50 protein-coding genes, 1 tRNA gene and 2 pseudogenes (1 of these 53 cut by a window edge) are annotated in these 56,938 nt (G+C 71.2%); 20 read left to right on the forward strand and 33 right to left on the reverse strand.

Annotated elements, in window-relative coordinates:
• Nucleotides 1-125: 125 nt before the first annotated feature.
• From IO29_RS21310 to IO29_RS21340, 6 genes and pseudogenes are all read left to right on the forward strand, one after another.
• Nucleotides 126-1,076: pseudogene (locus IO29_RS21310) on the forward strand (IS701 family transposase); the annotation flags it as partial.
• A 725-nt stretch (nt 1,077-1,801) separates the two neighbouring features.
• Complete coding sequence (locus IO29_RS21315; protein ID WP_030382805.1) at nt 1,802-2,164, forward strand: beta/gamma crystallin domain-containing protein; 363 nt, start codon at nt 1,802-1,804, stop codon at nt 2,162-2,164.
• A gap of 365 nt (nt 2,165-2,529) precedes the next feature.
• Nucleotides 2,530-3,516: an ISAs1 family transposase gene (locus tag IO29_RS36805; protein ID WP_234307672.1), complete on the forward strand. Its 987-nt coding sequence runs from the start codon at nt 2,530-2,532 to the stop codon at nt 3,514-3,516.
• A complete protein-coding gene (locus IO29_RS40070; RefSeq protein ID WP_267881994.1) occupies nt 3,513-3,641 on the forward strand; it encodes a hypothetical protein in 129 nt (42 codons plus the stop codon). The genes IO29_RS36805 and IO29_RS40070 overlap by 4 nt, the downstream gene beginning before the upstream one ends.
• Nucleotides 3,642-3,678: 37 nt before the next feature.
• Nucleotides 3,679-3,990 (forward strand): transposase, encoded by a 312-nt coding sequence (locus IO29_RS21330; protein ID WP_030382808.1) that lies wholly within the window; start codon nt 3,679-3,681, stop codon nt 3,988-3,990.
• Between the two features lie 377 nt (nt 3,991-4,367).
• A pseudogene (locus IO29_RS21340) lies at nt 4,368-5,184 on the forward strand (transposase); the annotation flags it as partial.
• Between the two features lie 240 nt (nt 5,185-5,424).
• Here the strand turns inward: IO29_RS21340 and IO29_RS21345 are convergent.
• The 3 genes from IO29_RS21345 to IO29_RS21355 form a co-directional block, all read right to left on the reverse strand.
• Nucleotides 5,425-6,291: an MBL fold metallo-hydrolase gene (locus tag IO29_RS21345; RefSeq protein ID WP_234307673.1), complete on the reverse strand. Its 867-nt coding sequence runs from the start codon at nt 6,289-6,291 to the stop codon at nt 5,425-5,427.
• 313 nt (nt 6,292-6,604) lie between these two features.
• Complete coding sequence (locus IO29_RS21350; RefSeq protein WP_030382811.1) at nt 6,605-7,156, reverse strand: TetR/AcrR family transcriptional regulator; 552 nt, start codon at nt 7,154-7,156, stop codon at nt 6,605-6,607.
• A gap of 70 nt (nt 7,157-7,226) precedes the next feature.
• Complete coding sequence (locus IO29_RS21355) at nt 7,227-8,222, reverse strand: zinc-dependent alcohol dehydrogenase family protein (RefSeq protein ID WP_030382812.1); 996 nt, start codon at nt 8,220-8,222, stop codon at nt 7,227-7,229.
• 414 nt (nt 8,223-8,636) lie between these two features.
• On the opposite strand from IO29_RS21355, the gene IO29_RS21360 reads away from it, so the two are divergent.
• Nucleotides 8,637-9,431, forward strand: coding sequence for a DUF4158 domain-containing protein (locus IO29_RS21360; protein ID WP_030382813.1), 795 nt, complete (start codon nt 8,637-8,639; stop codon nt 9,429-9,431).
• A gap of 756 nt (nt 9,432-10,187) precedes the next feature.
• Here the strand turns inward: IO29_RS21360 and IO29_RS21365 are convergent.
• Nucleotides 10,188-11,183 (reverse strand): amidohydrolase family protein, encoded by a 996-nt coding sequence (locus IO29_RS21365; RefSeq protein WP_030382814.1) that lies wholly within the window; start codon nt 11,181-11,183, stop codon nt 10,188-10,190.
• 53 nt (nt 11,184-11,236) lie between these two features.
• Nucleotides 11,237-11,938: an SDR family NAD(P)-dependent oxidoreductase gene (locus IO29_RS21370; protein WP_030382815.1), complete on the reverse strand. Its 702-nt coding sequence runs from the start codon at nt 11,936-11,938 to the stop codon at nt 11,237-11,239.
• Nucleotides 11,939-12,275: 337 nt separating this feature from the next.
• Between IO29_RS21370 and IO29_RS21375 the strand changes: the two genes are divergently transcribed.
• On the forward strand, nt 12,276-12,728 hold the full coding sequence (locus IO29_RS21375) for a MarR family winged helix-turn-helix transcriptional regulator (protein WP_030382816.1): 453 nt from the start codon (nt 12,276-12,278) through the stop codon (nt 12,726-12,728).
• Between the two features lie 445 nt (nt 12,729-13,173).
• On the forward strand, nt 13,174-13,623 hold the full coding sequence (locus IO29_RS40390) for an AraC family transcriptional regulator ligand-binding domain-containing protein (protein ID WP_078618535.1): 450 nt from the start codon (nt 13,174-13,176) through the stop codon (nt 13,621-13,623).
• Here the strand turns inward: IO29_RS40390 and IO29_RS39590 are convergent.
• Entirely contained in the window at nt 13,532-13,876 is a 345-nt protein-coding gene (locus tag IO29_RS39590) for a hypothetical protein (protein WP_234307674.1), read from the reverse strand. The genes IO29_RS40390 and IO29_RS39590 overlap by 92 nt on opposite strands.
• A 35-nt stretch (nt 13,877-13,911) precedes the next feature.
• Nucleotides 13,912-14,370 (reverse strand): hypothetical protein, encoded by a 459-nt coding sequence (locus IO29_RS39595; protein WP_234307675.1) that lies wholly within the window; start codon nt 14,368-14,370, stop codon nt 13,912-13,914.
• 755 nt (nt 14,371-15,125) lie between these two features.
• Between IO29_RS39595 and IO29_RS21385 the strand changes: the two genes are divergently transcribed.
• Nucleotides 15,126-16,589, forward strand: a complete 1,464-nt coding sequence (locus tag IO29_RS21385; RefSeq protein WP_234307676.1) for an endo-1,4-beta-xylanase — start codon at nt 15,126-15,128, stop codon at nt 16,587-16,589.
• A gap of 171 nt (nt 16,590-16,760) precedes the next feature.
• Nucleotides 16,761-17,276 carry a hypothetical protein gene (locus IO29_RS21390; RefSeq protein WP_033226186.1) on the forward strand — a complete coding sequence of 172 codons (516 nt, stop codon included), beginning with the start codon at nt 16,761-16,763 and terminating at the stop codon, nt 17,274-17,276.
• Between the two features lie 23 nt (nt 17,277-17,299).
• Here the strand turns inward: IO29_RS21390 and IO29_RS21395 are convergent, their stop codons facing one another.
• The 3 genes from IO29_RS21395 to IO29_RS21405 all read right to left on the reverse strand — a co-directional run bounded on the left by IO29_RS21395 (nt 17,300) and on the right by IO29_RS21405 (nt 21,817).
• Nucleotides 17,300-18,373, reverse strand: coding sequence for a hypothetical protein (locus IO29_RS21395; RefSeq protein WP_030382819.1), 1,074 nt, complete (start codon nt 18,371-18,373; stop codon nt 17,300-17,302).
• 255 nt (nt 18,374-18,628) lie between these two features.
• Nucleotides 18,629-20,161 (reverse strand): glycoside hydrolase family 43 protein, encoded by a 1,533-nt coding sequence (locus IO29_RS21400; protein ID WP_030382820.1) that lies wholly within the window; start codon nt 20,159-20,161, stop codon nt 18,629-18,631.
• Between the two features lie 183 nt (nt 20,162-20,344).
• On the reverse strand, nt 20,345-21,817 hold the full coding sequence (locus IO29_RS21405; protein WP_030382821.1) for an endo-1,4-beta-xylanase: 1,473 nt from the start codon (nt 21,815-21,817) through the stop codon (nt 20,345-20,347).
• Nucleotides 21,818-22,259: 442 nt separating this feature from the next.
• On the opposite strand from IO29_RS21405, the gene IO29_RS21410 reads away from it, so the two are divergent.
• Together IO29_RS21410 and IO29_RS40075 are read left to right on the forward strand one after the other, a co-directional pair.
• Nucleotides 22,260-23,045: an endonuclease/exonuclease/phosphatase family protein gene (locus tag IO29_RS21410; RefSeq protein WP_078618536.1), complete on the forward strand. Its 786-nt coding sequence runs from the start codon at nt 22,260-22,262 to the stop codon at nt 23,043-23,045.
• 587 nt (nt 23,046-23,632) lie between these two features.
• On the forward strand, nt 23,633-24,856 hold the full coding sequence (locus tag IO29_RS40075) for a DMT family transporter (protein WP_063738931.1): 1,224 nt from the start codon (nt 23,633-23,635) through the stop codon (nt 24,854-24,856).
• A 38-nt stretch (nt 24,857-24,894) separates the two neighbouring features.
• On the opposite strand, the gene IO29_RS21420 is transcribed toward IO29_RS40075, so the two are convergent.
• The 16 genes from IO29_RS21420 to IO29_RS21495 form a co-directional block, all read right to left on the reverse strand.
• Entirely contained in the window at nt 24,895-25,563 is a 669-nt protein-coding gene (locus IO29_RS21420) for a response regulator (protein ID WP_030380201.1), read from the reverse strand.
• Entirely contained in the window at nt 25,560-26,843 is a 1,284-nt protein-coding gene (locus IO29_RS21425; RefSeq protein ID WP_106969866.1) for a sensor histidine kinase, read from the reverse strand. Before IO29_RS21425 ends, IO29_RS21420 begins: the two co-directional genes overlap by 4 nt.
• Nucleotides 26,844-27,008: 165 nt before the next feature.
• The gene (locus IO29_RS21430) at nt 27,009-27,848 is read right to left on the reverse strand and encodes an ABC transporter permease (protein ID WP_030380203.1); all 840 of its coding nucleotides are present in this window, start codon (nt 27,846-27,848) and stop codon (nt 27,009-27,011) included.
• The gene (locus IO29_RS21435) at nt 27,845-28,810 is read right to left on the reverse strand and encodes an ATP-binding cassette domain-containing protein (RefSeq protein WP_030380204.1); all 966 of its coding nucleotides are present in this window, start codon (nt 28,808-28,810) and stop codon (nt 27,845-27,847) included. Before IO29_RS21435 ends, IO29_RS21430 begins: the two co-directional genes overlap by 4 nt.
• A 129-nt stretch (nt 28,811-28,939) precedes the next feature.
• Complete coding sequence (locus IO29_RS21440; protein ID WP_030380205.1) at nt 28,940-29,800, reverse strand: glutathione S-transferase C-terminal domain-containing protein; 861 nt, start codon at nt 29,798-29,800, stop codon at nt 28,940-28,942.
• Between the two features lie 209 nt (nt 29,801-30,009).
• Nucleotides 30,010-31,107 (reverse strand): LLM class flavin-dependent oxidoreductase, encoded by a 1,098-nt coding sequence (locus IO29_RS21445; RefSeq protein ID WP_030380206.1) that lies wholly within the window; start codon nt 31,105-31,107, stop codon nt 30,010-30,012.
• A 47-nt stretch (nt 31,108-31,154) separates the two neighbouring features.
• Nucleotides 31,155-31,712 carry an NADPH-dependent FMN reductase gene (gene ssuE, locus IO29_RS21450; RefSeq protein WP_030380207.1) on the reverse strand — a complete coding sequence of 186 codons (558 nt, stop codon included), beginning with the start codon at nt 31,710-31,712 and terminating at the stop codon, nt 31,155-31,157.
• A 59-nt stretch (nt 31,713-31,771) separates the two neighbouring features.
• On the reverse strand, nt 31,772-32,920 hold the full coding sequence (locus IO29_RS21455; RefSeq protein WP_030380208.1) for an LLM class flavin-dependent oxidoreductase: 1,149 nt from the start codon (nt 32,918-32,920) through the stop codon (nt 31,772-31,774).
• Between the two features lie 356 nt (nt 32,921-33,276).
• Nucleotides 33,277-34,713, reverse strand: a complete 1,437-nt coding sequence (locus IO29_RS21460) for an NtaA/DmoA family FMN-dependent monooxygenase (protein ID WP_030380209.1) — start codon at nt 34,711-34,713, stop codon at nt 33,277-33,279.
• Between the two features lie 20 nt (nt 34,714-34,733).
• Nucleotides 34,734-35,942, reverse strand: coding sequence for an LLM class flavin-dependent oxidoreductase (locus IO29_RS21465; protein ID WP_030380210.1), 1,209 nt, complete (start codon nt 35,940-35,942; stop codon nt 34,734-34,736).
• Between the two features lie 40 nt (nt 35,943-35,982).
• Nucleotides 35,983-36,747 carry a GNAT family N-acetyltransferase gene (locus IO29_RS21470; RefSeq protein ID WP_033226189.1) on the reverse strand — a complete coding sequence of 255 codons (765 nt, stop codon included), beginning with the start codon at nt 36,745-36,747 and terminating at the stop codon, nt 35,983-35,985.
• Nucleotides 36,748-36,789: 42 nt separating this feature from the next.
• A complete protein-coding gene (locus IO29_RS21475) occupies nt 36,790-37,779 on the reverse strand; it encodes an ABC transporter substrate-binding protein (protein WP_030380212.1) in 990 nt (329 codons plus the stop codon).
• A 45-nt stretch (nt 37,780-37,824) separates the two neighbouring features.
• Nucleotides 37,825-38,589 carry an amino acid ABC transporter ATP-binding protein gene (locus IO29_RS21480; protein WP_030380213.1) on the reverse strand — a complete coding sequence of 255 codons (765 nt, stop codon included), beginning with the start codon at nt 38,587-38,589 and terminating at the stop codon, nt 37,825-37,827.
• A complete protein-coding gene (locus IO29_RS21485) occupies nt 38,586-39,635 on the reverse strand; it encodes an amino acid ABC transporter permease (RefSeq protein ID WP_030380214.1) in 1,050 nt (349 codons plus the stop codon). The genes IO29_RS21480 and IO29_RS21485 overlap by 4 nt, the downstream gene beginning before the upstream one ends.
• Before the next feature lie 21 nt (nt 39,636-39,656).
• Nucleotides 39,657-40,601: an ABC transporter substrate-binding protein gene (locus IO29_RS21490; RefSeq protein ID WP_030380215.1), complete on the reverse strand. Its 945-nt coding sequence runs from the start codon at nt 40,599-40,601 to the stop codon at nt 39,657-39,659.
• The gene (locus IO29_RS21495) at nt 40,598-41,734 is read right to left on the reverse strand and encodes an LLM class flavin-dependent oxidoreductase (RefSeq protein ID WP_030380216.1); all 1,137 of its coding nucleotides are present in this window, start codon (nt 41,732-41,734) and stop codon (nt 40,598-40,600) included. The genes IO29_RS21490 and IO29_RS21495 overlap by 4 nt, the downstream gene beginning before the upstream one ends.
• Before the next feature lie 662 nt (nt 41,735-42,396).
• Between IO29_RS21495 and IO29_RS21500 the strand changes: the two genes are divergently transcribed.
• On the forward strand, nt 42,397-43,410 hold the full coding sequence (locus IO29_RS21500) for an amino acid ABC transporter permease (RefSeq protein WP_033226193.1): 1,014 nt from the start codon (nt 42,397-42,399) through the stop codon (nt 43,408-43,410).
• On the opposite strand, the gene IO29_RS21505 is transcribed toward IO29_RS21500, so the two are convergent.
• The 3 genes from IO29_RS21505 to IO29_RS21515 are packed head-to-tail and all read right to left on the reverse strand — an operon-like array spanning nt 43,394 to nt 45,313.
• Nucleotides 43,394-43,603, reverse strand: a complete 210-nt coding sequence (locus IO29_RS21505) for a tautomerase family protein (protein ID WP_030380218.1) — start codon at nt 43,601-43,603, stop codon at nt 43,394-43,396. The genes IO29_RS21500 and IO29_RS21505 overlap by 17 nt on opposite strands.
• A gap of 46 nt (nt 43,604-43,649) precedes the next feature.
• Nucleotides 43,650-44,555 (reverse strand): SDR family NAD(P)-dependent oxidoreductase, encoded by a 906-nt coding sequence (locus IO29_RS21510; protein ID WP_030380219.1) that lies wholly within the window; start codon nt 44,553-44,555, stop codon nt 43,650-43,652.
• Complete coding sequence (locus IO29_RS21515) at nt 44,552-45,313, reverse strand: SDR family oxidoreductase (RefSeq protein WP_030380220.1); 762 nt, start codon at nt 45,311-45,313, stop codon at nt 44,552-44,554. The genes IO29_RS21510 and IO29_RS21515 overlap by 4 nt, the downstream gene beginning before the upstream one ends.
• Before the next feature lie 77 nt (nt 45,314-45,390).
• Between IO29_RS21515 and IO29_RS21520 the strand changes: the two genes are divergently transcribed.
• Complete coding sequence (locus tag IO29_RS21520; protein ID WP_078618306.1) at nt 45,391-46,329, forward strand: helix-turn-helix transcriptional regulator; 939 nt, start codon at nt 45,391-45,393, stop codon at nt 46,327-46,329.
• 136 nt (nt 46,330-46,465) lie between these two features.
• Here the strand turns inward: IO29_RS21520 and IO29_RS21525 are convergent, their stop codons facing one another.
• The gene (locus tag IO29_RS21525) at nt 46,466-47,566 is read right to left on the reverse strand and encodes a mechanosensitive ion channel family protein (RefSeq protein ID WP_030380222.1); all 1,101 of its coding nucleotides are present in this window, start codon (nt 47,564-47,566) and stop codon (nt 46,466-46,468) included.
• 489 nt (nt 47,567-48,055) lie between these two features.
• Between IO29_RS21525 and IO29_RS21530 the strand changes: the two genes are divergently transcribed.
• Nucleotides 48,056-50,275, forward strand: a complete 2,220-nt coding sequence (locus IO29_RS21530) for an NADP-dependent isocitrate dehydrogenase (RefSeq protein ID WP_030380223.1) — start codon at nt 48,056-48,058, stop codon at nt 50,273-50,275.
• A 109-nt stretch (nt 50,276-50,384) separates the two neighbouring features.
• A complete protein-coding gene (locus IO29_RS21535) occupies nt 50,385-50,921 on the forward strand; it encodes an NUDIX hydrolase family protein (RefSeq protein WP_030380224.1) in 537 nt (178 codons plus the stop codon).
• Nucleotides 50,922-51,037: 116 nt separating this feature from the next.
• Here the strand turns inward: IO29_RS21535 and IO29_RS21540 are convergent.
• Nucleotides 51,038-51,111: transfer RNA gene (locus tag IO29_RS21540), tRNA-Pro, on the reverse strand.
• A gap of 45 nt (nt 51,112-51,156) precedes the next feature.
• Complete coding sequence (locus IO29_RS21545) at nt 51,157-52,236, reverse strand: LacI family DNA-binding transcriptional regulator (protein WP_051707842.1); 1,080 nt, start codon at nt 52,234-52,236, stop codon at nt 51,157-51,159.
• 140 nt (nt 52,237-52,376) lie between these two features.
• On the opposite strand from IO29_RS21545, the gene IO29_RS21550 reads away from it, so the two are divergent.
• Together IO29_RS21550 and IO29_RS21555 are read left to right on the forward strand one after the other, a co-directional pair.
• Complete coding sequence (locus IO29_RS21550; RefSeq protein ID WP_030380226.1) at nt 52,377-53,549, forward strand: phytanoyl-CoA dioxygenase family protein; 1,173 nt, start codon at nt 52,377-52,379, stop codon at nt 53,547-53,549.
• Between the two features lie 220 nt (nt 53,550-53,769).
• Nucleotides 53,770-54,792 (forward strand): Gfo/Idh/MocA family protein, encoded by a 1,023-nt coding sequence (locus IO29_RS21555; protein WP_030380227.1) that lies wholly within the window; start codon nt 53,770-53,772, stop codon nt 54,790-54,792.
• Here the strand turns inward: IO29_RS21555 and IO29_RS21560 are convergent.
• On the reverse strand, nt 54,746-56,134 hold the full coding sequence (locus tag IO29_RS21560) for a hypothetical protein (protein WP_051707843.1): 1,389 nt from the start codon (nt 56,132-56,134) through the stop codon (nt 54,746-54,748). The genes IO29_RS21555 and IO29_RS21560 overlap by 47 nt on opposite strands.
• 335 nt (nt 56,135-56,469) lie before the next feature.
• Between IO29_RS21560 and IO29_RS21565 the strand changes: the two genes are divergently transcribed.
• A protein-coding gene (locus IO29_RS21565; protein WP_030380229.1) for an aminotransferase class I/II-fold pyridoxal phosphate-dependent enzyme crosses the window boundary here: on the forward strand, nt 56,470-56,938 show its 5' portion. 587 nt of this gene lie beyond the right edge of the window; only the first 469 of its 1,056 coding nucleotides appear in the window; it begins with the start codon at nt 56,470-56,472; its stop codon lies off the right edge, out of view.

The raw sequence follows: 56,938 nt of genomic DNA on the forward strand, positions 1-56,938 counted from the left end.
GCCGCTACGAACGCAAGGCAGAACACTTCCTCGCCTTCGCCGCGATCGCGTGCACCTTGATCTGCTACCGCCGACTCGCCAAATGAGACGACCTCTTAGTACTGCAACGGTGCTTGCCGTGACTGCTGGCCAGGTCGGTCGTTGGTGGGGACCTTGCTGACGCCAGGCTGTGGGTGCGTGAACTCAAGGCGGTGCATGGGCGGTTCATGCACCGTTTCAGCAGGTCGGAGCCGCGGGAGTCCGCGCGGGCTTATATGCGGGGCCCGATCGCATCCAGCGGCTGTAAACCGCATCGAGTGGGATGCCGACGAGGTCCTGGACGACGTACGCGACTACGTCGTCGAACATCCCGGAGACCCAGGTGCCGTGCTGATCGTCGACGAAACCGGGTTCCTGAAGAAGGGCATCCGCTCGGCCGGCGTGCAAAGGCAGTACTCCGGCACTGCCGGACGCACGGACAACCGCCAGATCGGCGTCTTCCTCGCCTACGCCACAAGCCGCGGACGCACCCTGATCGACCGGCGGCTCTACCTGCCCACCCCCTGGACGGACGACCGGGAACGCTACCGCCGGACGGTATCGAGGAAAGTCTGGCCTTTCGATACCAAGGTGGCCATGGCCAAGGCGATAGTCCGCCGGGCCATCGCTGAGGAGATCCCGTTCGGCTGGGTGACGACGGACACCGCCTACGGCTTCACCAAGGGCTGGCGCTACGAACTCGAGCAGGCCGACGTCTTCCACGTGATGGCCACCAACGGCCACGACACCGTGGTCACCCGCTGGGCACTCGATGACCCCGTCCACGGCCTGTTTCCCGGCCTGCGGGATCTACGACTGGGTACGCGTCGAGGTGCGGCCCTGGCACCGTGAGGACCGCTGGCACTGGGTGCTGGCCGGCCCCAGCGTCAGCCTTCCATAGGAGCTCTCCTACTACGTCGCGATCTCCTACTGCGTCGCCCACTGCCCGCTGGCAGCACCCGGTTCAGCTGATCCGCATCGCGGGCAGCCGGTGGGCCATCGAGGAATGCTTCCAGAGCGCGAAACAGGAAAGCGGCCCGGACAACGCCCAGGTCCGCTTTCCCACACGTACGCCCGACCTCAACCCGGGCGCGGGCGTGTGGGCCCCACCTCAAGATGAGCCCGGGCACACCCAGGACGCCATCGAAGACCTGGCCGGGCTCGTCCGCGCCCGCCGCACACGGATGCAGTACCAGCCCAACGGCGTCCCGAGACTGGACTGATCACGACGTAGGTATGACAGCACCGAACCGAAGCCCTCAGTGGCCGGATCCTTGAGTGACGTCGAGGACGCGGAAGCAATGACAGGCCAATATTCCGCAACTCTGGTCAACTGTGCTACCAGGCCCGGCCTTAACGTTCCCTGATAAAAGCTGAAGCAAGAGGTCAGGCGGGACGACGGCGTCGTGCACGCGTTCGTGGGGCCGCCATACCCGGCCCTCGTGCTCAGCAAGCGATTCCCGCTGGTCCGAGATCACAGAGCGTAGCGAACTCCACGGTCACGGACGTTCACCCCTACTTCGTACCCGACGCCGACCAACCCGGCGAGACGTCAACAAGCGGACGTCGTTCGACTACGTCCAAGCCCTGGTGTTCCAGCAGTTTGTCGGCGAATGTAAACGATCGAAATACCGGAGCAAGAAATCGCAGTTGACAGCACGGCCATCACATTTCTAGCCTGAGCACAGCAAATTGACGGTGGGTAAGGTGACTGCCCGCTTGCCGCGTACAGGTGAATTGGTCACGCTGAACGACTTGCACCCTCTGAGAACAGGAGTGAAAAATGCTCTCCAAGAAACTTCGGCTCGCGCTTCCAATAGCCGCGGCGGCCGTCATGACCGCCGTGATACCAGCCGGAACGGCACACGCCATCGACAGGGTGAACTGTGGCCCGTCTGACTACCTGAAGGTTGACGTCCACTTCGAAGGTGTGAGTGGGTGGGTCGACACCACCTACTGCTTCGCAAACAGGGGCGTCTACGACTTCACATGGGATAATAGGAGCGTGTGGGTCGACAAGATCGACACCGGAAACAACAGAGTCAAGTACTACGACCACAATGGCGCGGTCGTCACCTACTCTAAGAACTTCATCATCACGTTCCCCAATAATCCGCCGCTCGTCGACCGGATCGAAATCCTGTAAGAGGACTTTCGTCGGCGCGCTCACCGCACGGCGGACGACCTGTCGATCTTCGCTTGCGGTGCGCAGTGAGCCTCTTTCAACCTGAATCGTCACCAGCAGTACGTGGATGGTTTGAACGCTGCGGCTGATGTGGCGGACGGAGGCAGGGACCTTGCGTGTTTGCGGATTGGGTGGGATCGCCCGGTGATGGCCGGTCATGGCAGGCAGGTCCGGATGCAGGTGCAGACACGGTCTCGTTGATCATGTGAGTGTCGAGTTCACGTGACCACAACCGAAGACCGTGCCTGCTGTCTCAGCATCTCCCATGCCGTCGGGCCTGGAGGAACTGGCCCGTATCCCCGTCGCCGCAGCCGTTGCCCGATGCGGTGTGCCTTGTCCGGTTTCTCGCCGGGCTGCCCGACCCGCGTGACCGTCGTGGTCGGCGTTTCCCGCTGACGGCGCTCGTTGCGGCCGCGGCCGCTGGTGTTCTGGCCGGCGCCCGGTCCCTGACCGCGATCGCCGAGTGGACCGCTGACGCGCCCCCGTGGGCCCTGCGTGCCCTCGGGTTCACTGTCGGCCCGTTCACCAGATCGGTCGCTGTCCCGCACGCCACCACGCTGATGCGGCTCCTCGGCCGTCTCGACGGCGACGCCCTCGATAACGTGATCTGCACGTTCCTGCAGGCCAGAGCCCATAGCCGGCAGAGCGGGGAATCCCGCCGGTGGCGGGCGGTGGCCGTCGACGGGAAGCAGCTGCGCGGATCGCGAGCGGGCGGCGGGAAAGCGGTGTGGCTGCCGGCCGCGAGGGACCACGCCGAAACCGTGATCGCCCAGCGCCAGATCAACGCGAAGAGCAACGAGACACCCGCGTTCATCCCGCTCCTGGACGGCCTACCGCTGAAGAACACCGTGGTCACCGCGGACGCCGCCCACACCCAGCACGCCAACGGCCAGTGGCTGCGCAACCACGGCGCCCACTACATCGCCGTCGTCAAAGGCAACCACCCCGGCCTGCTGCGGCAGTTGAGGCAACTGCCGTGGCACGACATCGGCCTGGACCACAAGGACCGCACTCGTGGCCGGGGCCGGCTCGAGGTCCGGCACCTGAAGACCGTCGCCTTCCGGCACCTCGACTACCCGGGCGCCCGCCAGGCCCTGCGCGTGATGCGCTGGCGCATGGACCTGACCAGCAAGAAGATCACGGTCGAACGGCTCTACTTCGTCACCAGCCTCCCGCCCGGAGCCGCCACCGGCGAACAGATCGCCGGCTGGATCCGAGGGCACTGGAAGATCGAGAACCAGCTCCACCACGTCCGCGACACGACCTTCACCGAGGACGCCTCCACCACCCACACCGGCAGCCTGCCCCGATGATGGCAAGCCTCCGCAACCTCGCGATCAGCGTGTTCCGCCAGGACGACCACACCAACATCGCCGCCGCCTGCCGCCACACCGCACGCGACCCACAACGACCCCTGACAGCCCTCGGGATCAGGTGATCAACCAGACAGATCGACTACACGCAATGACCCTGCAGTGCCAGCACCACGTAAATACCCCGACGAGCTCCGCGAGCGGGCCGTCCGTGAGGTCCGCACCACCGGTCGGCCGATCGCGCATGTCGCCAAGGACCTGGGCATCCACAAGGAGGCCCTGCGGGGCTGGGTCCGCCAGGCCGAGGCGGACGTCGGCGAACGCGACGACCGGATGACCACCGCCGAGCATGAGGAACTGAAGAAACTCCGCCAAGAGAACGCAGAGTTGAGGCGGGCGAACGAGATCCTCAAAGCGGCGAGTGCGCTTTTTGCCCAGGAGCTCGACCGTCCCCGGACGAGACCGACCAGGTGATCGACAGCCTGAAAGACAACGGCTTCGGGGTCGGGCCCGTATGCCGGGTGCTCGGCTGGTCCGAGTCGGCTTACTACGCTCGCAAGAGGCGGCCGAAGTCGGTCCGTCGGCTGCGGGACGAGCAGCTCATGCCGCTGATCCAGCAGGTTCACGCCGAGTCGGGCGACAGGGCGTATGTGGCGTTCGTCCTGGACGTGTACTCGCGGATGATCGTCAGCTGGCAGGTCGCGAACCACGTGCGGACCGAACTCCCGCTGGACGCGCTGGAGATGGCGTTGTGGAGACGGCGGATCAAGAAGGCTCCAGCCTCATTCATCACAGCGACCGCGGGGCGCAAGGCGGATTCAACCGGTCGTCGCAACACCTTGATTTCGGAGATGTTCAAGATCGCTACGGAGGACTGGAGCCGGAAGACCGGCGATGTGCCCCGAGGAGCTTCGGCGGCAGTGGCGTGCTGATCGGGCGCTGAGGCCGGCGATGCGCTCGCCTGGCCGGCCTGATCCGTCGCGGGTGGTGCAGCGGCAGTTCTGGCGGCTGATCGCCACGGGCATCACGACGGCTGAGGCATCGCTGGCGGTCGGGGTTTCGGTGCCGGTCGGCTCTCGGTGGTTCCGTCACGCTGGCGGCATGCCGCCGATCTCTCTGGCCGAGCGCACCGGCCGCTACCTGTCCTTCGAGGAGCGCGAGGAGATCGCGATTCTGCGTGCCCAGGACAAGGGCGTGCGAGAGATCGCCCGCGCGATCGGACGTGATCCGGGGACGAACTCGCGCGAGTTGCGCCGCAACTCCGCCACCCGCAGCGGGAAGCAGGAGTATCGGGCCACGGTCGCTCAGTGGAAGGCGCAGCAGGCCGCGAAGCGCCCGAAGGCGGCCAAGCTCGCGGGCAACGACAGGTTGCGTGAATACGTGCAGGAACGGCTCACCGGGAGTGTCCGTCGTCCCGACGGCTCGATCGTCACCGGTCCGAAGACGCCCGCGTGGAAGGGGCTGAACAAGCCGCGCCGGCAGGACAGAAGACGGGCGATGGCATGGTGCCCGGAACAGATCTCCCGGCGGCTTCGCGTCGATTTCCCCGATGATGAGTCCATGCGCATCAGCCACGAAGCGATCTACCAGGCGCTGTTCATCGAGGGCCGCGGTGCGCTCAAACGGGAGCTGGTCGCATGCGCGGCGCGGATGTTGCCTCTGCCTCGTCTCGCGTGAAGGCCCGTCGTGCGGACCGTTTCCACGAGCAGGACCGAGCCTGTGAGACGACGTGGCGGCCGTCGCCCCGGACACGTACATGCGGATACGACGCGATACGCTTCTTCACCTGAGGAGTGCAGCTTCCCTTGTGACGCACAGGACCCTAGACAAGTCCCATCGTCCCAGGTCAGCGGTACTCCTCGCTTATTTGATCAGCCCTCGGACGGCCCACCTCACGAAAGCGCGAGGTTAGAGCGAGGCGGGCGGGAGAAGGGCAGGGGGTGCTTCGATCAGCTGGAATCGGTTGTCCCGCTGCTGGACGCGTCCGCTGGTGGGATGCGTGAAGTGGGTGCCCAGCAGCAGGTCATCGGTACCGGCCAGCTCGGTGAGCAGGTGGTGGCGGGTGGCTCGTGCCTCGGCGGGATCGACGTCGCCGACGCTGCCCATGTCGGGGTACGCCAGTTGCACGGGATGATGCAGGCTGTCGCCGCTGATCAGCGCATTGCGGCCGGTGCCTGTCAGCTTGACCGACAGGTGGCCGGGCGTGTGGCCGCGTGTCGGTACCAAGCGGACGCCATCGGCCACCTCAAGGCCTGAGGCGGGGATGTCGAGCAGGTCGTACAGGCCGTTGTCGCGGATGGGCCGCAGGGAGTCGCGGTGCACCTGGGCGACTTCCTCGTCGCTTTCGGCGGCGGCGGCCCAGTAGTCCCATTCTCTGCGGTCGGCGAGGTAGCGCGCGTTCGAGAAGGTCGGTGCCCAGCGGCTGTCGACCAGGTGAGTGTTCCAGCCGACGTGGTCGACGTGCATGTGCGTGGTGATCACCAGGTCGACGGTGTCCGGGGCGAAACCCGCGGCGGTCAGCCAGCGCAGCAGCGGGGTCTGCAGGTTGTCGGCGTCGGGTATCTGCCGAGGCTTGTCGTTGCCGATGCCGGTGTCGACCAGAATGCGCTTGCCGTTCACCTCGATCGCGAAGATGTGAACGTGCATCGCAAAGGCTGTGCCGTCGGTGAAGTCGGGTTGCAGCGGCTGTCCCGCAATCCCTGGCTGGCGCGCGACGACAGCTACGGCGCGTCGCCGCGTTGTCGGAATGCCCGGAGACATCCAGTATCCGGGCACCCCTCCGCCTTGCGATGCACCGCATCTGACGCCGCACGCTGATCCACCAGGGATTACGGGACAGCCCTTAGGAACATGGGGTGTTGAAGTTTATTTGTGGCAGCGCCTGGAGCGGACCCATGACCCGGTCCGCACTCTTCATCGAGCATCGGCGGAGCTGACGTCGGCAAGAGTTGCCGACGAACAGCGCGCAGTGCGTCGTCGGTGCGGACGGCCGACCACGCTACGACCATGCCCTCTGACGCTCGTGGGTCCAGCGGCAGAGGGGCCGAAGTGCGCCATCGGCATGGCCTGTCCACTTCTGAGGCGCGTCCTACGGGGGAAGTGTCGCCACGAACGCCTCGGCGGCGGCGTCGACCCTTCGGTGGTCGCCGGTGGCGAGCAGGTCGAGCAGCAGGCCGCGGATGGTCGCGATGACGAGGGTGGCCGTGCGCGTGGCCGTCGCCGGGTCGGTGTCCGGTCCTTGCGCGTCGCGCAGACTGTTCATCCAGTCGTTCACCACATGGTCGAGGAAGTCGGAGAACTGTTCCGGTGCCTGCAGGGCGTATCCGTAGACGGCGAAGAACAGCCGGAACTCCCCTCCCCGCCGCGGGTCGGACACCCTTTCCCACACCGCTCCCACATCGGCCCGCAGACCCTCCGTCGGCCCGATGACGGCGAAGATGCGCTCACGAAGTCGCCCGAGGATCTCCTGCAGCATCTGCTCCTTGGAGCCGAAGCGGTGGACCAGCGATGTGGGTGACACGCCCAGGGCGGCGGCGACGGGCCGCCAGGACAGCTCGTTGAAGCCGTTCTCCACCGAGTAATCCACGACCGCATCGAGCATTTCGGCGCGCCGCGCATGGTTCACGGGCCGTCCGGCCATGCCTTGCCTTCCACCGGTTCAGGGGCTCCGCGGCCCGATCGAAGCTCTCCTGCTCAGCGGGCGCCTCAGCTCACCGGGCCGGCCCCGTGGTGACGACGATCTTACCCAGGCCCTGCTGCCCCTTCTCCAGGTAGCGGTGGGCGTCGACGACGTCGTCCAGGGTGAACACGCGGTCGACGGTGGGGCTGAGCGCGCCGCTGCGCAGGCCGGCGACGAGGAACGCCGCGATACGCCGCACCGCCGCCGGATCGAGGGCGTGCTCGAAGCTCATGTAGCGGTGTGTGCTGATGGGCACGGAGGGATAGGGGGCCGGGCGGGGGTCGAGCCAGCCCACGGTGACCAGTGTGCCAGTGAACCGCTTGGCCGCCTGGGCGAGTTGAGCGAGGCCGGGGCCCATGACGGAGTCGAGGATGATGTCGGCGCCCGCTCCGCCGGTGTGCAGACGTGTGGCTTCGACGACGTCTTCGGTGTCCGTGGCGACGACCGCGGCGGCTCCGGCGGCCAGCAGTTCGTCCCTCTTCGCCGCCTGACGGGTCACGGCGATGGGGATGGCGCCGACCTGGTTGGCGATCTGGATGGCGGCGAGGCCGACCGCGCCGGACGCAGCGGTGATCAGGACATGGTCGCCGGGCTTCATGCCGGCCTTTTCGACGAGGGCTCCGTAGGCGGTGGAGTAGGCCACCCACAGCGCCGCCGAGGCAATCGGGCTGAGTCCCTCGGGCCGCTTGATGATCCGGGTGGCCGGCAGCACGGTGTGGTCCCCGTAGGTGCCGTTGACGGTCATGTCGGGAACGGCGGTGAACACCACCGCGTCGCCGACCGCGAATCCCTCGACCCCCTCCCCCAGAGCCTCGATGACGCCGGTTCCCTCGCATCCCAGCCGGGCGTGCGGCAGCCGGATCGGCATCGGGGAGGAACCGGAACGTGTCAGTTCGTCCAGCCGGTTGACGGCGAACGCCTCGACCTCGACGCGGACCTCGCCGGGACCGGGGGCGCCGGCCGGCTCATCGACGATGCGCAGAACTTCCGGGCCGCCGACCTCGTCGAACACCACAACACGTGACATGGGCATACCTAATCCTTCCGTCCAGTGCGCCCACTCGGACGCACCTTGACTGACATCCCTAATTATTTGCACGATCGTTCACATAAAACAAACTGCCGACTGCGCCGGCGAGCGGCGATGGCCGCCTAATAGGGGCCCGGGGAACTGCCATGGGCACCAGGTCGAGCTGCAAGGTCCCGTACGGGTTGACGTTCAACCAGAACAGCGCGGTCAGGCCGCACCGGTCCTGGTCCGCACCGGCGCCGTGGAGGCTGTCTTGTGGCAGGGCCGGTAGCTGTACCAGGTCACCCCGTCCCTCCCGGACATTTCGTCGGTACCCGCCCCCGCCGTACACCAGCGCCCCTACCGTCCAGCCCGAAGGCTGATCACGGGGGCGTGCGGAAGGGGCTGAGCGGTGGGGCGGGATCTGGGGCTGTGGACGGGGTGGTGGACCACTTCACCCTGTCCGGCGACGAGGCGGGCTGGTTACGGAACAAGAGCGGCGCTACGAGGCTGGGCTTCGCCGTTCAGCTCAAGTTCTTGACCTGGCGCGGCCGGTTTCCCCGGATGCGCCTGGAGCTGCCGTCCGACGCGGTCGAGCACGTCACCAAGCAGGTCGGCGTCGCGGCGTCCGAGCTGGTCTTCTACGGCTTCACCTCCCGCGCGGCCAAGCGGCACCGCAGCGAGCTGCGGGATCTGACCGGCTGGCACGAGTGCACCAAGACCGACCTGGTCAAGCTCGTCTCGCACCTGGTGGACGTGATCTGGCACGACGAACGCCGCGAGGAACAGGTACGGGCCGAGCTGCTGCGGCAGATGAGCGCGGAGATGATCGAGCCGCCGACCGCAGCCCAGATCGACACGATCATCCGCTCCGTGCTGCACCAGGCCGACGAGCGTGCCGTCGCCGAGGTCGCCGCCCGCCTGGCGCGGGCCGAGGACTGCACCCGCCGCCTGGACGCGCTGGTCCTCACCGACCTGACCGGCGACGGCCGGGCCCCCAGTGATGCGACCACGGAGATCGACGACGAAGACGACGTGGAGGCCGGTGCTCTCGGACATCAAGGCCCATCCGGGCAACGTCAGCCTCAACTCGCTGCTGGAGGAGATATTTCCGGTGCGCGGACGCCCGTGATCTCTCTGACGAGGCGGTTCGCAAGGCCGTCTACTTCCCGCAGCGCCTCGCGGCGTCCACGACAGTCGTTCACCTTTGACGCGCGGCCGTCGTGAATCCCGCGCACGGGGCCGGACCCTGCCGCACCGCATCGTCAGTCGATCTCCGTAGACGCTCCTGGAGCCAGCCACACGTACGGACCGAGTCGTCGAGGCTGCGGAGCAGAGCTTGAGGAGACACTCGAACAGCCGGGGCGTCTCTTCAGACGGCGCGGGAGGTTGACGGCGAAGGTGATGCGGTTGGCGGGTGGGGCCGTAGCCGTCAGGACGTGGGGCCGGGGCGAGGTGGCGGAGCATCATCCGGATCGCCCGCTTGACCATGCCTTCGTGGACCGTGGGCAAGGGGCCGTTCCATGATCCAGCAGCCCTTTTCCGGGTGAGTCCCCCGTGCTCCGTCCAGTCCGAGGCGCGATGTCGATGTCCGGGCCCAACTGCGCGTGGGTCCAGGCGAACAGCGAATCGGTCTGTGCACCGCTCGCCCACTGCCGCGTTCCGGCCCTGTACACAGACGCTCGGTCTGGTGACCGCCAGGAGCCGGCCGAGGGTGTCAACCACGGAGTGCCGTCTTCGGTCCGTGATCTTCTTCCCGCCGTCGGATCCCCACGTATTCCGGCGGCGATGTGCAAGGACGTCTTCACACAGTGCGCGTCTACGGGCACCGCCGCGTGCCGCAACGGCGACCGCTGGCGCGCGCTGGTCACCGCGGCGCAGCCAAGAGACGTCAGCCGTGAGGAGTGAGCCGGGCGTCTGAGTGTCACACAGGACCCCGTCGGTGCGGCCGTGCCGGGCGAGAGGCGCGGCGGCGAACAGTGCTCACGTGGTCGCCTTCGCCAGGTCGAAGAGTGACTCCGCATTACCAGAGGCGATCTTGGTACGGTCCGTGGGGTCGGGTATGGCCTCGAAGAAGTGCCCGACTTCTGTCGCGTCGGGGCGATGGAAGGGATAGTCGGTGGAGAACAGCACCTGGTCGACGGCGGTGAAGTCGAGGGTGTGGCGCAGCAGGCGCCCCTGCAGCATGCCGCTGCTAGTTATGTGGATGTTGGTCTTGATGTAGTCGGCCACTCGACGTTCGAGGTGCGTGGCGACGCCTGAGAGACTGTCGACGCGGTCCATCCAGAAGAGCAGCATTTCACCCCAGTGCCCGAGGACCAGCCGGAGATCGGGGTGGCGGTCGAAGGCGCCGCTCAGAATGAGGCGCAGCGCCGACAGGCCGGTGTCCATGTGCCAGCCCCAGCCGAAGGTCGCCAGACCCAGCTCAACCTGCGGGTCCAGGCCGCGGTAGGCGGCGTCGCGTAGCTCGTTCGAGACGATCTGCGGGTGGATGAAGATGGGCTGGTGCAAACGGGCCGCGGTGGCGAGCAGGTCGTCGTAGGCGGGGTCGTCCAGTGTGCGGCCGCCGGCCCGGCCGTGGACCATGGCGCCGACGTGGCCCAGCTTGGTGGCGCACCGTTCGAGTTCCGCTGCGGCGGCCTGCGGGGCGCTGGTGGGCAGGGTCGCGAAGGCGCGGAAGCGGTCGGGGCGCGCGCGGACAGCGTCGGTGGCCTCGTCGTTGGCTTCCCGCGCGAGCGCGATGGCCTCCGGTGCGGGCAGTGGCTGAGTAGCGGGAGTGACGACCGACAGGATCGAGAGGTCGATTCCTGCGGCATCCATGGCCTCGATGCGGCCCCGCCCAATGTCCTCAAGGCGCTCTTGAGTGTCCCCCCTGGCGTTGAAGGCAACGCTCTCATCGCGTGCCCCGTGCGGCAGGCGGTCGAGCGCGTTACGGATGTTGACGCTGTTCCAATGCTCTTCGACGGCGATGGTCTTCATGGGGCTCTCCTGGGCGTCAGCAGCGAGCAGGCCGGAGGCAGGCACCGTGCTTGTCACCAGTTGACGCGGTGGTTCTGGCGGTCAAGGTAGTGCAATCCGCCCCTTCCTGTCTGCGCCTCGATCGTGTCGGCCACTCCGGGGATCGAGTCCTCGAGGGTCAGGCGCGCGCCGGGGCCGCCCAGATCAGTCTTCACCCAGCCTGGAGCCATCAGCAGCAGGGTGCGCGGGTCATCGACGTGGCGTGCGGCGAAACTGCGCATGAGCTGGTTCAGTGCGGACTTGCTCGCCCGGTAGACCTCGAAGCCACCGCTGGTGTTGTCGGTGACACTGCCCTGCCCCGATGACATCACCCCGATGGTCCCGCTCGCAGGGACCAGGTCCTCAAGGGTCTCGATGACGCGCATCGGGCTCAGGGCGTTGGTCACCATGACACGGATGAAGTCGTCGGTGGACACATCGGTGAAAGCCGCCGAGGGATCGGTGGTGTAGTTCGTTCCGGCATTGACGAACAGCAGGTCGAAATGCGAACCGGCCAGACGCCCACGCAGCGCCGTGACCTGTTCGGGAACCGTGATGTCGACGGTCTCCACGGTCAGCCGACCCCCAGCCGACACAGCCAGTTCGCGCAACGCGGAGGGTTTGCGCTCCGTCGCGGTGACCTGCCAGCCACGGTCAAGGAACTCGGCGGTCAGCGCGTAGCCGAGCCCGCGCGACGCACCGATGATCAATGCTCTCTTCTCGTTACCTGCACTCATGCCTGCTCCTCATCCTCGATGCGGGTCGATACTCCCGAGGCAGGTTGATTCAGACTCCCCGCCTGGGCCCAGATTTACGCATTTCACTCAAATCGGCACCCCCTCCATTGCACTTCCCGTGCGGATCAGCCTGCCGCGCGATGCGCGGTGCGATCACTGCACACACGAGGCTTCGGCCTGCGGCGCGGCCATCGGCGCCGCACAGTCTCGCTGCCGCAGCTCTGCACACTCTCCAGAAGCAGCAGGGACAGCCATCAGCGGACAGTTAAGTTACGCATGCCCACACGATACCTGTCAAACGATAGCTATCGTGTGACACAAAAGATACGCTGGCTGGGTGGAAGAGAAGCAGAGTGCGCAGCTTTTCGAGCTCGCCGACCTGATCCTGGCGGTGGGCCGCCACATCAACGCAGCCAAAGAGGTCGACGCCGAGTCGGGGACACCGCTGGAAGGGGCCGTGATGCGGTACGTCGACCGCCACCCAGGCACAACGGTGGGTGCGGCAGCCGCGGCGACCCAGATGATCTCCAGCAACGTCAGCAGAGCGATTCGTGGCCTGGAGAAGAAGGGACTTCTGCGGCGCGCCGCCGATCAGCACGACACTCGGCGAGTACGCCTTTACCCCACCCCAAAGGCAGCCGACAATCTGCAGCGGCTACGTCACGCTTGGAGCCGCCTGCTCGACGGAACGGTCACCGATACCGACGAGGTCGACACCTTGATCGCGGCTCTGCGGAACATCGAGACCCGGCTCGTCGCTCAATCTCGCAACGCCGCCAGACAGCAGTGACGGTCTCCTACGGCCTCTCTACCTGCCCTGAAGCGGGGATCGCGGTTTGGTGGCTGGCAGATGGTGTCGTCGCAGGCAACGCGAGACGGGCGTCGGCAGCCCGGCGTATGACGAGGCAGCGCAGACCCTGACATGGTGCTTCCCTTGGGGGCTTCTCGTCGTGGCAGGCCCCGATACGCGGTCCGCCGCGTGCGGCGGACGCAGGGGAAGAAGGACCGTTCGAGCTGCTTTCCCCCCGGGACCTGTTGACCGCGGATCGAGAGCCCGAACTCCGGATTGCCGGGCCGCGGCCCCGATTGCGGAGCCGCGAAAGAGATAGACGGGGCGCGGGGGCGCGCCCTGTCCATCCCGGCGCCGGCCGCTGCGACCGGAGGGGAAATGCTGAGCTCGCCCAGCGACAGGGTCGTCGGCGCACCGAAGTCCACCGTGCTCGTACGATGGTTCCATGCGTCAGCCTGAGCCGAAGCGCTGCCCTCCGAAGGGATTGACGAGGCCGGCAGAGCCGGACGGCGAGCGGGGGCCGACCGCGCACGTGTCCGCGCTGCGTCTGCTGGCCGCTGGTCTGGAGGGGGCAGGCGGTGACGGTGTCACTCTCGTCCGCCGCGCCGGTTCTGCTGGGCAGGCGACAACCGACGACGCCCGTGTTCCCACGGACCACCTCAGCAGACTGTGGCGACGGGGGCTGGGCGCGACCGACGATCCATGTCTCGGTGTGAAGGCGGCCGGTCACTGGCGTTTCGGCCGGCTCCGATTGATGGACTACCTGGTCGCAAACGCCCCGACGCTGGCGGACGTGTTCACGGTCACGGAGGAGTACTCGGCCCTCGTGAACATGCCTCCCGCACCGAGCGCGGCAGACGCACCTCCCGGAACTCCCCCACCTTGCGGTGCTTGAGCTTGGCCGTCCGGTGCGTGCTGGAGTGGATCTGCTCATGGACCCGGTACACGTCGTCGGCCACCACGTTGTTGACGTTCACCGCCCGGGCCTCACCATTGCGCAACCCGCACCCCGCCATCATCACGATCTCCATCGCGAGATCGTCACCCGCAACCGCCAGCGCCCGCTTCACATACTCCAGGGACGGAATGATCACCCTCTCCCGGACGTACTCCGGCTCCTGCACCCCCTTCACCGGATCGTCCGTCATCGCCCCCTTGTCAAAGGCGTCCCGCAGGATCGTCTTCAGGATACGAAATATGTTGACCTGGTTCCCTCGGCCGACACGTCCGCCTCCAATGCATCCAGGAAACGCTCCACTACGAGTGGCGTGACGGTATTCAGCTTCCGCGAACCCAGGCGCGGGAAAACGTGCACGTTGAGAGAGCTACCAACGTGCTCGCCCGTGGAGTACTCGGTCATCTTCCGCTGCCGGGATCGCCACTCCCTCGCGTACTCCGCCACCGTCTTCTGCCCCGGTTCGCGACGCGCTTCTGCCACAGACGGCGCCGTGCGCTTCTTCTCCGTATAGATCTGCGTCAGGCGCTCGATCGCATCGTCCTGCGTACTGAAGCCGCCCTCCTCGGACTGCTTTCCCAGCCCGTTCCGGAAACGGATCGTGTACGGATGCGGACACCTGGACGGCCGGGCACAGTCGCAGTCCTTGAAGAACGACCCCATTCCCCGGGCGAGCTGCCGAGCCAAGAGACGCAACCTCCAAACGAGAGCCGGACATCCACGCCCAGGCCCCGCCACGGCGGCCGTCAGGTCAGCGAGTCAGGACGCTCCCGCGCCCGATGCTGACCATTTGCTGACCTGAGCGGCTCCATCACGCCTTTGACCTGCGCAGATATCCAGATAGCAGATCTTGGACTTGAACAGAGTACGCAGCACTTTGGACTCCTGGAAGACGGCTCCCTGCCCGCTTTGTACAGGTCAAGGGCGGTCTTCACCGTACACGGGCACGCCTCCCGGTCGAAGACCTCGCAGCACAGCGCCGAGCCATCGGGACGTCGCGTCCGGACGGTCCTCGGCCGACGGTCCCTCACTCCCGCCTGGGACAATGGTGATCAGTCACAGCGGGGCGGCGCGATCGGCTGCGCACCGTTCTCGCCACGGCTGGGGAGGACCGTGCTCGGCGACGGTGCGGCTGAGGGTGGCGATGCCGTCGGAAGACGGGCTGAGGATACGGAGTGCTGCTGTTCATGCGGTTTCGGAAGAGCGCTGTCATCGCGGTTGTGTGTGCCCTGGCCGCCGGTGTCTCGGGGGACCGTGCCGGCACCTCGGCGCCCGCGGGGGGACCTGTGGAGGACCTCCTGAACGGCAGGGACTGGGCTCACTTCGCCGGCGGGAAGCCCACGCACGCGGGGGTACGGGTCACACCCCTCGACCGACGCATCACACACCAGGACGGTACCGGCGGACAGCCGAACCCACCGGTGAACCTGCGCGGTCCCCACATGGTGTTCCGAGGGGACGTCCGGATCGAAGCCGGCCTGCGGCGCACGGACGGCACGGACGCCTACCTGCATCTGTACGGTGAGACGCCGGTCATCTACGACGAATGGCGCTACGAACGGCGCGGCGTGCGCATCGGCGTGGTCGGCGGGAGGCTGCGGATCGACCGCTGGGACGGGGACTCCGACAGACCCGCGATGACCCGGACCTTCGGGAGCGGGCTGGGGCTCGAAGTCCGCCTCGCCGTCGAAGTCCACGCGAACAGGCTTGTGCTGGAGGCCGACGACAGGGTCGTGGGGACCGTTCCCGCGCGGGACGTCTTCCGCAGCGGCCGCATCTGGTTCGGCGCGGACGCGGGAGCCCGCGGGAAGGGCTGGACCCTCAGCGATCTCCACGCGCGGTCACTGGGACGGGGCCGGATGTCCGTCGTGGACGCGCCCGGCCTGCGAGTGCCCCGGTCCAGCGATGCGATGCGTGATCTGGCGACGGCTCTCCCCCGCCCGATCCGTATGGGAACCGCTCTGGCCGCGGGCCCCTTGCTGACTGACAGCGCCTACCGCCGGACGGCGGGTGAGGAGTTCTCCATGCTGACGCCGGAGAACGACTTCAAGCCCCAGTTCGTCCAGCCTCGACGCGGCGTGTTCGCGTTCGCGGAAGGCGATACGTTGGTGGACTTCGCCGAGGCCAACAGGATGAAGGTGCACGGCCACACCCTCGTCTGGTTCGAGGCCCTGCCCGCATGGATGCGCGCCGAGATGACGCACGAGCAGCGCAGGCGCGTCATGGTGGAGCACATACGCGCGGTGGCGGGCCACTTCCGGGGGAAGGTGGCGGAATGGGACGTGGTGAACGAGCCCATGTCCGACGAGGACGAGGACTACTCCAACGGCAACCGGGGTGTGCGGCCACAGTTGTGGTTCGAAGCGATGGGTGAGCAGTACATCGACATCGCCTTCCGTGCCGCCCGCGAGGCCGACCCGCACGCGGTGCTGTACCTCAACGAGTACGGGGTGGAGGAGGACGGTCCGCGCTGGGACGCCCTCTACGCGCTGCTGGTCCGGTTGAAGGAGCGGGGCGTTCCGATCGACGGCGTCGGTTTCCAGGACCACGAGTACGCCGTCGGCGACCGTACCGACCCCGAGGTCTTCCGGCGCAAGGTCCGCGCTCTGGCCGGGCTCGGCCTGAAGGCCCGGGTCTCGGAGGCGGACGTCCTCGTCGACGACGACGAAGAGGACATCCAGGCCCGCCAGTTGGCGGGGAAACTCGCGGTCTGCCGCGAAGAACCCAACTGCACCTCGTTCTCGACCTGGGGTTTCACCGACAGGTACGGCTCCACGGCCGACCTGCGGCACTATCCCCCGAGTCCGGGTAACGCCCTCCCCTGGGACGCGGCGTACGAGGCGAAACCCGCCTACTGGGCACTGCGTGACGTCCTGGACGACGCTCGCCGCTCAGGTACTGGGTAGACACGGCGAACACCGCGAACGACCAGTGGGACCGTTTCGTCCTGATACGGCCGGAAGCCGTCGGGGCGGTCTCCTCCCGTGCGACCGACTCCCCATGCATTCACATATCTCAACGATATTGATACGTTGACATCGTCAACGCGCACTCGTGGAGCGGAGGAGGGGAGAAGCGTGGTACGACGCAACCAGAGCGGCAACCCCCGTTCGGTCGTCGTCCTGACCTCGGGCAGGGACTGGGGCACCCGTGCCGCCGGGCAGCGGCGGAGCAGCGGGGCCGAGTCGCCGATACCCAGGCGGCAGCCCGCGAAGGTCAAGGCGTTGCAGCAGACCATCGGGGTGGCACGCACGGCGCTGAACAACAGGCGCTGGCACGCGGCACGTTACGCACTCAGCCGGGCCCGCGCCCTCGCCGACGCCCTTCCCGCCGACGTGGCGCTGCGAGAACGCGAGCAGCTCTCGGAGCTCCGCGAGAAGTACGCGGCCCGCGACACGCCGGCCGCGAAGAACGCCAGGCAGGCGAGGGCGGCGGCACCGGCCAGGCGCACGAGCGGCAAGAAGCCCGCCCCGAAGAAGTCCACGGCGAAGGCAGTCGTCCAGCAGCCGAAGCCCGCGCCGGTACGCGACCTCGGTGACCGCTTCATCAACCGCGCGGCCCTCGGCTACGGCTCCACGGACGAGTTCGTGTGAACGCCCGCCCCGGAGCCGGTCGTTCACTGGATCAGGTCGGTGTGCGGGTGCTCGGGGGAGGCCGGGCAGACGTAGAGCTGCATGTTGTCGGCGCTGCCCACCTCGACCCTCGTGGGCTGTGCGGGGGACAGACCGGCCGGGTGGCCGGCGGCGTGGGCGGCGGCCCGGTCCTCCTGCGGCGCCCAGCCGCGCGTGCTGCCGTCCCATTCGAAGGAGGCGATGGTCAGGAGCGGGACCATCTGGGCGTCGCAGACAGCGCAGTACCTGCGGTACGGGTCGGTGCGGCCCCAGGGCGGCCAGCCCCCGACCTTCCAGCCGGGTGCGTCGGCCAGATCGCTGTCGTAGAACTCCGCCGGATACTCCTCGTACGAGCTGTCCAGGTCCGCGCCGGCGGCCTGCCACCGGCTCCAGTCCCCGACCACCTCTCTCAACTCCGGGCTCAGATCGAGGCTGTCGGGATACTCGGTGATGGCCTCCGGCGCCAGCAGGCACGGCTCCGGGACGTAGCCGGGGTAGTTGGCCTCATACGGTTCCGGCGGGGTGGCGAGGACGTCGACGACCGAGGCGGCGGACCGCCAGAACACCGCGGTCGCGGGCTTCCAGTCCGGCTCGTGGTCGTACGGGCACCAGAGGACCTGGAGCAGATCGGCCTCTCCGGGCGGCCGCAGCAGGGGCACGTCACGCAGATACAGCTGGGCCACCGGCAACAGGGGGACCGGGTGGTCCGCGGGCCAGGGAGGGCCGGCGTCGAGCCGCTCCGCGAGCCGCGCGGCCTTCTGTTCCATGGCCGCCACTTCCCCGGGCGTGAACGAGGGGCCGTAGGGGTCGTCGTGCCTCCGGGCCAGGCGGTGCCTGTCGAGCCGTACCTCCGCCGGCGACCGGCGGAACCCGCTGTCACCGTGCAGGTGCGTGTCCTCGCAGTGCGGCCAGGGTTCCCCGGCCGGCCACAGCAACGGGCCCCCGACCGAGCTGTCCCCGACCGAAGGCGATCCCGGGCGGGGGTGCAGCCGGAGGGCGGGGCGGGCCAGTGGAGCCAGCTCGGGAAAGACCGCGGTCACCTCGACAGGCCGCGGCGGAGTAGTCCGTTCGAACACCATGCCGGTGATCCTGCCACCCGCCACTGACAGTCCGGTGTCCGGCTGCCGGGGGCGCATCGGGAGCCGGTCGGCGGGCGGCGTCAGACCGTGGACCGGAAGGTGACCAGGCGCCAGGCCAGCTCACCCTTGGCCAATCCCTCGTTCAGGGCCTTCACCTCGTCGCCCTTGGCGGCGCGCGACTCTTTGGACGGGGCCATGAGCGTGGCGAGCTCCGCCTCACCCCACCGTCGCCGGGCGCTGCACCGGTGCGCTCGCTCAGCGCTCGGACGGTGCCGGGGCGTACTCGTACCAGTCGAAGGCGACCGTGCCCTGCGTGGCGTACATGCCGATCACCCGGCCGGTGAAGCCGCCGGCGATCTCGGTGGACAGGTAGCGTCCGTCGAGTTCGGCGAGCGGGTGGGTGTCCGGGGTGGTGGGGTCACCGAGGAAGAAGGCGAGGGTGTCGGGGCCCGTGGTGCCACCGTCGGTGAGTGCGGGTGAGGCGGGGACGAGGTCGGACGTGCGGATCGTCACCGTGAGGAGCAGTGGGCCGGGCGGGGCGGCCTCGCGGGCCACGGTCTGGCGCAAGGGGCCGATCCGGGCGACGACGGCGACCTCGCCGTTCCCGGCCTCCACCTCGTAGTGGTGGGCCTCGTCCAGGCGCACGCAGAGGCCGCCGCGTCCGGTGCCCGGGTCGATCAGGGCGGTGACGCGGCAGTCGTGGTGCTGCTGGCGGCGGCCGACGAAGGTGTACCCGGGGCTGTCCAGGGTCGGGCCGGTGGCGTGCAGGACCAGCCGGCCCGGGCGTTCGGTGAGCGACCAGGAGCCCTCCGGGCGGGCGAACGGGGAGATCCAGTGCGGGGCGAGGACGGGGGCGTCGAAGTCGTCGCGGGCGGGCGGGGCCGGGACGGGGTGCCGGGCGCCGCCCGGGGCCGGGTGGCTCTCGGGGACGGGCGCGACGACGGGCCAGCCGTCCTCGCCCCACTCCACGGGGGTCAGGAACGTCTCGCGGCCCAGGACGTGCACGTCGGGCGTGAAGCCGCGGGGGCGGACGCCGAGCAGCACCATCCACCAGGTGCCGTCGGGGGCCTGCACCAGGTCGGCGTGGCCGGTGTTCTGGATGGGGCGGGCGGTGCCGCTGTGGGACAGCAGGGGGGTGGCGGGCGCCCCCTCCCAGGGGCCGCGCGGCGAGCGGCCGCGGGCCAGGGAGACGCTGTGGCCGCGTTCGGTGCCGCCCTCCGCGATCAGCAGGTACCACCAGTCGCCGATGCGGTGGAGGTGCGGCGCCTCGGGGTACTTGAGGCCGGTGCCCGACCAGGTGGGGAAGGGGCCTTCCAGCACCTCGCCCTTCACCGGGTCGATCCTCGCCAGGTTGATGCCCCCTTCGGGGCCGGAGAAGGCGCACCAGCAGGTGCCGTCCTCCTCCCACGCGAGGTCGGGGTCGATGCCGGTGAGGTCGAGCCACACGGGGTCGCTCCACGGCCCCTCGGGACGCTCGGCCGAGACGACGAAGTTGCCGCCTCCGTCGATGTTGGTGTTGACGACCCAGAAACGGCCGTCGTGGTGGCGGATCGTGGGGGCGTAGAGGCCTCCGGACGCCTTGGCCCCGGGGAGGGGCAGCGGCAGTTGGCCGGGCCGGTCCAGCACGTTGCCGATCTGCTCCCAGTGCACGAGGTCCCTGCTGTGGAAGAGGGGCAGCCCGGGGAAGTACTCGAAGCTGGAGCACACCAGGTAGTAGTCGTCCCCGACCCGGCACACGCTCGGATCGGGGTGGAACCCGGGAATCACCGGGTTGTCGTAGGTGTGCACGTGCACGTGTTCCTTTCGCTTCGTGGGCGGCGCGCGGTGGTTCGGACGGCTCGCCCTGCGGCGCCGTCTTCGCGCCGGGGGGACGGCTCGCCCTGCCGGCGCGGTGTGCACGCCGGGAGGGCCGCCGCCACGATGGCGGCGGCCCCATGGCCCCTCAGTGCCGGCAGGCCATGTCGGAACGTGTCAGGACGTCAGTGTCCAGCGCTGGTTGCTGCCGCCGGTGCAGGAGTAGAGCTGGAGCTGGGTGCCGTTGGCGGTGCCGTTCCCTACGGCGTCGAGGCACAGTCCGGACTGGACGCCGACTATGGACCCGTCGGAGTTCAGGCGCCACTTCTGGTTGTCGCCACCCCAGCAGCCGTAGATCTGGATCCTGGCGCCGTTGCCGCTGCCGGCGGCGTCCAGGCACTTGTTGCCGTAGACCCGCAGCTCACCGGCGGAGGTGTTCTCCCACTTCTGGTTGTCGGCGCTGTGGCAGTCGTACAGCTGGACCGCGGTGCCGTCGGAGGTGGCGGCATTGGGCACGTCCACGCAGCGGCCCGAGCCGACGCCCTTGAGCTGTCCGCTCTGGCCGCCGCCGTCGCCACCGTCGTCACCGCCGCCACCGTCGTCACCACCGCCGGTCGAGCCGTTGTTGAGGGCGTTCAGGACCGCGGTGTAGGCCGACTTCTTGTTGCCGTTGTTGTCGAACAGCAGAGGCGACTGGCTCGAGCGCCAGGAGTCGCTGTCCCGCACGCCCCAGACGGTGATGCCGAGGCAGCGCGAGACGGCCAGGCAGTCGTTGACCACGTTGGCGTAGGTCGTGGCCGAGGCGCCCTCGATGTCGAGCTCGGTGATGGCCACGTCCACGCCGAGGGCGGCGAAGTTCTGCAACGTGGTGCGGAAGTTGCTGTCGTAGGGGCTGCCGCTGTTGAAGTGGGACTGGAAGCCGACGCAGTCGATCGGCACGCCGCGCGACTTGAAGTCGCGGACCATGTTGTACACGCCCTGGGTCTTGGCCCAGTTCCAGTTCTCGATGTTGTAGTCGTTGTAGCAGAGCTTGGCGGACGGGTCGGCGGCCCGCGCGGTGCGGAAGGCGACCTCGATCCAGTCGTTGCCGGTGCGCTGGAGGTTGGAGTCGCGGCGGCCGCCCGAATTGCCGTCGGCGAAGGCCTCGTTCACGACGTCCCACTGCGCGATCTTGCCCTTGTAGTGGGCCATCACGCCGTTGATGTGGTCGATCATCGCCTGGCGCAGCGAGCTGCCGCTCAGGCTCTGCATCCAGCCGGGCTGCTGGGAGTACCAGGCCAGCGTGTGCCCGCGCACCTTCTTGCCGTTCTGCACCGCCCAGTTGTAGATGCGGTCGGCGCTGCTGAAGTTGAACTGGCCCCGCTGCGGCTCGGTGGCGTCGATCTTCATCTCGTTCTCGGCCGTCACCATGTTGAACTCACGGTTGGCGATCGAGGTGTACGTCGAGTCGCCGAGTTTGCCCGAGGCGATGGCGGTGCCGAAGTAGCGGCCGCTCTGCGCCGCGGCGGCGCCGAGCGTGTTCTCGGCGGAGTGCGCGGGCGGCGCCGAGAGCAGTGCGGTGACCAGGGCGAGGACGCCGGTGACCAGGGCCACCAGCAGGACGCGGCGCTGTGGTCTCGCGACGGTTCTGGAAAGGGCCTGAGAGCCCATGACTGTGCCTCCAAGGTAGGGCGGCTGTGCGCGGCTCTTCCCGGGCAGCGCGGGTCTGCCCGGGGCGTGCGGTTCGACATCTCGGATCACGGTCGGTCGGCCGACGTTCACTGAGAGATGATGACGAGATTGACGAGAGCCCGTCAACGGTAATGACGGAAGTATTTTCCGATTGCTCGTCGAAAGTTTCGAGCCCGCCCGAGATGGCATTGCGCCGGATCACCGGGCAGCCGCTGCCGGGGCGGGTGGAGGCGCCTCCGAGAGCGGTGAGTCGCCCTCTCCCGACTTATGACGCCCCGGGGACCGGCATATTCTCGAAACTATCGGAACACGACTTGACCCCTGGCGTCCGAACGCCGATCGTCGTGCGCATCCACTGCGAGGGGGCGAGGTGTCGGGGAGGGACGCGCGGCTGCTCGTCGGCGCCGTGATCGTGGCGTGCATGCTGCTCGCCGGGCCCGTCGCGCCGGGCGGGGCGCCCTTCGCCGGGTCGCTGCCCGTCGGTACCGCGCGGGAGGTCGTGGACGGCCGGGTCATGACGTGGAACCTGTGCAACCCCTGCGGGGCGGGCGACGTCGACCGGGCGGCGGAGATCGCCACGTACCGGCCGCAGGTCGTCGGCGTGCAGGAGGCGTGCGCACGTGACGTCGAGCGGATCCGGGACTATCTGGAGAGCCTCTACGGGCTGGTGTACCACGTCGCGTACGGTTCGGTGCTCCACGACTGGGGGCGCTGCGGGGGCGCGCCCTGGAGCCCGGGGGGCTACGGGCAGGCGCTCCTCTCGGCGGCACCGATGACGGACCGGGTCGTCGTGGAGTACCCCGACGGCGGCTCCGAGGACCGCGGTTATCTCGCGGTCACCACCGAGGTGGCCGGCCGGCCGGTCCGGGTCTTCGACACCCACTTCGCCGAGCGGCGTCAGGAGCCGGTCCGGGCGGGGCAGGCCCGGGTGCTCGCCGCGGCGGTCGCCAAGCACGACCGTGCGCTCGTCCTCGGAGACTTCAACGCCGTACCGGACGCTCCCGAACTCGACCCCGTGTGGCACCTGGCCGTGGACGCCGACCCCCGGTGCCGTCCCCCGGCCGCCGCTGCCTGCGAGCCGACCACCGACTGGCGCAGCAGGTTCGACTACGTCTTCCTGCGCGGCCTCACCGCCCGCGCGCACGGCGTGCATCCCACCCCGTACTCGGACCACCACCTGCTGCACGCCGATCTGGACCCCGCCTGAACGGCGGACGGACGACCGGCGGCCACCGGCCGGCGGGCCCCGCCAATTGAACTCGGTGCACGGCCGGGCCCGGCCCGGCGGGGACCCGTGGACACCGGTGTATCCCCCATCGGGCAGTTCTCGTCGCGGACCCCGCGGGCGTGCCGGACGGCCGGTTCCGCCGCCGCGTGTGCGTGCGGGTGCCGCGGCCTCCTCTTCCGTCCGTCCGCGCCCAGGACTTCGGCCTCCGCGCCTGCCCCGGCGGACCGCTGCCGTGCCCCGTCGGCCGGCCGTGGGCAGAGGGTGCCCACGGCGGGGTGAACCTCCGTGCGGTCCCTGCCGTCTCGTCGGGCGACTGCGGCCGACCGTGCCGCGCGTCGCGCCCGGCCCGTCCGGCGCCCCCTGCTCCGGCCCCCGACGACGGTCCAGCCGGTGGGGACGCCGGCGCCGGCGCCGTGTCCTTACGTACCGCCGGGGCGGTCCGGTTCGCACCTGCCGGCCCCGGCTCCCACTCCGGGGCAGGAGACCATGCATCCTTCAGTCGACGACCGACCCGCCCGCGGGACCTCAGCCGCCGGGCTCCCGGCGACCGGTGGCGGTGCCACGGCATGAGGCACCGCTTCGATCCGCTGACCGCGGCGGCGATGGCGGTCGCCGTGCTCTCCATCTCGGCGACGGCGCCCCTCACCGCCGCCGCCTCCGCCTCACCGCTGGCCATGGCGTTCTGGCGCAACGCCCTCGGCTTCGCCACCCTCGGCCCGTTCCTGTTACTGCTGCGCCGCCGCGAGGTGGCACGCGTGGCCCGCGGCGAACGTACCCTTCTGCGCCGGGCGCAGTGGGCGCCCCTGGGCCTCGGCGCCCTGGCCGCCACGGCGCTCGCGCTGCACTTCGCGGCCTTCATGACCAGCACGCGGCTGACCAGCGTCGCCATGTCGACCGCGCTCGTCGCCACACAGCCCGTCTGGCAGGCCCTCATCGCGGCGAGCCGGGGCGTCCGGGCGAGCAGGAGGACCTGGGCGGGCCTCGGCCTCGCCGTGGCCGGCGCGGCCGGTGCCGCCGGTCTCGACATCACCTCCGGCGGCACCGCGCTGGCCGGGGACCTGCTCGCCCTCGGCGGTGCCGTCGCGCAGGCCGCCTACACCGCGCTGAGCCAGAGCGCGCGCAGCGACATGAGTACGCCGATGTACTCGACGGTCTGCTCCCTGGTGTGCGGGCTGGAGCTCTTCCTGCTCTGCCGACTGACCGGCGTGCCGCTCACCGGCTTCGACACCTCGACCCATCTGTCGCTGCTCGGTCTGCTGCTCCTGCCCCAGCTCCTGGGTCTCGGCTCCCTGAACTTCGCGCTCGGCAGGGCATCGGCGACGACCATGAGCGTGCTGCTCCTGCTGGAGACCCCGGTGGCCGCGGTCACCGCCTGGCTGCTGATGGGACAGCGCGTCCAGCCGGCGTCCGTCCCGGGGCTGCTGCTCCTCATCGTCGGCGTGATGGTCGTGGTGAGGACCGGCGGTGAGGAACAGGCCCCCGCGCCACAGGAGCACGGGACGCCGTACGCACCGCCCCCTCCGGCCCACGCCTCGGAAGCCTTCCCACCGCCTCCGTCCCCACTGCCGCAACCCGTCCCATGGCCCGCCACGCCCGACCCGGCCCCGTCCCGGACCTGGCCCGCCGCACCGACCCCCGCCCCGTCCCCGCCCCGTCCCCCGGTACGCGACCCCCGAGTGGCCTGGGCCGCGCTGGAGGCCGACAGCCCCACCCTGACCCTCAGCTACCACGGCGCGGGGGTGTTCGACGGACTGCCCACCGTCCGGCAGGGCGCGGTGGGACAGCCCTGACGGGGTCTCCCCGACGGGGGCGCCGCCGCACGCCCCCGTCAGTCCGTCCGCGGCCTGGCCAGGCCGCGGTCGTAGGCGAAGATGACCGCCTGGATACGGTCCCTGGCGCCGATCTTGGCGAGGACCCGGCCCACGTGGGTCTTGACCGTGGACTCCGACAGGACGAACTCGGCGGCGATCTCGCCGTTGGTGAGGCCCTTGCCGATGGCGACGAGGATCTCGCGTTCGCGGTCGGTGAGGGAGGAGAGTCCCGGGTCCTCGGCGGTGTCGGAGCGGTGGGCGGGGACGTACCGGGCGAACTCGTCCAGGAGGCGGCGGGTGAGGGCGGGGGCGATGACCGCGTCGCCGGCGGCAACGGCGCGAATGCCGGCGAGGAGTTCCTCGGGGCGGGCGTCCTTGAGGAGGAAGCCGCTGGCGCCGGCGCGGAGGGCGGCGTGGACGTACTCGTCGAGGTCGAAGGTGGTGAGGACCAGGACGCGGGAGCGGCCGCCGGAGGCGACGATGCGGCGGGTGGCCTCGATGCCGTCCATGCCGGGCATGCGGACGTCCATCAGGACGACGTCCGGGCGCAGTTCGGCGGCCTTGCGGACCGCCTCCGCGCCGTGCGCCGCCTCGCCGACGACGTCGGTCCCGGGCACGGAGTCGAGGAGCAGATGGAAGCCGTAGCGCTGAAGCGGCTGGTCGTCGACGATGAGGACGGTGGTCATCGCCCACCGTCCTGCGGGGTGAGGTCGAGGACGGCCTCGACGCGCCATCCGCCGCCGCCCGTCGGCCCGGCGGTGACGGTGCCCCCGTACAGTGCCGCGCGTTCCCGCATGCCCACCAGGCCGTGCCCTTCGTCGTTCGGCGGTCCGGACCGCAGCGCCGGGCCGGTGTCCACGGCCCGTACGGTGAGCCGGCCGTCCGCCACGAGGACGGCCAGCCGGGTCCGGGTACCGCTCTCGGCGTGCTTCAGGGTGTTGGTGAGCGCCTCCTGGACGATGCGGTACACCGTCAGTTGTACCCCGCTGTCCAGGGCCTCCACGTCGCCGGAGGTCCGGTAGACGACCTCGAGTCCGGCGGCGCGCACCGTGGCGCACAACGCGCCGATGTCCATGATGCCGGGCTGCGGGCTGAGTTCGGGGCCGCTGCCGGGGCCGTCGACGGCCTTGCGCAGGACGCCGAGCACGCGCCGCAGTTCGCCGAGGGCCAGCCTGCCGGTGTCGCCGATGAGCCGGAGGGCCTCCTTGCCCCGTTCGGGGGCGGTGTCGGTGGCGTAGGCACCGGCGTCGGCCAGCGTGATGATGACGGACAGGTTGTGGCCGACGATGTCGTGCATCTCGCGGGCGACGCGGGTCCGTTCGGTGGCCGCGGCCAGTCTGATGCGCTGGTCGCGCTCGGTCTCCAGCCGGGCGGCGCGGTCGCGGAGCCCTTCGAGCTGGGCGCGGCGGATGCGGACCGTCAGGCCGAGCGCGAGGGCCGCGGTCGCCGTGCTGAGCAGGAAGAACAGCGCGTCCCAGACGGAGACGACCGACGCGGCGCGGACCGCGACCAGCGCCATGGCGCCCGCCATCACCGCGCAGGCCCACGGCAGTTGGCGCAGCCGCCCGTGCAGGGTCAGGCTGTAGAGGGCGACGAACAGGGCGACGTCCGCGCGCAGTGCCGCGTCCAGGGACCATTGCAGGACGAACACCGCGGCGATGGAGCCGAAAGCCACGAGCGGGCGGCGCCGGCGCCACAGCAGGGGCAGCACCAGCCCGGCCTGAAGCGCCAGCATGGCCGCGACGGGCAGTTGGGTGAAGGCGAGCCGGATCCGCCGCGGGCCGTCGCCGTCGTCGCCGTCGTGCAGCAGGTCGGGCAGGCAGAACATCAGGAAGAGCAGGACCACGACCGCGGTGTCGAGGACCCAGGGGTGTGCGCGGTCGGCGTGCCGCAGCCGCCGGCCGCCCCGGGACAGGCGGGCGACCAGCGGCCCCAGCACGCCGAGCTCGTCGGTGGTCATGGTCATGGACGTCACGGTGCCATGGTCCGCCCCGCCGGCCGTCACTGCCACGGTCCGTCTCCTCGGGCGTCGCTGTCACGGTCCGTACGGTCACACATCACTGTCCCGGTCCGTACGTCACACGTCACTGTCACGGCCTGTACGTCACACGTCACTGTCCGGCCCGCCCGGTCAGACGTCGGTGCGGGCCAGCCGGTACGCCGCGCCCGCGAGCGCCAGCGCGGTCCAGCCGGCGAAGACGAGCAGCCCGGTGCCCGGCGACAGCGTCGAGGAGTCGTGGGTGAGGGCGAACATCGCCTGCCCCGCCTCGGACGGCAGGTAGGGGCCGATGTTGTCCTGCCAGGAACTCGGCAGCAGGGAGATGAGCCCCGGGATCAGCATCAGGGCGGCGACCAGTACCGAGATGCCGCCGGCCACCGACCGCAGGAGCGCGCCCAGGGCGGTGCCGATCACGCCGACCATGCCGAGGTAGAGCCCGGCGCCCAGCAGGCTGCGCACGACGCCCGCGTCCGAGAGCCCCAGGGCCGCGGGCGTGTCCGCGACCATGCCGTTCCCGCACAGGAAGGCGACGAAGCCGCCGGCCGTCGCCACGACCAGGGCGACGAGACCGAACACGGCCGCCTTGGACCACAGCACGGGCAGCCGGCGCGGCACCGCCGCGAGCGTGGAGCGGATCATGCCGGTGGAGTACTCCCCCGCCGTGACCAGCACACCGAGGACGCCCAGGGCCAGTTGGGCGAAGTTGGTGCCGAAGAGGGACAGGCTGACGGCCGTCGAGTCGGCGAGGTCGGGGTCCAGGTTGCCGGCGTCGTAGCCCGACGTGTAGCGGCTCGCGGCGATCAGGCCGAAGGCCACCAGGAACAGCAGGGCGACGCCCAGGGTGATCCAGGTCGAACGCAGGGACCACAGCTTGGCCCACTCGGAGGCGAGCACCCGCCGTCCGGTCACCCGGTAGACGGGGCGGGCGGGCGCGGTCCGCGGTTCCTCGGTGGTTGCGGTGAGCGTGCTCATGCGGTCCTCCCCAGGTCGTTGTCGCCGGTCGTCCTCGCGCCGGCGTCGGCGCCGGTCGTCGTGCCGTGGTACTCCACGGCGTCCCTCGTCAGCTCCATGAACGCCTCCTCCAGTGACACGGTGCGCGCGGTCAGCTCGAACAGGGCGATCCCGTGCTCCGCCGCCCGCAGTCCGATCTCCCGGGCGGTCAGCCCGGTCACCTGGAGCTCCTCGGAGCCGATCCGGCCGGTGACGTCGACGCCCGGCCCGGCCAGGACCTCCCGCAGCCGCGCGGGGTCCGCCGTCGCCACCTTCACCGTGTCGCCGCCCGCCTCGCGGATCAGGTCCGCCACGGTGGTGTCGGCGAGCAGCCGGCCGCGTCCCACGACGATCAGATGGTCGGCCACGAGGGCCATCTCGCTCATCAGGTGCGAGGAGACGAAGACCGTACGGCCCTGTTCGGCGAGCCCCTTGAGGAGGTTGCGGATCCAGAGCACGCCCTCGGGGTCGAGCCCGTTGACCGGCTCGTCCAGCATCACCGTCTGCGGATCGCCCAGCAGCGCCGCCGCGATGCCGAGCCGCTGCCCCATGCCGAGGGAGAAGGCGCCGGCCCGCTTCCCCGCCACCCCGCTCAGCCCGGCGAGCTCGATGACCTCGCCGACCCGGCGGTCCGGGATGCCGTGGGTCAGCGCCAGCGCCCTGAGATGGTGGTACGCCGAGCGGCCCGGGTGGATCGACTTGGCCTCCAGGAGGGCGCCGACCTCCTGGAGCGGCGCCCGGTGGCGGGCGTAGTGGCGGCCGTTCACGGTGACGGAGCCGCTCGTCGGGGCGTCCAGGCCGACGATCATCCGCATGGTCGTGGACTTGCCCGCGCCGTTGGGGCCGAGGAAGCCGGTCACGGTGCCCGGCTTCACGGTGAACTCCAGCCCGTCGACGGCCGTCTTCTCGCCGTACCTCTTCGTCAAACGCCGTGCGTCGATCATGCCCGCGCCTCCCTGTCGGCCCCCGGCGCCCGCGGTCCGCGGCGCCATAGGGGCAACGCTAGGGGCGGGAGTGGGGCGATCCGGTGGTACCGGGGGGCCGAACCGCGCGGGTCGCGTGGTACCCGGGTACTACGCGGCCGCCTGCTCGGACGCCGCCGGGACCGGCCAGTCCACGATGCCGACCGCCGCTCCGGCGGCCTCCGTGCCGCGGCACTGGGCGTGGTGCCCGCGGCTGAGGGCGTCGAGGTCGAGGTGGCGGGCGAAGGCGGGGTGGGCGGCGAGGCGGCGGGCGTAGGCCCAGAGGTGCGGGTGCGCGGTGACGCGGTGGACGGCGGTGGCGTCCAGGTGGTGGCGGTGCGCGGTGTCGAACTGGACCAGCGTGGCCCACAACTGCACGTCGGCGAGGGTGAGTTCGGTGCCCAGGGCGTACGGCTGGGAGGCGAGCCGGGAGTTCAGGGCGTCCAGGGTACGCAGCAGCTCGGTCAGGGCGGTCTCGCGTGCGGCCGGGTCGGCGTCGGTGCGGCCGGCGTGCTGGGCGGCCTCGGTGATGCCCTGCTCGCAGAGCCGGCCGACGGCCGCGACGGCCTCCTCGGCGCCCCGGGGGTGCAGGTCGGGGCCGTGGGCGCCGAAGCGCCGGGCCAGGTCGCGCAGGATGCCGGGGGTGTGGGTGCTGACGATCGTTCCGGTCCAGTTGTCGCTCAGGACCGGTGCGACGGCCGGACCGGGGTGCTGATGCGAACTGGCCTCGTACAGCGGGCGCAGCGCCTGGTGTCCGCCGTCGGGGGCGTCGGGGAGGGCGGGCAGCACGGTCACCGGGAGGACGTCGTCGAGGCCGAGGAGGCTGTGCGTGACGGCGATCTGAAGACAGTCCGGACAGGACGGCGACAGATGGAGCCGGTAGCGCCGGGGCGCGGCGTAGTAGCCGCTGCGCGCGTCACAGCCGATCCTGCCGCGGAAGGACGGCACGACGGTCGGGGATATGGCGGACATGCGTCTCCCTGGGGTGCTCGGTCACGGGCGTACGAGCGTTCTTTCCCTACTGAATTACTAGGATTACCGTACGGGAGTCTCGGCCCCCGGTCCGACCGCGTCAAGTGGGCCCGTGCCGCCCGCGCCGGAACGTCTCACCAGGTGAGAAGCGCGGACGGCCCTCACGGCGGGGGCGGCCCCGCACCTCACGGCGGCGGGCGGCCCCCGCCTCACGGCCGCCGCCACACCCCCCGCGCCCGAAGCTTCGGCAGCACGCCCTCGCCGAACCAGTACGCCTCCTCCAGGTGCGGATGGCCGGAGAGCACGAACTCCTCGATGCCCAGGGCCGCGTACTCGCCGATCCGGTCGGCCACCTCGTCGTGGCTGCCGACCAGCGCCGTGCCCGCGCCGCCGCGCACCAGGCCGATGCCCGCCCACAGGTTGGGATGGATCTCCAGCCGCTCGCGGCTGCCGCCGTGCAGCGCGCGCATCCGCCGCTGCCCCTCGGACTCGCTGCGGGCCAGCCCCGCCTGGACGGCCTCGACGGTCTCCGCGTCGAAGCCGTCCAGGAGCCGGTCCGCCTCGGCCCAGGCCTGGGCGGCGGTGTCCCGGGTGATGACGTGCAGCCGGATACCGAAGCGGATCCGGCGCCCCTCCCGTTCGGCCAGTCCGCGCACCCGGGCGATCTTCTCCGCGACGGCGGCGGGCGGCTCGCCCCAGGTGAGGTACACATCGGCGTGCCGGGCGGCGATCTCACCCGCGATCGGCGAGGAGCCGCCGAAGTACACCTCGGGGAGCGGATCGGGCACGCGGGCCAGCCGCGCGTCCTCGACATGGAGATGCCGGCCGCGCGCGTCGACGGTCCGGCCCTCCCACAACTCCCGCACGATGCCCAGGAATTCACCGGTGCGGTGGTAGCGGGCGTCCTTGTCGAGGAAGTCGCCGTACGCCCGCTGCTCGTGGCTCTCGCCGCCGGTGACGACGTTGAGCAGCAGCCGTCCGCCGGACTGCCGCTGGAAGGTGGACGCCATCTGCGCGGCGAGGGTCGGCGAGAGGAGACCCGGGCGGAAGGCGACGAGGAACTTCAGCCGCTCGGTGTGCCTGCTGACCATCGCGGTGGTCAGCCAGGCGTCCTCGCACCAGGCCCCGGTCGGGGTGAGCGCGCCGACGAAGCCCAGGTCCTCGGCGGCGCGGGCGATCTGGCTGAGGTAGGCGACGGTCGGCGGCCGGTCGCCCGCGGAGCGCGTGGCGGGGGTGCCGTGGCTGCCGCCGACGACGTGCCGGCTGTCGCCGTTGGTCGGCAGGAACCAGTGGAAGACGAGGGACACGAGGGGACTCCGATCAGGGCGTACGGGCGGGCGGTGGCTGCCGTGGATCAGCCCGTCGCCGCCAGCACCGTCGTGCGGCCGCCGAGCGCCGCCGAGAACTGGTCGGTGACCCGGGCCAGCCCCTCGGCCGGGCCCGGCGCGAGCGTCGCGGTGCCGTCCTCGCCGACGGTGATGTCCTTGTCGAGCGTGAACCAGCCCGGCGTGATGTGCGCGGGGCCCATGGAGGCGAGGACCGGGCGCAGGGCGTAGTCGATGGCCAGGACGTGGGCGGTGGTGCCCCCGGTGGCCAGCGGCAGGACGGTCTTGCCCGCCAGGGCGTACTGCGGCAGCAGGTCGAGCAGCGACTTCAGCAGCCCGGAGTAGGCGGCCTTGTAGACGGGCGTGCCGATCACCACCCCGTCCGCCTGCTCGAACAGCGCGGTGGCCCGGACGATCGCCGGGTGCCCGAAGTCGGCCAGGAGCAGCGCCTCGGCGGGCAGGGAGCGGACGTCGAGCGCGGTCACCCGGTGGCCCTGGGCGGCGAGCCGCCGGTCCAGGTGGCGCAGCAGGCGGGCGGTGCGTGAGGTGGCGGAGGGGCTTCCGGAGACGGACAGGACGGTGGCCATGCGGGGACCTTTCGATGCGTCGGGTCGGTCGGTGGAGGTCGACGGGGCCGAAGGCGGCGTCAGTTGGGTCCGAGCGTGTGCCCGCGCCGCCGCCACTCCTCGGCGAGGAGGGCGTAGGACCGCACCCGGTCGGCGTGGTCGTGGGTGATCGTGGTGACGAGGACCTCGTCCGCGTCCGTGGCCTCCCGCAGCCGCTCCAGCTCGTCGGCCACCCGGCCGGGCGTGCCGACGAACCGGGTGTCGAGGCGGTCCTGGACGAGCGCCCGGTCCGCGTCGGTCCACGGGTACGCGCGCGCCTCCTCGGGCGTCGGGAACGGGATGGCGCCCTCGGCGGTACGGATGCTGCGCACCCAGGGTCCGTACCCGGCGGCGAGGGCGCGCGCGGTGGCGTCGTCCTCGGCGACGACGACGTCCGCCGAGACGCTGACGTACGGCTTGTCGAGGAACTCGGACGGCTGGAAGAAGGACCGGTAGCCCTCCACCGCCTCCAGGACGGTGGCCGGGCTGACGTGGTAGTTGGCCGCGAACCGCAGCCCCCGGCGGCCCGCGACCGCCGCGCTCTGCCCGCCGCTGCTGCCCAGGATCCACACCTGGAGGTCGGCGCCCTCGCCGGGCACGGCGTGGGCCTCGACGCCCTCCGGGGAGCGGTAGGTGCCGGCCAGCAGGGCGAGGAGGTCGTCGATCTGCTCGGCGTAGTCCTGCGGTGCGGCGCCCGGCAGCGAGAGCAGCCGGCGTTGCAGGGCGACACGCGGCGAGCCGAGGAGCTGCGCGACGTCGAACCGGGGCGGGATGAGCAGGCCGTTGGGGGCCCGCCCGTCGACGACCGGGGTCGCCGTCGGCAGCACCTGGGCCCGCTCCCCCGGCGGACGCCCGCCCGAGCGGCCGAGGCCCAGGTCGAAACGGCCGGGGTGGACCGTGTCGAGCAGCCCGAACTCCTCCACGGTGGACAGCGCCGTACGGTGTCCGAGCTGCACGGCGCCGGAGCCGAGCCGGATGGTGGAGGTGGCGGCGGCGGTCAGCGCCAGGACGACGGCGGGCGAGGTGCCGGCGACGCCGGGGTTGAGATGGTGTTCGGCGAACCAGTAGCGGTTGTAGCCGAGGCGTTCGGCCTGCCGGGCGAGGTCGGCCGAGTTGCGCAGTGCGTCGGCGGCCGTCGAGCCGGACGGGATCGGGACCAGGTCGAGGACGCCGAGGGTGAGGTCGGACACGGGCGGACTCCTCCGGGACGGGGCGGCCGGGAGCACGGGGCCCCGGGCGAGTGGTGGGCCGGGGATCTCCCGGCGCGGCACGGTGGCGACGGCGGACGGGAACGGTTCGGGGGAGGCGCGGTGCCGGTCGGGCGGCGGCCCGCCGGCGTCGGCGTGCACAGGGAGGACGGTGTGTCCGGACCGCTCGCGGTGGCGGCGGACCTGCGGCCGCCCCTCCGCGCAGGTGGGCGGCGGGCGGAAGCGGGTGGCGTGGAACAGCCCGCGCGTGCCTCTCCCCCACGCCGAAGGCACGGGTGGGGGTGAGGGCACCGGTGAGCGGATCGGGGGGTGGACGACGAGGGTGGGGGCGGGGAACGTCACGACGCCACCCGCTGCTCGGCGCCCGCGCGCTCCGGCTGCGTCCGCCGCCCGTCGTGCGCGTGGTCCGGGTGGTCGATCCCGAGGTGGTCGCGCAGGGTGGTGCCCTCGTACTCGGTGCGGAAGACGCCCCGTTCCTGGAGCAGCGGGACGACCGTGTCGGCGAACTCGTCGAGGCCGCCGGGGGTGAGGTGCGGGACGAGGATGAACCCGTCGCTCGCGTCGGCCTGCACGAACGCGTCGATGGTCCGGGCGACGGTGGCGGGCGAGCCCACGAAGCTCTGCCGGTTGCCGGTGTGGATGACCAGGTCCCGGATGGACCAGTCGTGCGCGGCGGCGAGTTCACGCCACTCACGGGCGACGGCCAGCCGGTCGTGGTATTCGCGCACTTGGGCGCGCCCGCGCACGAGGTGCTCGTCGCCGGTGTCCGGGTCGATGTCGGGCAGCGGGCCCTCGGGGTCGTACGAGGACAGGTCCCGGTTCCAGACGAATTCCAGGTGCCGCAGGGCGGTGGCCCCGCTGACCTGGAGGCGGCGCACCTCGCGGGCGCGCTCCTCCGCCTCGGCGTCGGTGTCGCCGAGCACGAAGGTGGCGGCGGGCAGGATGAGCAACTGGTCGTGGCGGCGGCCGTACCTGGCGAGGCGGGACTTGACGTCGGTGTAGAAGGCCTTGCCCGCGTCGAGTTGCGCGTGCCTGCTGAAGATCGCGTCGGCGCTCGACGCGGCGAACTCGCGGCCCTCCTCGGAGTCGCCGGCCTGGAAGATCACCGGGCGGCCCTGCGGGGAGCGCTCCACGTTGAACTGCCCGTGGATGTCGAAGTGCCGGCCGGTGTGGACGAAGGAGCCGGCCTTCGCGTCCCGCAGGAAGGTGCCGGTGGCCGGGTCGGCGACGATCTCGTCGCCGTGCCAGGAGTCGAAGAGTTCGTGCGCGGCGGTGAGGAACTCCTTGGCGCGGGAGTACCGCTCCTCCTGCGGCAGGAAGCCGCCGCGCCGGAAGTTCTCGCCGGTGAAGGCGTCCCAGGAGGTGACGACGTTCCAGGCGGCGCGCCCGTCGGAGAGGTGGTCGAGGCTGGCGAACTGGCGGGCCACCTCGTAGGGCTCGTTGAAGGTGGAGTTGATGGTGCCGGCCAGCCCGAGCCGGTCGGTGACGGCGGCGAGCGCGGCCAGGACGGTGAAGGTGTCCGGGCGGCCCACGACGTCCAGGTCGTAGATCTTGCCGCCCTGTTCGCGCAGTCTCAGGCCCTCGGCGAGGAAGAGGAAGTCGAACTTGGCGCGTTCGGCGGTGCGCGCGAAGTGGACGAAGGAGGCGAACTCGATGTGGCTGCCGGCCTCCGGGTCGCTCCACACGGTGGTGTTGTTGACGCCGGGGAAGTGGGCGGCCAGATGGATCTGCTTCAGCGGCCTGCCGGTGTCGGTCGGGTGCGGGGGCTTGGTCATGGTGGGTACGTCCCTCCGGCTCAGACGGCCGCGTAGCGGTTGGCGGGGCGGGCGAGGCCGAGGAGGCCGCGCAGGGTGTCCGCCTCGTAGGCGCGGCGGAAGAGGCCGCGGCGCTGGAGTTCGGGCACCAGGAGCCGGCCGACGGCCGGCAGGTCCTGCCCGGTGACGGCGGGCCGCAACCGGAAGCCGGACAGCCCGGCCTCCCGCAACTCCTGGAGCTGGTCCGCCAGTTCGGCGGGCGTCCCGGCGAAGACACGGGCGTCGGAGGTGTACGGGGCTCCGGCGAGGTCGTCCAGCCGGGCGAGCCGGTCCTCGGCGGCGGCCCGGGTCTCGTCCAGGAACACCACCAGGTCGCCGAAGACGTGCAGGGGCTCGCCCGCGCGCCCGGCGGCCTCCTGTTCGGCGCGGATCTCGGCGACGATCGCGCGTGCCTGGCCGGTGTCGTGCGGGGTGACGTAGCCGACGTCGGCCTGCCGGGCCACCAGCCGGTAGGGGACGGTCTGGTGGGCGAGGGCGGTGACGAGCGGCTGGCCCTGGGGCGGTCGCGGGGTGATCGAGGGGCCCTTGACGCGGAAGAAGCGGCCCTCGAAGTCGATGTAGTGCAGCTTGTCCCGGTCGACGAAGCGGCCGGTGGCCACGTCCCGGATCTCGGCGTCGTCCTCCCAGCTGTCCCAGAGCCGCCGTACCACCTCGACGTAGTCGGCGGCCTCGTCGAACAGGTCGGTGACCGGGGGCTGGGCGGACAGGTCCTCGGCGAGGTCGACGCGCGGAACGCGACGGCGGCCGAAGTGGTCGGCCTCGTGGGGCCGGGCGCTGATCCGCACCCTCAGTCCGGCCCGGCCGCCGCTGACGTGGTCGAGGGTGGCGATCGCCTTGGAGAGGTGGAACGGCTCGGTGTGCGTGGCCACCACGGTCGGGACGAGGCCGATGTGCCGGGTCAGCGGGGCGATCCGGGAGGCGATCAGTACGGCGTCGAGCCGGCCGCGTACCTGGTCGGTGCGGTCGTCGGGGTCGAGGAGGAGGGAGGACTGGAGGCCGAGGCCGTCCTCGATCGTGACGAAGTCGAGCAGCCCCCGCTCGGCCTCGGCGATCTGGTCGGCCCAGTACCCGGCGGTGAACAGCTCCCGGGGGCGGGAGACCGGCTCGCGCCAGGAGGCGGGGTGCCAGCCGGTGCCGTCGAGGGCGACGGCGAGATGGAGGGGGGAGGGGGCGGTGGACGTGTCGGACACGGGGAAGGCCTTCCTGGAGGTCCGTGGCGGGGAGGACGGGTCAGAGGTGAGGCCGCGCACCGGACGTGCGCGGGGCCGTCGCCGGCGTCCGCACCTGGAGGATCGTCGTCCGGCGCCGGAGCGTGAAGCCGAGCGACTCGTACAGCCCGATCGCCCGCGCGTTGCTCGCGGCGGCGTGCAGGAACGGGGTCTCCCCGCGCTCGCGGATGCCCGCCGCGACCGCGCGGACCAGCCGGGTGGCCAGGCCCCGGCCGCGGTGGGCGGGGTCGGTGCAGACCGCGCTGATCTCCGTCCAGCCGGGCACCCGCAGCCGCTCACCGGCCATGGCGATCAGCCGTCCCCGGTGCCGGATGCCGAGGTAGGTGCCGAGTTCGACGGTCCGGGCGAGGAACGGGCCGGGTTCGGTGCGGGCGATGAGGTCCAGGATCTCGGGGACGTCGTCGGGGCCGAGCCGTACGGCCTCGGGGTCGGGCTCGGCGCGCAGGGCGGTGGCGACGAGCTGGACGCCCTGTCCGCCGCCGACGGTCTCCCAGCCGGCGGGGACGCTGCCGACTCCCTTGATCTGTACGAGAGCCGACGGCCCGGCGAGGGTGTGCAGGTCGGCCCAGGCGGCCGGGTCCACGGGTTCTGCGACGGCGGCGAACGCGTAGACGTCGGCCGGATAGCGGGCGGCCCGGCCGACGCGCTCGGCGAACCGGGCGGCGTGCGGCCCGGTGAGCGCGGCCCACACGGGGTTGTCCAGGAGGTGCGGTGCGGGCGGGGCGGCGGGGGCCTCGTCCGCGGAGAGGTCGATCGTGTGCGCCATGGTGGCGGGGTCCTTACGGGTCGGAGAGGGGCCGGGCCGGGGCTACTTGTTGCTGCGGGGCAGTCCTGGCGGGTTCACCTCGGACGTGGTCACGGCCTCGTCCGACAGTCCCCAGCGGCTCAGCACCTTCGCGTAGGTGCCGTTCCCGATGACGTGGTTGAGCGCGTCGGCGAGCGGTTTCGCCAGCCCGCTGTCCTTCTTGGTGGTGGCCGCGATGAGTCCCTGGAGGGTGGCCCCGGCACCGGAGCAGGTGCCGGCGATCTCCGACTCACCGGCGGTGGCGACGTGGTAGGCGGCGGTCGGGTTGGGGCCGAGCGCGAGGTCGATCCGGCCGGAGCGGAGGGCGAGGTAGGTGTCGGTGGGGTTCTGGTAGTACTTGATGTCGACCGGCTTACGGCCGGCCTTCACATTGGTCCTGCTCCACTCGACGAGCAGCTTCTCCTGGTTGGTGCCGCTGCTCACGGCGACGGTCCGGCCCGCCACGCCCTTCGGGCCGGTGACCTTCAGCCCGCTGCCCTTCTTCGCCTCGAAGGCGAGGTTGTCCTCGCGGTAGGAGGCGAAGTCGTACTTCTCCTTGCGCTCCTCGGTGACGGTGATGTTGCTGAAGCCGACGTCGTACTTGGCGCTGTCGAGGCCGACGAAGATGTTCTCCCAGGAGACCGGGTTGAGGTGCGCCTTGAGCCCGAGCACGTCGGCGACGAGGTGCGCGAGGTCGGGTTCCACCCCGATGACGGTCTTGTCGTCGGTGGCGTAGAAGGTGAGCGGTGCCGCGGAGCCGGAGGAGTCGGCGATCTCCAGGGTGCCTCTCCTGCGGATGCGGGCCGGGACCTCGGCGGCGAGGGAGGCGACCTTGCCCGTGGTGACGCGGGCCCGGTCGGGGCTGGTGTCGATCGTCGTCCTCGCGGTGGCGCCCGGGGTGGCCGCGACCTCGGCCGTGGCGCCGTCGTCGGGGTTGCCGCAGGCGGTGAGGGCGAGGGCGGCGGCGAGTCCGAGCGCGGTCGCGGCGGTGCGGCGGGTGAGCGGGGCGGTCATGAGCGTGCTCCTGGTGGTCGGCGAAGTGGCGGGGCGGGCGGCCGGTCAGAGGACCTTGGAGAGGAACGCCCGGGTGCGCGCGTGACGCGGGTCGTCCAGGACGGCCGCGGGCGGGCCCTGTTCCACCACGACCCCGCCGTCCATGAACACCACGGTGTCGGCGACCTCGCGGGCGAAGCCGATCTCGTGGGTGACGACGATCATCGTGGTTCCGGTGCGGGCCAGGTCCTTGATGACGTCGAGGACCTCGCCGACCAGTTCCGGGTCGAGCGCGGAGGTGGGCTCGTCGAAGAGCAGCACCTTGGGTTCGAGGGCGAGCGCGCGGGCGATGGCGACGCGCTGCTGCTGGCCGCCGGACAGCTGGCGCGGATAGGCGTCCGCCTTGTCCGCGAGCCCGACCCGGTCCAGCAGCCGGCGGGCGGTCTCGCGCGCCTCCTTGCGGGGGCGGCGCAGCGCGGAGACGGGGGCCTCGATCAGGTTCTCCAGCACGGTCAGATGCGGGAAGAGGTTGAAGTTCTGGAAGACGAACCCGATGTGGGTGCGCTGCCGCAGGACGTCCTTCTCCTTGAGTTCGTGCAGCTTGTCCCCGGCGCGGCGGTAGCCGATGAGTTCGCCGTCGATGCTGATCCAGCCGCTGTTGACCTTCTCCAGGTGGTTGATGGTGCGCAGCAGCGTGGACTTGCCCGACCCGGACGGGCCGAGGATCACGGTGACCTCGCCGGCGCGGACGGTGAGGTTCACGCCGCGCAGGACCTCCAGCGGGCCGAAGCTCTTGTGGACGCCGTGGACGTCCACCATGACCTCGCTCATCGGCTCTCTCCCAGGGGTCCGAGGGTCCTCGGCGGTACGACGGGGCGGTCCCGGCGGGCGGCCGCCGCGCGCACGGCGCGCAGCGAGCGCCGGGCGCGCTGGAGGGGGGTGGGCGGCGGGGTGCGGTCGGCGCCGCGGGCGTAGCGGCGTTCGACGTAGTACTGCGCGACCGACAGCAGCGAGGTGAGCAGCACGTACCAGGCGGTGGCGACCAGCAGCAGCGGGATCACCCGCCCGTTGCGGCCGTAGACGACCTGGACCTGGTAGAACAGCTCGCCGATCGACATGACGTAGACCACCGAGGTGCCCTTGAGCAGGCCGATGATCTCGTTGCCGGCGGTGGGCAGGATGGCGCGCATCGCCTGCGGCAGCACGATCCGGCGGATCTGGCGCAGCCGCGGCACGCCGAGGGCGGCGGCGGCCTCCGACTGCCCCTGGTCGACGGCGAGTACGCCGCCGCGGACGATCTCGGCGCAGTAGGCGGCCTGGTGCAGCGTCAGTCCGATGACGGCGGCGCCCATGGTGCCGATGACGGTGTTGCTGTCGACGGACCAGAACACGGGGCCGAAGGGGATGCCGAGGCCGAGCCGGTCGTAGAGCGCGCTCAGGTTGAACCAGAACACCAGCTGGACGATCATCGGGATCGACCGGAAGATCCAGATGTAGGTCCAGGCGACGGTCTGGAGGACCGGGCTGCGCGAGAGCCGCATGAAGGCGAGCACGGTGCCGAGCAGGAAGCCCAGCACGGTGGCGTAGGCGGTGAGTTGGAGGGTCACCCAGACGGCCCGGACGATCGTCTCGGACAGGACGTAGGCGCTGAAGACGTGCCATTCCCAGACGGGGTTGGTGGCCAGTCCGTGCGCGAACTGGGCGACCAGGACGAGGACGGCGAGGGCCGCCGCCCACCGGGCGTAGTGGCGGGCGGGTACGACGGTGAAGGTGGCCGGGTCGTCGGGGGCGGGCGGGGTCCGCCCGGCGGCCGGCCCGGTGTCCGGTGCGGCCGCCTCGCCGGGCGGCGCGGCGGCGGAGTCGGTGGTGGGTCCCATGGTGGCGTTCTCGCTCACTGGTCACTCGTGCTCGGGCGGGTTGATCCGGGAGGTGTCGATCGCGGAGCCGGTGGTGCCCCATTTGTCGAGGATCCGGGTGTACGCGCCGTCCTTGAGCAGTTCGTTGACGGCGGCCTGGAACGCCTTGGTGAGCGGGGAGCCCTTCTTGAAGGCGAAGCCGACGTCGAGCCGGTGGTACTCCCCGAGGAAGGTGGTGCCGGAGGCGGGCTGGGACGCCTGGTAGCGCAGGCCGTTGATGGTCGACATGACGACGTCGATGCGGCCCTGCTGGAGCGCGGTGAGGGTGGCGGCGTTCTCGGAGAACACCTTCACGTCGTACGGCTTCTTGCCCGCCTTCTTGCACACGTCCTTCTGCGCGGCGAGGGTGGTCTCGAAGGTGGTGCCGGCGCCGGTGCCGATGGTGAGGCCGCAGAGCTGGGTGAGGTCGGTGATCTTCTTCTTGAGGGTCGTGCTGCCCTTCTTGACCGCGAAGCCCTGGCCGTCGTCGATGTAGGTGACGAAGTCGATGGTCTTCAGCCGGGCGGCGGTGACGCCGAAGTTGCCGGTGCCGACGTCGTACTTGCCGCTGCCGAGGGCGGGCAGGATCGTCTCGAACGAGGCGTCCTGGCGCTGGAGTCTCACCCCGAGCACCTTGGCGACGGCGTCGGCGAGGTCGATGTCCTGGCCCGCGGGCGCCTTGTCCGAGCCGTTCGGGTAGTACGCGCCGGGCGGGAACCCGATGGCGCTCCCGACCCGGAGCGTGCCCGACGTCCGTACGGCGGCGGGGAGCAGGGCGGCGACGGAGTCCACCTTGTGCACGGCGGCGACGGGATCGTCGGTGGGTGCGGGCGAGGCGTTGGCCGCCGCCGTGCCGTCGAGGTCGCCGGAGCCGCAGGCGGTGAGCGTCAGGAGGGGCAGCAGGGCGAGGGCGGCGGCGCCGAGCGGCCGGGTGCGGGGCGCGCTCATCCGCCCACCACCGCGAGGTTCTGGGTGCCCCGGGGCGTCCTCGCGGCGTCGCGCTTGGCGACCTCCTCGCGGACGAGCGGGATGACGTACCGGCCGAAGTCGACGGCGTCCTGGAGCAGGTCGTAGCCGCGGGCGGAGAGGATGTCGACGCCGAGGTCGTAGTAGTCGAGGAGGGCCTGGGCCACCGTCTCGGGGGTGCCGACCAGGGCGTTGGAGTTGCCCGCGCCGCCGGTGGCGGCGGCGGTCGGGGTCCACAGGGCGCGGTCGTAGCGCTCGCCCGCCTCGGCGATGGCGATGAGCCGCTGGGAGCCGGCGTTCTCCGGCTCGGCCTGCCCGTGGTGGCGCCGGCCGACCGGTTCGCCCTTCGCCCGGCGCTCCTTGATCGCGCCGACCGTGCGGTGGGCCTTCTCCCAGGCCTCCCGTTCCGTCGGGGCGATGATCGGGCGGAACGCCACCTGGATGCGCGGCACGTCGGTGCGGCCCGCCTCCCATGCAGCGGCCTTGACCGCGTCGATCTGCTGGGCGGTCCTGGCCAGCGGCTCGCCCCACAGGCAGTAGATGTCGGCCTCGGCGCCCCCGGCGGCGTACGCGGCGGGCGAGGAACCGCCGAACGAGACGTCGGGGCGCGGCTGCTGGACGGGGAAGACATCGCTGACGAAATCGTGGAAGCGGTAGTGCTCGCCCTCGTGGTCGAAGGGCCTGCGGGTCGTCCAGATCTTCTTGACGATCTCGATGTACTCGCGGGTGCGGGCGTAGCGCTCGTCCTTGGTGAGGGTGTCGCCCTCGCGGCCCTGCTCGTGGTTGTTGCCGCCGGTGATGAAGTGGACGGTCAGCCGGCCCTCGCTGATCTGGTCGAGGGTGGCGAAGGTCTTGGCGGCGAAGGTGGGATAGGACACGTTCGGCCGGTGGGCCAGCAGGATCTCCAGGCGCTCCAGCCGGCTCGCGATGTACGCGGCGGCGGGTGCGGGGTCCGGGGAGCCGGAGCCGTAGGCGAACAGCACCCGGTCCCAGCCGTGCTCCTCGTGGGCGGCGGCGAGGCGGAGCGTGTACTCCTTGTCGAAGGCGGCGCCGGAGCGCGGGGTGGTTTCGGAGCCGTCGTTGGTGGCGGCGATCCCGAGGAACTGCACGGGCATGACGGTGGCCTTTCACGGGTGACCGCGTGCGGGGCGTGGCGAACCGGCCCTGCGGACAGGTCGGGTGACGGTGCGTCAGAACGCTGAAGGTGGTGCGGGCCGTGCGCTGCCGGCGGTGCGGTGCGGGCAGCTCGGTGCGGGTGTGACGACGACGGGCGTCGGGGAAGGGGGGTGCGGCGGCAGCGCGCGAAGGCGGAGGGAGCGGTCCGCGTCGGGGGTCACCGGCGCGGGCCGGGACTCACCGAGGGAGGGACGGGCCGGTCAGCGGGCCCGCTGCCGAGTCAGGCGCAACACGCGGCGGACCACACTCGACCGAAGTCGATGTGACCGCGCGAGACCAAGCGCTGCTGGGCGTCCATGCGATTAATTGAGCAGTGGGTCGCGCCGTTCGTCAAGCGGCGTTCGGATGGCGGACCGGTCCGGAGCCGCCGCCCGCCATGCCCTGTTGACACCTGTGCGCGGTGGGCACATACGATCGAGGGCGGGTCGGCTCCGCCGTGTGCGGCAGCCTCTCCGGCCGCGTTGAGGGACGCGGCGACCGTGACGACGTCGGACCCCGGACGCACCGGACCGGCGCGGCTGCTGCCGCGCTGCTCCGACAGGCTTTGGTGCCCCGGGCGGTCATCCACGCCAGCGACTCCCTCCCCCGGAGAGGCCTTCCGATGTCCACGCCTTCCGATGTCACCGCCGTCGACCCCGGCCCCGCCGGCCGGGCCACCACGGAACAGCCGTCCGCGCCGGGCGGTTCAAGCCCTGCCGACGCCCCGCGGATCGTGCCGCGCCGGCACCTCGGGCGTCAGGCGGCCGCCGTCCTGGCGCTGCTCGCGCTCGCCATGGTGGTCAACTCCGTCGTCCGCAACGACGCCTTCCAATGGGCAGTGGTGGGGCGGTACTTCACCACCACCGCCGTGCTCGACGGGCTGCTGCTCACGCTGTGGCTGACCGGCGCGGTGATGGTGCTCGGGTTCCTCCTCGGCACCGTCCTGGCCGTGATGCGGCTCTCCGCCAACCCGGTGCTGCGCACGCTGAGTTGGGGCTATGTGTGGATCTTCCGGTCCACTCCGCTGCTGGTGCAGCTGCTGTTCTGGTTCAACATCGGCGCGCTGTACCCGACGCTCGGCCTGGGCGTCCCGTTCGGCCCGCAGTTCGTGACCGTCAAGACGGTGAACCTCCTCGGGCCCACCCTCACCGCCGTGATCGGGCTCACCCTGCACGAGACCGCGTACGCCGCCGAGGTGGTGCGCGGCGGGATCCTCTCCGTCGACTCCGGCCAGACGGAGGCCGCGCAGGCACTCGGGCTGGGCCGGCGCCGCACCCTGCGCCGGATCGTCCTTCCGCAGGCCATGCGCTCGATCGTGCCGACCGCCGGGAACATGCTGATCGGCACGCTCAAGGGCACGAGCATCGTCAGCGTGCTGGCCGTGCACGACCTGCTGTACTCGGTGCAGCTGGTCTACAACCAGACCTACCAGGTCATTCCGCTGCTGATGGTCGCCACCCTCTGGTACATCGCGGTCACGACGGTGCTCGGCGCCGGGCAGTTCTACGTCGAGCGGTACTACGCACGCGGCAACGCCCGCGCCCTGCCGCCCACCCCGCTGCGACGGCTGCGGGCACGGCGGGGGCCCGGCACCGGGGTGCCGGGCCCGAAGCGGTGGGTCAGGACTCGCCGTTGAGCATCGCGGCGGTCAGGACGGTGCCGCCGATCCCCCAGCCGCCGTCGGTGACCTCCTCGACCACGACGAGGGTGTTGGGGCGGGCGCGCTCGCCGTAGATCTCCGCGTAGAGGTCGGTAGTGCGCTCGACGATCTTCTTCTTGTCGGCGTCGCTGAGGGTGCCGGCCGGGACCTTGAAGTTGGCGAAAGGCATGGTTGTCGCTCCTTGGAAATGGTGTGTTACGGGGTGTGTCAGCTGGTCAGAGGCTCGCGCCGGGCGTGAGCAGTTCGTCGATGCCGATGCGGTGGTAGAACTCCGCGCGGATGCGGTCGTAGACGGCGGAGACCACCTCGCTGCCGTCGCGGCTGGGGTCGACGTGGGTGCGCAGGGGGCGGGTGCCGTGCGGCAGGCCGACGACGCGGACGATCTCGTCGGCCACCTCGTCCGCCGCGTGCCCCGGCGGGAAGATGCCGGCGAGCGCGCCGGTCATGCTGTCCCTGAGCGTGCCGTACGCCGCGTCGTACGCCGCCGCCCGCGCGGTGTCCGCGGGGGTGCCCGCGTGGGCGAAGTGGTGGGTGCCGCTCGGGTACGCGCCGGGGATGACGAGGGTGGTCTCGATCCCGTACTTGACCACCTCGGCGGCGTAGCTCTCGGCGAGCGCGTCCATCGCGGCCTTGGCGGCGAAGTAGGGGGCCAGGAAGGGCGGATGGCCGCCGCGGGTGGAGGAGGACCCCACCCAGAGGAGGAGGCCGCGGCCCTGGCGGCGCATGAGCGGGAGCACCGTGCGGTTGACCCGCTGGGTGGACAGGACGTTGATGTCGTAGACGTCGGCGAGCTGCTCGGGCGTGAACGCCTCGGCCGGTCCGAGGACCATGTGGCCGGCGTTGTGCACCACGATGTCCAGGCGTCCCTGTTCGGCCTCGATACGGGCGACGGCGGTGTCGATCGACTCCTGGTCCTGGACGTCCATCTCGACGGCCGCCAGGCGCAGCCCGCGCTCCGTGCCGAGCGCGTCGAGCGCGGCGACGGCGGGGGCGTTGCGGCCGGTGGTGGCGCGCATGCCCGCGTAGACGGTGTGCCCGGCCCCGGCCAGGGCGCGCGCGGTGAGGTTGCCGAAGCCGCTGGAGGCGCCGGTGACGACCACGACCTGGGGACGGGGGCTCATACCATTCCTCCGTTCGCGCGCAGGATCTGCCCGTTGACCCAGCGCCCCTGCGGGCCGGCCAGGAAGGCGACCACGCGGGCGATGTCCTCGGGGGTGCCGAGCCGCTCCATCGGCGGGGTCTTGGCGAGCCGCTCGATCTGCTCCTCCGTCTTGCCCTCCAGGAAGAGGTCCGTGGCGGTGGGTCCGGGCGCGACCGTGTTCACGGTGACGTCCCGGCCGCGCAGTTCGCGGGCGAGGATCAGGGTCAGCGCCTCGACGGCGCCCTTGCTGGCCGCGTAGGCGCCGTAGGAGGGGAACTGCGTGCCCACCACGGAGGTGGAGAAGCCGACGAACGCGCCGCCCGCCCGCAGCCGGCGCGCGGCCTGCTGGGCGACGACGAAGGTGCCGCGGATGTTGGTGCGGTGCACGGCGTCCAGGACGGCGAGGTCGAGCTCGGCGACGGGGGCCAGGGTCATCCGGGCGGCGCAGTTGACGACGACGTCCACCCCGCCGTACTCCCGCTCCGCCCGGTCGAAGAGGGCGGCGACCGCCTGCTCGTCCGCGACGTCGCCCCGGACGGCGATCGCCCGGCCGCCGTCGGCGGTGATCTCCGCCACCGTCTCCTCGGCGGCCGCCTCGTCACTGGCGTAGTCGACGACGACGGCCAGTCCGTCCTTGGCGAGCGCCCGGGAGACCGCCCGGCCGATGCCGCGCGAGCCGCCGGTGACGACGGCGACCCGGGTGGCCGCCGGCTGCTGAGCTGAGGTGTTCGTGTTCATGCCTCCAGCGTGGACGGCCTCCGCCGGCGGAACCAGGGGATCCCGTCCCCTGTGTCCCGGCCCCGCCCGGGCACACAATGGACACCATGGCTTCTGCGAAGTACACCGAGCTGGGAGCGTTTCTGCGGTCCCGGCGGGCGCGCATCAGACCCGGCGACGTGGGGCTCCCGACGGGGCCCCGGCGCCGGGTGCCCGGGCTGCGGCGGGACGAGGTCGCCCAGCTCGCCGGGGCGTCCGTGGACTACTACAACGAGCTGGAGCGGGGCGCCGGGTCGCAGCCGTCCGAGCAGATGATCGCGGCGCTGGCCAGGGCGCTGCGGCTGACGGCCGACGAGCGCGACCATCTGTACCACCTGGCCGACCGGCCGGTGCCGGCGAACGCGGGGGCCGTCTCGCACGTGCATCCCGGGATGCTGGACCTGTTGCAGCGGATGCCGTCGACGCCGGCGCAGGTCATCACCGATCTGCACGTCACCCTCGTCCAGAACCCGCTCGCGGTGGCCCTGCTCGGGGACCAGACCGGGTTCCGGGGCGCGCGGGCCAGCTTCGTGCACCGGTGGTTCACCGAGCCGGAGGCGCGGCGGCTGCATCCGGAGGCGGACCACGGGGTGCAGTCCCGGGCCTTCGTCGCCGATCTGCGCGCGGCCGCGGCGCGGAGGGCGGCGCGGGACGGCGAGGCCCGGGAGATGGTCGAGACGCTGCTCGACCGCTCGGCGGAGTTCGCGTCGCTGTGGCACGACCACGACGTGGCGTTCCGGCGCAACGACCGCAAGCGCCTGATCCATCCGGCGCTGGGGCTGGTCGAGGTCAACTGCCTCAACCTGTTCAGCGAGGACGGACGGCAACGGCTGCTGTGGTTCACACCGGCGGTGGGCACCGAGAGCGCTGGTCTGCTGGACCTGCTGGGGGTGGTGGGGACGCAGGAACTGCCCGAGGGCGTGGTGGGGACGCAGGAACTGCCCGAGGGCGTGGTGGGGACGCAGGAACTGCCCGAGGGCGTGGTGGGGCGGGAGTGAGGCGGGTGCGGGCCGCGCACCCGCACGCGGGCCGGTGCCTCTGCTCCCCCGGCCCGCCCCGGCCTGCCCAGGGGTGCGGGGAACCGCGCGACCAGCGACGGCCCGCCCGCACTCGCCGTCCACGGAGCGGAGCCCCTCATGTCTTGCGGGGGTGCTCGGCCTCCGGCCGGCCCGAGCGCTGCTGCGGAAGGGCGACGAGACCCGGCTCCGGCTGCCCCTGTAGCGCCACCGTCCGGGTCGGCGCGGGGATGCGGATGCCCTCGACCCCGTACCGCGCGTGAAGCCGCTTGATGAATTCATGCTTGATCCGGTACTGGTCGCTGAACTCCCCCACCCCCAGGATCACCGTGAACCCGATCCGCGAGTCCCCGAACGTGTGGAACCGCACCGCCGGCTCGTGCTCCGGCAGCGCCCCCGTGATCTCGGTCATCACCTCCGCGACCACCTCCAGGGTGACCCGCTCCACATGCTCCAGGTCGCTCTCGTAGCCGACCCCCACCTGCACCAGCACGGTCAGGTTCTGCTCCGGCTTGGTGTAGTTGGTCATGTTCGCCTTGGCGAGCTGCCCGTTGGGTATCACGACCAGATTGTTGGAGAGCTGGCGGACGGTCGTCTGCCGCCAGTTGATGTCGACGACGTACCCCTCCTCACCGCTGCTCAGCCGGATGTAGTCACCGGGCTGGACGGTCTTGGACGCGAGGATGTGGATGCCCGCGAAGAGGTTGGCGAGGGTGTCCTGAAGCGCGAGCGCGACGGCCAGACCGCCGACGCCCAGCGCGGTCAGCAGGGGCGCTATCGAGACGCCGAGCGTCTGGAGCATCACCAGGAAGCCGATCGCCAGCACCACCACCCGGGTGATGTTGACGAAGATCGTGGCCGAACCCGCGACACCGGACCGGGACTGCGTGACCGTCTGCACGAGGCCGCTGATCACCCGGGCCGCCGTCGCCGTGCTGACGGCGATGAGGAGCACGGTCAGCGCCTGGTCGACGTGGTGCCCCACGCTGCTGGTGAGCGGCAGCGCCGCCGCGGCGGCCGCCGCCCCGGCGGTGACCGCGGCCCACGGCACGACGGTGCGCAGGGTGTCGACGACCACGTCGTCGCCGCGCCAGCGGGTGCGCCCGGCGTGCTTGCCGAGCCAGCGGAGCAGCAGCCGCAGCAGGAACCCGGCGAGCAGTCCCGCGACGAGGGCGACCCCGGCGACGACCAGATCGTCCAGGGTGAGCGCCCGGGTCACCGGACGCCTCCGGCGGTGGGGGGTGCGCCGACGGAACCCGCCGCCGGCCGGATGTGCGGTCTCGTCACGTGCCACCTGCTCGTTCTCGGATATGCGGTACGCCCAGCGGCACGCCCGGCGGTTCACCTGGGGGCGCGACCGGGGGCGCGACCGCACATCCTGCCGCATCCGCCTGCCGGTGCGTCAGCCGACTGGGGTGGGCGGTGCGTTGGTCGCCCACGGAGGCGAAAGAAATGCCGGGGGCGCCTCTCGTCGTCATCCGCAGGCCGGTGGGGACCGATCGCCGCGCGACGAGCCCCCACGCACACGCGCCCGCACCCGCACCCGCACCCGCCAACGAACCGGCCCCCGCCCCCACGCATCCCCGGGCTGAGGGACTCCGCCCCGAAGCCCCCCGTGCCGTCCCGCCCCGACACGAGATATCTTGATGTCAAGCAATGTCACAGACGACGCAGACGAAGACGACGTGGACGTGGAGCGGAGCACCCGGTGACTGACTCGACCATCATCTACACGCATACTGACGAGGCCCCGGCCCTGGCAACGCATTCGTTCCTGCCGGTGATCAAGGCGTATGCCTCGCAGGCCGGTGTCGCCGTGGAAACCCGCGACATCTCGCTGGCCGGGCGCATCATCGCCGTCTTCCCGGAGTACCTGAACGAGGACCAGCGCATCCCCGACGCGCTGGCCGAGCTGGGCGAGCTGGCCAAGACCCCGGCCGCCAACATCATCAAGCTGCCGAACATCTCGGCCTCCATCCCGCAGCTCAAGGCCGCGATCGCCGAGCTCCAGGGCCAGGGCTACGCCCTGCCGGACTACCCGGACGACCCGAAGTCCGACGAGGAGCGGGAGATCCGCTCCCGGTACGACAAGGTCAAGGGCTCCGCCGTGAACCCGGTGCTGCGCGAGGGCAACTCCGACCGCCGCGCCCCCGCCTCGGTGAAGAACTACGCCAAGACCCACCCGCACCGCATGGGCGCCTGGTCCGCCGACTCCAAGACCAACGTGGCCACGATGGGCGCCGACGACTTCCGCTCGACCGAGAAGTCCACCGTCATCGCCCAGGACGGCACCCTGCGCATCGAGCTCAAGGGCGACGACGGCTCCACCACGGTGCTGCGCGAGTCCGTGCCGGTCCAGGCGGACGAGGTCGTCGACGCCTCCGTGCTGCGCGTCGCCGCGCTGCGCGAGTTCCTCACCACGCAGATCGCCCGCGCCAAGGCCGAGGGCGTCCTGTTCTCCGTGCACCTCAAGGCCACGATGATGAAGGTCTCCGACCCGATCATCTTCGGTCACGTGGTGCGCGCCTTCTTCCCGAAGACGTTCGCGAAGTACGGCGAGACCCTCGCCGGCGCCGGCCTCACCCCGAACGACGGCCTCGGCGGCATCCTCAAGGGCATCGAGAACCTGCCCGAGGGCGCCGAGATCAAGGCCTCCTTCGACGCCGAGCTCGCCGAGGGCCCGGCGCTGGCCATGGTCGACTCCGACAAGGGCATCACCAACCTGCACGTGCCCTCCGACGTGATCATCGACGCCTCCATGCCGGCCATGATCCGCACCTCCGGCCACATGTGGGGCCCGGACGGCCAGGAGGCCGACACCCTCGCCGTCATCCCCGACTCCTCCTACGCGGGCGTCTACCAGGCCGCCCTCGACGACTGCCGGGCCAACGGCGCCTACGACCCGTCGACGATGGGCTCGGTCCCGAACGTCGGCCTGATGGCGCAGAAGGCCGAGGAGTACGGCTCGCACGACAAGACCTTCGAGATCCCGGCGACCGGCACGGTCCGCCTGGTCGACCAGTCCGGCGAGGCCGTCCTCGAGCTGGCCGTCTCGGCCGGTGACATCTTCCGCGCCTGCCAGACCAAGGACGCCCCGATCCGCGACTGGGTCAAGCTCGCCGTCACCCGCGCCCGCGCCACCGGCGACCCGGCGGTGTTCTGGCTGGACGAGGACCGCGCCCACGACGCGCAGCTCATCGCGAAGGTGAAGCAGTACCTGCCGGAGCACGACACCGAGGGTCTGGACATCCGCATCCTGCCCCCCGTCGAGGCGACCAAGCTGTCGGTGGAGCGCATCCGCCGCGGCGAGAACACCATCTCCGTCACCGGCAACGTGCTGCGCGACTACCTGACCGACCTCTTCCCCATCCTGGAGCTGGGCACCAGCGCCAAGATGCTGTCGGTCGTGCCGCTGATGGCGGGCGGCGGCCTGTTCGAGACGGGCGCGGGCGGCTCGGCCCCCAAGCACGTGCAGCAGCTCGTCAAGGAGAACTACCTGCGCTGGGACAGCCTGGGCGAGTTCTTCGCGCTGGTGCCGTCGCTGGAGCAGTACGCCGAGACCACGGGCAACACGCGGGCCAAGGTCCTCGCCGACGCGCTCGACCGCGCCACGGCGACGTTCCTCGACGAGGACAAGTCCCCGAGCCGCCGCGTCGGCGGCATCGACAACCGCGGCAGCCACTTCTACCTGTCCCTGTACTGGGCGCAGGAGCTGGCCGGGCAGACCGAGGACGCGGATCTGGCGAAGGCCTTCGCCCCGCTCGCCGAGACGCTCGCCGCCAACGAGCAGAAGATCGTGGACGAGCTGGCCGCGGTCCAGGGCAAGCCGGCGGACATCGGCGGCTACTACCAGCCCGACGTGCACAAGGCGACGGCGGTCATGCGCCCGTCCACCACGTGGAACGAGGCGCTGGCGTCGCTGGCGTAACGCCACCGCCGTGAAGGGGGCGTGGAGCCGCGTGCGCGACCGCGGCTCCACGCCCCCCGGGGTTCGTGGACCCCTCTCCCCCGGCAGAGCCCCCGGTTATGATCGGCCAATGTCCGACACGACCGAAACCACGCCCGGCTGGCTGTCCTCCGACGACCTCGAGCAGGCGCGCGCCCAGATGCCGATCCTCTACGTCGAGGCGGTACCGGTCCGCGTCGACGACAGCGGTGAGGTCACGAGCATCGGACTGCTGCTGCGCATCGGCCCCGACGGCACGGTCAGCCGCACCCTCGTCTCCGGCCGCGTCCTGCACCACGAGCGTGTCCGCGACGCCCTGCTGCGGCACCTGGAGAAGGACCTCGGCCCGGTGGCCCTGCCCCGGGTCCCCGCCTCACTCCAGCCCTTCACCGTCGCCGAGTACTTCCCGACGCAGGGCATCACCCCGTTCCACGACCCGCGCCAGCACGCCGTGTCCCTCGCCTACATCGTCCCGGTGACCGGCGACTGCCGCCCCCGGCAGGACGCGCTGGACCTGGTCTGGTTCAGCCCCCAGGAGGCCGCCTCCGCGATGGTGCAGAACGAGATGCCGGGCGGTCAGGGCGTCCTGCTCAAGCAGGCACTGGCCCACGTGGGCTGCGCGTTCTGAGCACACGGGCACAGAGGTTCTGAGCACACCCGTGGAGAACGGGCACACGGGCACGCCGACATGCGAAGAGGGAGAGGCCGGAAAGCTCCGGCTTCTCCCTCTTCGATCTCCGACCGTCGGGACGACAGGATTTGAACCTGCGACCCCTTGACCCCCAGTCAAGTGCGCTACCAAGCTGCGCCACGTCCCGGTCGCGTCCGACGCGGGTCACCCCGCGTGATCACGCAGGTCAACCCTACCGTACGGGGGCACCGCGCCCCAATTCCCGGCCCTGGCCGGCCACCGCGGTCCCCGCCTCCGGCGGCATGTTGTACGGCGTCACCACCTGGATCGCCGACGGCCGCACGGGCCCGGCCGGCGGCAGCGCCCCGTGGGCGCGCAGCAGGATCCGGCAGGCCTGGCGCATGTCCTGGCGCAGGTCGTGGTGGAGGACGGCGGAGAGCCGGTGCGCGGCCAGCAGCCGGGTGTTGTCCTGGTCGAGGTCGTGCGCGACGAACACCGCGCACTCGCGGCCCACCGCCTCGAACGCCTTCAGCGTCGCCACATTGCCGCCACCGATCGAGTAGACGGCGCGGATCCCGGGATCGCGGGCGAGCGCGTCGAGGACGAGATGGTACTGGGCGGCGTCGAGCCCCTGCCCCTCGTCGATCTCCACGAGCGCGCGGCGGGGCCGCAGGCTGCGCAGGGTGCTGCGGAAGCCCATCTCGCGCTCCTCCTCGTTGCGCATGAAGCCGCTGCTCAGGCTGATCAGCACGCTGCCGGGGCGGTCGCCGAGCCACTGGGCGGTGAGATACGCGGCCGTGGCGCCGGCCGCCCGGTTGTCGATGCCGACGTAGGCGAGACGGCCGCCGGCGGGCAGGTCGGTGGCGAGGGTGACCACCGGGACACCGGCCGCGGTGAGCCGGCCGACGGCGGCGGTGACCTCCGGCACATCGGGTGCCTTGAGCAGCACGCCCTGCGAGCCGCGCCGGGCGATCCGGTCCAGGGTGGCGACGAGGCCGTCCACCGGGCCGGTCTCGCGCAGATGGAAGCGGCAGCGCAGCACGGTCGGCTGGAGCAGCGGCAGTTCGGCCTCCAGGGCGCCGCGCACGGCGGAGGAGAACCGTTCCGGCGCCTGCATCACGATGTCGATCATGAAGGTGCGGCCGACGAGGCCGACCTGCGTCTGCTGCCGGTCGAGTTCGGCGATGGCCCGGTGCACCTCACGCGCGGTGCCGGGGCGCACTCCTCCGCGTTCGTTGAGGACGCGGTCGACGGTGGCCTCGCTGAGCCCGGCCTGGCGGGCTATCTCGCGCAGCGGGTACGGGTGGGCCATGTCAGGGGTCTCCCGGGGGTTCTTCTCGGGGTCGGCTGAGGGGTTTTTGAGGGTTCTCTGCTGGTTGTCCGAGGGGTCCGCGCTCCTCAGAATGGCAGTGATCGGGCGTTCCGTCGCCCCTCGGCCAGGAAAGGACGCCGATGTCCCACGCCACCCCCGTGCGCAGCTCATGGCTGTCCGAGCAGGACTGCGACCTCGACGCCTTCCGTGCCCTGGTGGAGCGCACCACCGACCCGGCCGACCATCCGCACGCCGCCGAGGTGGCGCACAACGTCCTCTTCTACGACGGCGGCCGGCTGCGCGCGGCCGGCGAAGCCGAGCGGCGGTCGGTGGCGGAGGAGGTGGTGCGCGCGCTGACCGACGGTCCCGGGGTGGCCGTCTTCCGCGGCGCCTTCCCCGACCCCGGCGTCGTGGACCGGGCCACCGCGGCCTTCGAGACGCTGATAGCCGCACAGCGCGCGGCCGGCACACCTGCGGGCGACCACTTCGCCGCGCCGGGCACCAACGACCGGGTGTGGAACGCGCTGGAGAAGCTGGCGCGGCAGGACCCGGAGGTGTTCGCGGACTACTACGCCAACGAGGTCGTGGCGCTGGTCTGCGAGGCGTGGCTGGGCCCCGGCTACCAGATCACCTCGCAGATCAACCAGGTCAACCCCGGCGGCGCCGCCCAGTCCCCGCACCGGGACTACCACCTGGGCTTCCTGTCGGCGCGGGCGGCGGCCGCGTACCCGGCGCACGTCCACCGGCTCTCCCCGGTGCTGACGCTCCAGGGCGCGGTGGCGCACTGCGACATGCCGGTCGAGTCGGGGCCGACGCTCTATCTGCCGTACTCGCACGGCTACGAGCCGGGCTATCTGGCCTGGCGGCTGCCGGAGTTCCGCGCCTATTTCGACGCGCACCACGTGCAGCTGCCGCTGGCCAAGGGGGACGCGGTCTTCTTCAACCCGGCGCTGTTCCACGCGGCGGGCGCCAACCGCTCGGCGGACGTCCGGCGGATGGCCAACCTGTTGCAGATCTCGTCGGCGTTCGGCCGGGCGATGGAGAGAGTGGACCGCGAGGCCGTGGTGAACGCCGTCTATCCGGTGCTGCTGAGGCGGAAGGCCGGGGGCGCGGGCGAGGAGTGGCTGGACCGGGTGGTCGCCGCCTGTGCCGAGGGCTACCCCTTTCCCACCGACCTGGACCTCGACCCGCCGGTGGACGGCCTGGCCCCGCCCTCGCAGGCGGATCTCGTACGGCGCGCGGTGCGCGAGGAGTGGCCGGCGGAGGCGCTGCGCGAGGCGCTGACGGCGGCCGCCGGGCGCCGCAGGAGCTGACCGGGCCGCGCGACCGGCCGCCGCCCGGAGCCGGGCAAGGACGCGGCGAGGCAGACGAGGACCTGGCGGCCGGGCCCGCCTCGCGGGGCGCGCTGCCCGACACCACCACCCGAACCGTGCGCCGTCATCGGCGGACAGGACTGACGTACGGTCCGGCCGGGGCCCGAAACGGGACACGGCCGGCCCCGAGCACGACCGAGAACGAAACGAAAGGCAGCACATGCGCATCGGCATCATGGGGCTCGGACGGATCGGCGCGTTCCACGCCGAGACCCTCTCCGCCCTCCCGGTGGTCGACTCCCTCGTGGTCACCGACCCGTTCACGGAGGCCGCCAAGCGGGCCGCGGAACGGTTCGGCGCGGAGGTGGCGGATTCGCCGGAGGCCGTCCTGGCGGCCGGCGTGGACGGCGTGGTGATCGCCGCGGCCACCGACGCCCACCCGGAACTGCTCCTGGCCGCGGTGCGGGCCGGGGTGCCCGTCTTCTGCGAGAAGCCGGTGGCCCGCACCATGCGGGAGGGCACGGAGGTCCTCGCGGCGGTCCGGGACAGCGGTGTGGAGATCCAGATCGGCTACAACCGCCGCTTCGACGCCGGTTTCACCGCCGCCCGGGAGGCGGTGCGCGCCGGCGAGCTGGGCCCGCTACACACGGTACGGTCCACGACGCTGGACCCGGCGCCGCCGCCGGCCGCGTACATCGCCGCGTCCGGCGGCATCTTCCGCGACTGCGCGGTGCACGACTTCGACATCATCCGCTGGGTGACCGGCCGCGAGGTCACCGAGGTGTACGCCACCGGCGGCAACCGGGGCGCCGAGTTCATCAAGGAGGCGGGCGACGCGGACACCACGGGCGCGCTGCTCACCCTGGACGACGGCACGATCGCCGTGGTGTCCAACAGCCGCCACAACGCCCGGGGTTACGACGTCCGCATGGAGCTGCACGGCTTCAACGACAGCATCGCGGTCGGCCTGGAGGACCGGCTGCCGCTGCGCTCGGTGGAGCCGGGGGTGACGTTCCCGTCGGGGCTGCCGTACGACTTCTTCATGGACCGCTTCACCGCCGCCTACCGGAGCGAACTGGCCGCGTTCACCGAGGTGGTGGCCGGCCGGCGGTCCTCACCGTGCACGGTGGCGGACGCGCTGGAGGCCGGCTGGATCGCGGAGGCGTGCACGCTGTCGCTGGCCGAGCACCGGCCGGTCACGATCGCGGAGGTGCGCCGGGAGTCGGGACAGCAGGAGTCTTAGCCGCAGGAGACGCAGCGGCGGGTGCGGCGGCGGCCTCCTCGGGAGCCGCCTGGGCGGGGACCCCGGGAGCCGCCTGGGGCTGGGGAATGGCCGCGGGGGCGGGCTGTGCAGTCGCCCCGTGGGTGGCCGCCGCCGCGCCGCGCAGGGCGGTGATGCAGCTGCCGATGGCCTGCTGGAGCTCCTCCAGACGGGTCAGCATGTCGTCCTCGTAGAGCGTGCTCAGCTCCTCCGCGTCGTCGAAGGTGAGTTCCTCGAAGACCTTCGTGGCCTTCTGGAGGCTGCTGTAGAACTTGGTGCGGCGCTCGGTGAGGTGCAGCTCGGGGTCGGCCTCGACGGTCTGGACGACGAGTTCGCGGACGGTGTCGTAGGCCTCGGAGGCCCACTGCCCGGCGTCCTCGTCGTCGTCCAGCTCGTCGAGCAGGGACAGGTGACGCTCGGCCTCCACGCGCAGCTGGGCCGGGGCCTCGATGGTCTGCCCGGCGGGCGTCCTGACCTGGCCCTCCTCGGCGATCCGGCGGACGTAGCCGATGCGGCCCGCGACCTGGTTCTCGGTGGCGACGGCCTTCTTCAGCTCGTCGGTGCGGGCGATGTCGCGGGCCAGTTCGGTCTGGAGCGCGGGGTCCTCGCGCAGCCGGTCGAGGAGGGCGGCGCGTGCGGTGTGCGCGGTGGCCGGGTCGGCGAGGATCGCGGCCCGCAGCGCGGTGGGGTTCTCGGCGACCTCCAGGGCCTTGGTGGGCCGGATGCCCTCCGCCTCGGCGGCGGCGGTGATCGCGGTGCCGCGCACGGAGCCGGCGCTGTTGCGGGAGCTGTAGTAGGCGGCCCAGGCGTCGGCGTCGGGCAGGTCGATCTCCTGGCCGGGGGTGAGCGCCTCGAACTGCGGGACGAGTCCGTCGTCGGCGGCCATGTCCCACGCCTTGTAGTGGCGCATGACCCGCTCCGGCGAGCATCCGGCCAGCTCGGCGAACCGCTTCGCGGACACCTTCGGGGTCTCCCCGGCCGGCTGCCCGCCGGGCCGGACACTGCGGGCGACCTTCAGCGCGAAGGCCCAGCCGCCGGTACGGGCGTACTCCCCGAAGTCGCGGGCGTCCCGCAGCACGGACTCGGGCACGTCGACGGGGCCGCCGGCCTCCGCGTCGTCGACCGGCTCCGCGTCGTCGACCGGCTCCGCGTCGTCGACCGCCTCCGGATCGTCGGCCGGCTCGGCGTCACCGGCCGCTTCCGCGGCGCCGGCCACCCCGGTCCCGTCGGCCGCCTCCGCGGCGGGTTCCACCCAGACGCCCCCGCCGAGGAGGGCGTCCTCGGCCGCTTCGACCCCGGCGGTCTCGGACGTCACCGATGTCATGATCGACTCTCCAGGCACTGACGCCACCCCAGGCACTCTCGTCTCGAACATCTCGAACATCTCGAACGTCTCGAAGGTTCCGAAGTCAGCAGCCTAGTACCCCGGCCGGGACGGCCCGGCCCGCGGCAAAGCGGTCCGCTATTCGGCGTCACTATCTCTCCCGCCATACACAGATATTCCTGAAAGCGCACGCAATTACCGGTCCACACATTCCCGGCGCTTTATCTTGAGCGGGATTTGAGCATGTCCGACGACCGATCCGGAAACACTGAGAAATTGGGTCGCCCAAAGGATCAGCCCGAAAGCCGTTGACATATCTCCGCGCTGGAGGCTTCATGTCGGAAAAGAATGGCTGGAATCGAATACAACCGGTCACCGAACCGGGCGCGATCATCCATCAATTGGCGCTGAACGAAACGCACCACCCCCCGCTCCCCGCCGTTCTCGACGCCGTACGGGAGACCGCCGCGCAGGCCCACCGCACGCTGGACGCCCTGGGTACGGGCCTTTCCCGGGCGCTGGGCGAGCACCTCGGCGTACCGGCCGGGGACGTCATGGTCGGGCCCGGATCCGGGGCCCTGCTGCAACTGCTGTTCAGCACCTTCACGGGGCCCGGAACCCACACGGTGCACGCCTGGCCGTCGTGGGAGGCGTATCCGATGATGGCCGAAAACGCGGGCTCCTCCGTGGTCCGCGTCCCCCTCGTCGACGAGCGGCACGATCTCGACGCGCTCGCCGCCGCCGTGACCGACGAGACCCGTATGGTCGTCGTCTGCAATCCGAACAACCCCACCGGCACGGTCG

Origin of the sequence: Streptomyces sp. NRRL F-6676, from assembly GCF_000725625.1 — a bacterium.
In the GTDB taxonomy this organism is placed as follows: domain Bacteria; phylum Actinomycetota; class Actinomycetes; order Streptomycetales; family Streptomycetaceae; genus Streptomyces.

Bases quoted from the DNA above. Each gene is read 5' to 3' on its own strand.
- IO29_RS21315 (WP_030382805.1), top strand. From the start codon at position 1,802: ATGCTCTCCAAGAAACTTCGGCTCGCGCTTCCAATAGCCGCGGCGGCC.
- IO29_RS40070 (WP_267881994.1), top strand. From the start codon at position 3,513: ATGATGGCAAGCCTCCGCAACCTCGCGATCAGCGTGTTCCGCCAGGAC.
- IO29_RS21350 (WP_030382811.1), bottom strand. From the start codon at position 7,156: ATGGCCGGACGGCCCGTGAACCATGCGCGGCGCGCCGAAATGCTCGAT.
- IO29_RS21355 (WP_030382812.1), bottom strand. From the start codon at position 8,222: ATGTCACGTGTTGTGGTGTTCGACGAGGTCGGCGGCCCGGAAGTTCTG.
- IO29_RS21365 (WP_030382814.1), bottom strand. From the start codon at position 11,183: ATGAAGACCATCGCCGTCGAAGAGCATTGGAACAGCGTCAACATCCGT.
- IO29_RS21370 (WP_030382815.1), bottom strand. From the start codon at position 11,938: ATGAGTGCAGGTAACGAGAAGAGAGCATTGATCATCGGTGCGTCGCGC.
- IO29_RS40390 (WP_078618535.1), top strand. From the start codon at position 13,174: ATGCGTCAGCCTGAGCCGAAGCGCTGCCCTCCGAAGGGATTGACGAGG.
- IO29_RS39590 (WP_234307674.1), bottom strand. From the start codon at position 13,876: ATGACGGACGATCCGGTGAAGGGGGTGCAGGAGCCGGAGTACGTCCGG.
- IO29_RS21385 (WP_234307676.1), top strand. From the start codon at position 15,126: ATGGTGTTCCGAGGGGACGTCCGGATCGAAGCCGGCCTGCGGCGCACG.
- IO29_RS21395 (WP_030382819.1), bottom strand. From the start codon at position 18,373: ATGGTGTTCGAACGGACTACTCCGCCGCGGCCTGTCGAGGTGACCGCG.
- IO29_RS21405 (WP_030382821.1), bottom strand. From the start codon at position 21,817: ATGGGCTCTCAGGCCCTTTCCAGAACCGTCGCGAGACCACAGCGCCGC.
- IO29_RS21410 (WP_078618536.1), top strand. From the start codon at position 22,260: ATGCTGCTCGCCGGGCCCGTCGCGCCGGGCGGGGCGCCCTTCGCCGGG.
- IO29_RS40075 (WP_063738931.1), top strand. From the start codon at position 23,633: ATGAGGCACCGCTTCGATCCGCTGACCGCGGCGGCGATGGCGGTCGCC.
- IO29_RS21420 (WP_030380201.1), bottom strand. From the start codon at position 25,563: ATGACCACCGTCCTCATCGTCGACGACCAGCCGCTTCAGCGCTACGGC.
- IO29_RS21425 (WP_106969866.1), bottom strand. From the start codon at position 26,843: ATGACCATGACCACCGACGAGCTCGGCGTGCTGGGGCCGCTGGTCGCC.
- IO29_RS21430 (WP_030380203.1), bottom strand. From the start codon at position 27,848: ATGAGCACGCTCACCGCAACCACCGAGGAACCGCGGACCGCGCCCGCC.
- IO29_RS21435 (WP_030380204.1), bottom strand. From the start codon at position 28,810: ATGATCGACGCACGGCGTTTGACGAAGAGGTACGGCGAGAAGACGGCC.
- IO29_RS21440 (WP_030380205.1), bottom strand. From the start codon at position 29,800: ATGTCCGCCATATCCCCGACCGTCGTGCCGTCCTTCCGCGGCAGGATC.
- ssuE (WP_030380207.1), bottom strand. From the start codon at position 31,712: ATGGCCACCGTCCTGTCCGTCTCCGGAAGCCCCTCCGCCACCTCACGC.
- IO29_RS21460 (WP_030380209.1), bottom strand. From the start codon at position 34,713: ATGACCAAGCCCCCGCACCCGACCGACACCGGCAGGCCGCTGAAGCAG.
- IO29_RS21470 (WP_033226189.1), bottom strand. From the start codon at position 36,747: ATGGCGCACACGATCGACCTCTCCGCGGACGAGGCCCCCGCCGCCCCG.
- IO29_RS21475 (WP_030380212.1), bottom strand. From the start codon at position 37,779: ATGACCGCCCCGCTCACCCGCCGCACCGCCGCGACCGCGCTCGGACTC.
- IO29_RS21480 (WP_030380213.1), bottom strand. From the start codon at position 38,589: ATGAGCGAGGTCATGGTGGACGTCCACGGCGTCCACAAGAGCTTCGGC.
- IO29_RS21485 (WP_030380214.1), bottom strand. From the start codon at position 39,635: ATGGGACCCACCACCGACTCCGCCGCCGCGCCGCCCGGCGAGGCGGCC.
- IO29_RS21490 (WP_030380215.1), bottom strand. From the start codon at position 40,601: ATGAGCGCGCCCCGCACCCGGCCGCTCGGCGCCGCCGCCCTCGCCCTG.
- IO29_RS21495 (WP_030380216.1), bottom strand. From the start codon at position 41,734: ATGCCCGTGCAGTTCCTCGGGATCGCCGCCACCAACGACGGCTCCGAA.
- IO29_RS21500 (WP_033226193.1), top strand. From the start codon at position 42,397: ATGTCCACGCCTTCCGATGTCACCGCCGTCGACCCCGGCCCCGCCGGC.
- IO29_RS21505 (WP_030380218.1), bottom strand. From the start codon at position 43,603: ATGCCTTTCGCCAACTTCAAGGTCCCGGCCGGCACCCTCAGCGACGCC.
- IO29_RS21510 (WP_030380219.1), bottom strand. From the start codon at position 44,555: ATGAGCCCCCGTCCCCAGGTCGTGGTCGTCACCGGCGCCTCCAGCGGC.
- IO29_RS21515 (WP_030380220.1), bottom strand. From the start codon at position 45,313: ATGAACACGAACACCTCAGCTCAGCAGCCGGCGGCCACCCGGGTCGCC.
- IO29_RS21520 (WP_078618306.1), top strand. From the start codon at position 45,391: ATGGACACCATGGCTTCTGCGAAGTACACCGAGCTGGGAGCGTTTCTG.
- IO29_RS21535 (WP_030380224.1), top strand. From the start codon at position 50,385: ATGTCCGACACGACCGAAACCACGCCCGGCTGGCTGTCCTCCGACGAC.
- IO29_RS21545 (WP_051707842.1), bottom strand. From the start codon at position 52,236: ATGGCCCACCCGTACCCGCTGCGCGAGATAGCCCGCCAGGCCGGGCTC.
- IO29_RS21550 (WP_030380226.1), top strand. From the start codon at position 52,377: ATGTCCCACGCCACCCCCGTGCGCAGCTCATGGCTGTCCGAGCAGGAC.
- IO29_RS21555 (WP_030380227.1), top strand. From the start codon at position 53,770: ATGCGCATCGGCATCATGGGGCTCGGACGGATCGGCGCGTTCCACGCC.
- IO29_RS21560 (WP_051707843.1), bottom strand. From the start codon at position 56,134: ATGACATCGGTGACGTCCGAGACCGCCGGGGTCGAAGCGGCCGAGGAC.